This is a genomic window from Mucilaginibacter sp. (genome assembly GCF_028288105.1).
In the GTDB taxonomy this organism is placed as follows: Bacteria; Bacteroidota; Bacteroidia; order Sphingobacteriales; family Sphingobacteriaceae; genus Mucilaginibacter.
Genome location: NZ_JAQBOI010000090.1, coordinates 1 through 57,671 on the forward strand (window position 1 = coordinate 1; position 57,671 = coordinate 57,671).

The following is a 57,671-nucleotide window of genomic DNA, read 5'->3' on the forward strand; positions in this document are numbered from 1 at the left end:
CAGTTTTTAAATTATCGGTCGTGGAGAAGCAGCAATATTGGTTTTGATGTGTTGCAGCTGAGCTATAGGTTTAATAGTTCATTCAGGATATATACAGCGGGTGGGTTTGATTGGACAAACCTGCGCCTTCGCGAAAGTGTGACCATTCTGCGCGATCAGCCGGTGCTAACCTATCAGCGGGATGATATAAAATATGATAAGAACCGTCTTACGGCAGCGTACATTCGTGTGCCGGTGGCTTTTGATTTTCGCACACATAACGATGAGGATGGCAGAAGGTTCCATTTTGTGGCCGGGGCGGAGATGGGTGTGCTGATAGGCAGCAACACTAAACAGGAAAGCAAAGAAAATGGTGATATAAAACTGGGCGGCAATTACCACTTCACTAAGTTTAGATACGGTGCATCTGCCCGTATTGGTTACGGATCGATAGGAGTGTTTGCCAAATATTACTTTAATGACATGTTTGACGATAGCCCGGCGCAAAATGGACTTAGAAACTTCTCCTTTGGGATGAGTATTGGGTGGTAATACAATTTTGTATCTTTGCCCGCAATGGCAGATGTATCTTTTTTACAGGCAAAATTAGTAAACAGAACCTATAGTGGGGCAGAGGCATCGGGAGTTAAAAATATAAGCCTTGATATTGAACCTGGAAAAATAACCGCTATAATTGGCGAAAGCGGCAGCGGTAAAAGCACCTTATTGCGCCTGTTATATGGTTTGCTTTCGCCGGATGAAGGCACGGTAAGCTTTAAAGGCGAACGTATTTGGGGCCCCGAAGAAAAGCTGATACCGGGCCATGATGCCATGAAAATGGTAACCCAGCATACTGATGACCTAAACCTTTTTGCCCGGGTGTGGGATAATGTATCTGCCATGTTGCCCAGCACCAACGTAAAGCTTAAGGAAGAAAAAACCGAACAAGTACTTACCCAATTAAATATGATGCAGCTTGCCTACAAGCGGGTTGCAGATTTAAGCGGTGGCGAAAAACAACGTGTAGCCATAGCCCGTGCCATTATTACCCGCCCCCAAGTATTATTGCTTGATGAACCCTTTAACCAGGTAGATACATCGTTCCGTGAGGGCTTGCAGCACGATATAAGGCAGATTGTAAAGGAAACCGGCCTTACAGTAGTAATGGTATCGCATGACCCGGCAGAGGTGCTCTCCATGGCTGATGAGCTGATTGTGTTGAAACATGGTGAGATCGTAGAACATGGACACCCTAAAACATTATATCACAATCCCCTTAAATTATACACGGCCGAGCTGCTTACTAATTGCAATGTGCTAACCATTAACGAGGCCAAAGCTTGTGGCATTGAAGCCAAAAAAGAATTTGTAGTGATATACCCGGAATGGATCCGCATGAATAATATTCTTAAAACCAGTAACTGGACGGTTAAACAGGTGCTGTTTAAAGGTTTTTATGAAGATCTGATACTGGAAAACAACGGCGTTATTTTACGCGCAGTGAATGACGAAAGTGGAAAATATACCGAAGGTGATATAACAGGCCTTAAAATAAAAAAATGGCTGGAGTATTAACCTCAGCCATTTTTATTCATTAGAAGTAAATTCTATTATATTATCTCGAAAGAAGACAGTTGTACAAACTCTTGTACGCGTGCCGCGATTTCCTGCTCACTAAGATTCCTTATTTTCTCTGTACCAAATTTTTCCACACAGAACGAAGCAAGCGCAGAACCGAAAATAATAGCATTTTTCATGTTATTGAAATTAACGGTACCTACTTTAGCCATATATCCTATAAAGCCACCGGCAAATGTATCACCAGCACCGGTAGGGTCAAATACTTCGGCAAGCGGTAGTGCGGGGGCAGAGAATACACGATCTTCATGAAACAGCAATGCACCATGTTCGCCTTTTTTAATGATAAGGTATTTAGGCCCCATGGTTAATATTTTCTTTGCCGCTTTAACCAAAGAGTATTCGCCCGATAGCTGGCGGGCCTCTGCATCGTTAATTGTTAATACATCTATCAATTTAATGGTTTCCAACAGGTCATCCATTGCAATGTCCATCCAAAAGTTCATTGTGTCCATTACAATAAGCTTAGGGCGGTTTTTAAGGCGTTTAATAACCGTTTGCTGTACTTGTGGAGTAAGATTGCCCAGCATTAGGTATTGGCAGTCCTGGTAAGCCTCAGGGATGATAGGGTCAAAATCAGCCAGTACATTTAACTCAGTTGCCAAAGTGTCGCGGCTGTTCATGTCGTTATGGTACTTCCCGCTCCAGAAGAATGATTTTTCGCCTTGTTTTATCTGCAGGCCTTCGGTATCAATATGGTGATTGTTAAAATCTTTTATTTCTTCCGCCGGGAAGTCATCACCTACTACGGCAACAATTTTTATTTTATCAAAAAAGTACGAAGCGGCTAAACTTGCATAAGTTGCGGCCCCTCCAACAATTTTATCCGTCTTCCCAAAGGGGGTTTCAATTGCGTCAAACGCCACAGTACCAATAACTAACAAACTCATGTAAAATATTTTTAATTTTTTTTGTGCAAATATTGTGAAATTACATCAGAAATCATACTTTTGCACCACTCCAAACCGGAAAACACTCCTGAGTAGCTCAGCTGGTTAGAGCATCTGACTGTTAATCAGAGGGTCCCTGGTTCGAGTCCAGGCTCAGGAGCTTGAAAATCAATGATTTAACCCCACTCTGGCGAGTGGGGTTTTTTGTTTCTCACACATTTCTCACACATTTTTGAAGTTTTTTAAATCATGCGTGATTTTTTGTGCGAGAGCTAAAGGAGGATTGCGGGTAATAAAATAGTTAGAATTGTGGGTTTTGGACACAATGTGCTTGCCGATGGACAATAGACAACTATTAAGCCGCATGGGAACGGTCGCCGTAAACACCCGGCGCCTTCATTGAAATGCTTTTAACGGCAGAGGGTTTGGATGTGCCGCGGGCGACGAAGATGGTGGGTTGGCTATGGTTATGAGATTCGCTAAGGACGGTAATAGCGTCAAGGTCCTTTATAGGTAGTTAGCCTGGTAATTGTCAAAGGATCGATCATGACGATCCATTTGTTTTTAAAGTTTATTAACTTTACCGGTCAACAACTGAGCCTGCATGTCACCTCACAAAATTTTTCTCTCCTATTCCTGGGCAAACAATGCTATCGCCGATGAGATAGATGGTCATTTTCAAAAATATGGTATATCGCTGATCAGGGATGTGCGCGCATTAAGGTACCGTGATGAGCTCAAGGCCTTTATGGCCAAAATCCAGGAAACGGATTTTGTGGTGATGCTGATTGGTCATGATTTTCTGCAGTCAGAGAATTGTATGTTCGAGATGCTGAAAATGATCCAGGCAAAGGATTTTGGGAAGAGGATCTTACCAATAAGCATTGGCGACGCTAAGTTTTACAATGCGGCGCAGCGCGCGGTGTATTACCGCCTATGGGATGAAAAGATCGCAGCTACTAGAAAGCTTGCCGCAGAGTTCGAAACCACTGATTTTGTTGAGTTGCTCAAACATCAGCGGGATGTTCGCAACGAACTTCCGGATTTTTTTACGAAGATATGTGCTATTAACCTGAAAACCTTTGCCGAATTACGCGATCAGGGCTACCGACCCATATTTCAGATATTGGGCTACAATGACCAGCAATTTATTGATCGCCTGAACCTAATCAGTGAGATCAAGGATGTTGATCTTAAGTTCACGGCATTGGAACAATTGAGTGTGGAATACGGGCCTGGTTATTTAATCGATTTTCAAAAAGCAAAACTTTATAAACAGGAGGGGAAATTTAAATTAGCCAAGTTATTTTACGAAAAAGCCATCAACGTTCAACCCCAATACGCACATATCTATAATGACTACGGGGTTTTGCTGGAAACCCATTTCGATGATTTCGACCAAGCGCTCGCAATGTATAAAAAGGCCTTAGCGATCGATCCGGCCTTACAGGCAGCCATATTGAACTATACCAATGTGATAGAAACACATTTCCAAAAGTACGACCAGGCTAAAAAACTTTGGGAAGAAGCGATCGAGCTTTATCCGGAAAATGTAAAATACAAGATCAATCTAGCCCATTTATTGGCTTGGCATTTCCAAGAACATGAACAGGCGCTGCACTATTATTTTCAGGTGCTACAGCAAAAACCTGCTTATTATAATGCGGTGATTGGGATCGCTGCGCTGCTCAATTCTATGAATCGCAAGCGGGAAGCGGCTTTATATTATCAGCAAGCGCTGGTTTTAAGACCGAGTGCCATGGTGTTTAGCGACTATATTTCCCTGCTGGTCTCCCTAGATGATCGCGCCATTCTGAAAACGGTTATGGCCAGCGCCCTGCAGTTATCGCCCGCAGCGGACCTTTTCGCGCAATGCGCCCGGCTGGCCTATGAATTGTTCGCGGACCTGCCACAAGCCAAGACATACTATTTGAAGGCAATCGCGCTGGCAAAGGACGATCCTAAGATCTTAAATCAATTCGCCGTTTTTTTGGAGTATCAGCTGCAGGATTTTGATGAGGCCAAGCGATATTACGAAATGGCGATCAGCTGGAATGGCAAAAATGCTATTTATCATTTTAATTACGCTTACTTGGTTGACCACCGGTTCAACGATTTCGAATTAGCAAAAAAGCATTATTTACTGGCAATCAAATATGCTCCTGAGGCTTACGATAATTATGTGAATTATGGCGACGTGTTATTTCGGGAGGGATCAGTAGTAGAGGCCATCGCCTGTTTTGAAAAGTCGGTCCAGTTGAACCCGGGCCACAAACTTGGTTATGCCAATATCAGCCGCTGTTATCTTCAGCTTGAAGAGCTGGAAAAGGCTAGTCATTACCAGGAAAAAGTATTGGAATTAGCCCCGGCCGATACGCGTGCCCGGGTAAGGTACGCGGAGCTATTAGCCAAAATGGAACGTTATGCGGAGGCAGAGGCGCAGTTCGAATTAGCTATCGCGGTGATCAAAAATGTGGATGATGCGAACGACTATGTGCAATTTTTGCTACAGCGGGGTAACTACAAAAAAGCAGAGGAGGTCATTGATCATGCGATCACTATAGCGCCTGATGATCTGCTGTTGCACGCCAATCATAGCGTGATCTTAATGGTAACAGGCCGGTCTGCAGAGGCAAGATCTCTGCTGGAGAATTTGTTGCAATATGAACCCGACTCGGGGATGATCCATCATAATCTGGCGTTGATCTATAAGGATCTACCCGATAAGGAGTTATATGAAAATCATCTCCGTTTAGCGAAACAATACGGTGTTGATCTCCAAAGTTAATTCGCAGCCCGGCAAATAAGGAAGACCGTGTTTGTTAGGTACTGACTTTTATGATAGGCGGGCAAACGACTGGGCATTGGAATTGCCAGCCCTTAACCTAATATGCATGTGTATCATGAAGTTAAATACTGATAGGTAATTTTTGAACCAAACGCCGCAAATTTGTTGTTGAAATATTTATCTAACCAAATGGTATATGCAACATCTAAAAGAATTTCTAATCCGCATACAAACATTTGACCTGCGTATTATCGAAGATGATATTGCAACGGAAACGGGCACGAATGAAAAGAAGAATGTTAAAGCCTATGATTTAACCTATCAAACCCAATACTATGATTCCTTTTCCTACAGGAGTGAATTAAGGGTATTAAAGGATATGGCTTTTATTGATCTGATTGCATTAGATAAAGAACACATTAAACTTCAGTTGGCTGAATTGTCTAAAGTTCGTAGCCGGTTTAAAGAGTTTTGGGGTAATTACAACCAGTACTATTCGGAAATGAAGCTGATTTATGATCGCTCTTTTATTTTTTCAGTCAGGTTACAGTACTTTTTTATCGTGAATAATCTGCAATCTGATAGTGCTGATATAGAAGTGATATCCAAATTTGTGGAAGATCTGGGCGACTCTGTTAAACTGCGCGAAAAGTTTTTAATGGAATTGATCTATGATTCCGAAAACTCGATCAAAGAACATATTTCATTTGAAGAATTTCAAAAAACGTTACAAGCCAAAAGGCAGATTGAAGAACCGACCGGATCGGAAAACAATGGGGAGTCGGAAATAGTGATTGAAAATGAATCTACAGCAAAGCCAATTGGTCGATACCCGACTTTCAAACCGGGTATTGCTTTGCAATTGCTCGATTTATTAAGAGAGTATTTTGTTGCAGAAGACCACCCCAAACTTGAAAAACTATTAATAGCAGACGAAGTGCCGGCCAGTGCCTTGGTATTCCGTGGTTTTGGTAATCAGCTAGCCGATGCATTCAAGCAGCTATTTGATGCCAGGTTGATCGTAGGTTGCCAGATGGCAGACTTGGAGCGATGGATCGCTCCTAAATTTAACTATCTTTCTAATCAAGCTGAAGCAAGGGAGTTAACAGAGGGCTATCTTAATGGTCTAATGTCTACTAAGACCCGTCCCTGCAAATCGCCTATATTAAAAATTGAACAAAAGGAGGATAAATTTTATATCCTACCAACACCTCGTAACAAAAGATAACAAAGAAATGAGTGGGTTGCAGTGAGGTTACAGTTTACCCTCTTGTAACCCAGCAAAACAAGCCACTACAATTGCAGCATTAAACAAATAATGCGCAATGGAAACACTAACATTTGACCAATTACCGCAAGCGGTAAGCAAACTTCAGGATAAGCTTGAAAGCATTGAACAGCTTTTACTTCATCAGCATGAGCAGCCACCCGAACACGAAGAACTCCTGACCATTTCTAACGCTGCCAAATTTCTAAATCTCTCCGTACCTACAATTTACAGTAAAGTGTGCCGTAAAGAAATTCCCGTGAATAAGCGCGGTAAGCGGCTGTATTTCTATCGATCCGAATTGACGGAATGGGTTAAGTCTGGCCGGAAGAAAACGGCAGATGAGATCAGAGAAGAGGCGGTACAGCAATTGACTTCCTCTCGAAAAAGGCCTAAGACCTATTAAGCAATTAAGCATTTCGGGCTAAAGCGCGAAGTCTAAAATCAAACCAAATGGAAAAGTCGCAAATCCCGGATACGAAGTATCCGGCTAACACGAGGGGCATTAGCCCCAAAGTGGAGCCAGCTATGTTTCGGCTCTGCCGAAACTCGCTGGCCCCCGCTCATGCTATCGCATTCGGGGGGATTTTTTGAGAGAATTAAGCTTATGGAAGATTTAATCAAAAAGATAAGTAGAACGGTTGGTAAGGAAAAGAAGGGCAAAATCAACAAGGGCGGACGCCCTAAGGTACCGCATAAAAAAAGTGAAGCCCTAAGTGTCATGTGCAACCTTTTGGAGAAAAAGATCATCCAGGCAAATGCAAGGAATGCAGGGAAAACAGTATCCGTATTTCTCCGTGATCTTGGTTTGCACAACCGGGCGGTGATCAGGGTGCGAACGCTACCGAGGTCAGTGTTGCAATTGACCGGGACATTGAACCACATAGCTGCCAATATTAACCAGCTTGCTAAAAAGCGTAACCAGGGAAATGATCTCAACGGGATGGAAAGAGCCTTGCTTAACCAAGAAATCAGGAGCCTACAAACGTTGGTTAAGGACATTAAAAACGCTATATCATGATTGGTAAAATAGGAACTGGTAAAAGTTTTCGGGGGTGTCTGAACTATCTTTTTGAAGGTCGTTTGCAACAAACCAAGGCGATGCAGTTACACGAGATGGAAAAGAAACAAGCAGAGGTGATTGCTTACAACCAATGTTTTGGTGATAAGCGGCAACTGATCCGTGATTTTATTGAAGTGAGTAAGCTTAACCCAAATGTCAGCAAGCCCGTGTTCCATTTAGCTGTCAGTTTCGCGCACGGTGATGCGGGCAAATTAAATCCACAGGACAAAGTTGACATGGCTGAAAAGCTGGCTAAAGAGTTTATGTTTCATAATAACCAGTACGTAGTGATTGAGCATAGTGACCGGCAACACCAGCACCTGCATATTGTCGCCAATCGTATCGGTTATGATGGAAAAACAGCCAGTGACAGCAATAGCTATAAACGCATGGCAGAGTACTGCCGAAAGATGGAACTGGACTATAAACTAACCAAAGTATTAAGTCCCAATAAGTTTTTAAGACCCGAACAAAGAGTATCACAAGAGAAGCGGGTTGACCAGCGGAAGGAAGATTTAAAAAATCATTTATTCCAGGCTATTAAACAATGTAAAGATGTACCAGCATTAAGAAAGTACATGGAAAAGCAAGGTTATAGCGTAGAGCTTGGGCGAGGTATTGCATTTACAGATCAACAACAAGTCCGTTTCAAAGGCAGTCAGGTTGGTTATGCTTTGATGGATATTGAAAAGAAGCTTAAACAGGGACAGTTATTAAAACAACAGCAGATACAGCAGCAACGATTACAGGAACAACAGCAACAGGAAGAATTAATTAAACAACAGGAACAAAAACTTAACTATTCGAAAGGGATTTCAATATGAAGACACAGGAAGAAACACCAATGGACGAAATAACGCTAACAGAAATGCTTAAAGAGGTTTTCTTGCACAATAAGCAGATGCAGGACTTTATGGTGATGCAAAAAGAAAAGCTTGATGAAAAAGACCGTTTTATTGAAGCCGGTAAAAAGCAAACTGAAAGATTGATTAACAGTTTTGAAACTAAGTTTGGCAATATACAGGTACAGGCACCAAAACCAGATCTTTCAGTGGTTAACCAAACATTAGCCAGTAGTTTGTTAACCATTAATCAAACCATTGAAAAGGGGCCTAAGCCGGTTACTAAGCAAATAAGGTTTCAAATATTCCCCGAACAAATGAGGAGCCCTGAATATTACAAAATAATGGTATGGGGCATATTGGGGTTTGTATTTTTGATTATGGTTTATTTATTGTTGAATAAACTTATCAAGTAGCTTAGTGAGTAAACAAGCAGCCATGAAGCTGCTTGTTTACTCACTAAATCTCTAATAGTTATTGTTTATTAAAAACAACTACCTATATTTACTTTTAATGTAACGATAAGACCCATTTTTTAGGTCTTATAATGACACTCGAAGTAATATGGCACATAGCGTTTACATATCATCCAACTTAACACAGCAACAACTTGAATTTATGAAATTGCTGGATGACTATGAAATAGAGCTATTCCAATTTGAAGAAATTGAAAGCCAAATCAATAGAAAGTTTGACAACCTCAACGAAGTTCTTGAAAATTTAGTCCATAAAGAACTGCTTTCCCGGATAGAGCGGGGGAAGTTTTGCAAGGTTAATTTCCGTGATGAAAACGTAATCGGCACGTTTGTGGTAAAAAATAGCGCAGTGGCTTATTGGTCGGCTTTAAATCTACATGGGTTAACCGAGCAATTTTCTAATACGATATTTATCCAGACCACATATAGAAAGACTGATAAAACCCTTTTAGGAACTCCATATAAATTTGTTACTATAAATTCTGGTAAGCGTACCGGTATTATGTACAATGGCTATGGCAATACAAAATATCCTATAACGGATGTTGAAAAGACCATTATAGACTGTTTCGACCAACCACAATATTCTGGTGGTTATGCTGAACTAATAAGGGCTTTATCCCAGGCAGAGATTAATTCTGATAAGATGATCAATTATTGCAGACAAGTCGGCAATAGTGCTGCTACAAAAAGGATGGGATTTTTGGTGGAGCTATTTGAAAAGCCATTTATGAATAAATTTATTGATTTCGCAAAAAAACAGATCACTGAGAAGTATAACCTTTTTGATCCGCAGGGAACAGAGAAAGGTGAATTTGTAGCAACTTGGAAGTTGAGGCTGAATATCAGCAAAGATGAATTGCTTAATCTAACGGACAAACAATATTAATGATACTGAGGAAGGAAATAGAGAAAATTGCACTGCAAGAAAATGTATCCTGTAGTACGGTAGATAAGGATTGGGTATTAGGTCATTTCATTGATGCTATATTCTCTGTCCCGTTATGCCGGGATAGTCTTGTATTTAAAGGCGGTACCTGTTTAAAAAAGTGCTATATACCTGACTACCGATTTTCAGAAGACCTGGACCTTACATCTGTAAACCCTGACTTTGTATTAAGCCGGGAATTATTACAGGAAAATAATCGAACTGATAACACAACGAACAGAAATTCCTTTATTTATTGATTCTATAAAAGAATTGAAGCATAAGGACATGCCTACCGGCTACAGCCATCATTAAGTTTTGGGGCGCAGATCATTTAAAGAACCAGGCACCACCTCCCCCCGAAAGATGGGCAACAAGCGTAAAAGTAGAGATTATCCTTTTTGAAAAAATGTTATTCCCGGTTAGCTTACGGCCCATAACACATGCGTATTCTGATAAATTGGCCTTAGCAGATCAAATTATCCCCTGTTATGATTTGCAAGAGGTAATGTCGGAGAAATTGAGAGCGTTAATACAGCGCTCCTATTCTGCACCGAGGGACTACTTTGATATATGGTATCTATCCCATAAGCTTGAAGCTATAGAATGGCCGATAATAGTAAAAGCCTTTCACCAGAAAATGAAATTTAAAAACTTGAAATTTACCGGCATAGACCAATTTTTAAATGATGATGTAGATAAAAAATTTAAAGGTGCATGGAAAAATAGCCTTGCCCATCAGATACCACATGAACAATTACCACCTTATAGTCAGGTGAAAGAAGAGCTATCTTTATTGTTTGAAAAAATATTTAATGCCAATTGAGGCCAGCGGCTGCGGCAGGTGGCTTCATTACACCACGCGCTATCGCGCCGGGTTCCATTCCGCCGCCAGCCTCGCCGCCACGCAAGCAGGAATGAAATTCGCTATCGCTCATAACATACCTGCTACGGGCCTAGCCACTTAAAATGAGTTAAGTAAAGGCAACAGCAAATTAACAATAAAGATGACTATTAAGGGGCATTGTAAACAATAGTCGAAATACAACAATAATCAGGTGATACTACTGTATTCTCTTTTTGGCTTTAAGCTCCTCAGATAACCTTATAAAATTAACCGCAGGAAGTAGAATAGGGCTTATGCCTGCCTTCAAAGTAGTGGTAGCTAAATGCTCTCTTAAAAAAGGAAACATAATTGCAGGGCCATTGGCCTTTGCAAATTGTTCAATAGGTATAACGGGTTCGGAATCGCATTTAAAGATGCCCATCATTTTTATTTTGGCCGAAATTTCTTTTACTCTTTTTTTACCAGCCGAATAATCTAAAGTGACAGTTATATGTAAAGTCTGATTTTCTAAAACTTGGTGGTCAACAGTTATGTCGGCATTGTTTTTAAACGATGGGTCTTCAAAATTCACATTTATTGCACGTTTAAAATTACTTTCGAGCAAGTAAATTTCAGTCAATCGAAAAGAGGATTTGTTTGCCATTATGCCGCTAAAGAATAGTCCGGTTCGTTTTCTACTTCATCAACTGGGCAGTCTTGCGCATTGACAGATTTTGAGTGCAAGTTGAAAGTTGGCGATTCAAAATCATTATTATGATTACGCAAATTCAAACTGAAGTTAAAAACCTTAGAATATTGTTTTACCTCGTAAATATCTTGCTTAAAAACCACAGATGTTGGAATTTCCGGCACAAAATCTTCCAACATTATATCAAGGTTCTCGTCATTCCACGATATGCTTATAGTGTTGGTGTGGTACTTATTACCACATTTAATATACTCAGGTTGATTTACCGTAAAAAGATCATCTTCTGTAATGAAAGCGAGCCCTTCACTTGGGTAGATCTTAATAAAGTCAACGATAACGTCATTTTGCTCTTTTACAAAACGACTATCGTATTGTTCAAAAACATCTTTTGGTAAAACTTCAATGAAATGCGTTTCGCTTAGTTCGTCCATCTGATAACTAAACTTCACGTAAGGAAAATGTTTAGCTAACTCGTTGATTTTAGAAACTATATATTTTTTTGAGCTCATAGCTGAAAATGTTTTTTTAGAAGAGAATTCGCTTGCACTGAAAAGTCGTAAGCTAACAAAGCATCTCTATCTATAATGTTTTTAACGGAATAATCCGCCTTGGCACGTGCCGTACTTAAACTTTTTATTTTTGCATTAAATTTAGAAGCATCTGTACCGTCTCCGTCTATGCGAATAAATTCAATGTAAATAATATTTTGTAACCACTTATGATACCCATTCTCATTTTTGGCTCCTTCTTTTCCCTCTGCAGTAATCTGCAATTCAGTTTTCCCAAAATGCGAACGGAGTATGTGCAGCATTAATTGCACACATGCGTAATACGCACAATGGACACTTGAAGAGAACAACGAAGCTTTAATAAGTTTGTTTGAGGCAATGATACTTTCATCTGATTTAATAATTAAAACCGACATGCCTGTAATAAAGTGATTTAAGTTCCATGCAATGATAACTATTTTTTTAATATAACAAATGTTACCGCAGATTATTTTGTTATGATCGTCGTCAGTTAAAGCGAACAAAATCTTAAAAAGGGGAAGGGGGTAATGAAAGGTGAGAATTTAAATAAATAGACAGGACAATAACTTTATCACCCTGTCTATCCATTAAAGATTAAGCGTAAGCTTCTAATCTCCAGGTTACGCCTTTGCCGCCGTATGGTGGCATAGTGTTTCCTTTAGCGATAGGGGCAGTTGTTGATGGATTACCAACAACCTTCCATACGCCACTTTCAGGACACGAGTGGCCTGTACTTGCAGTGGTACCTATTGGTGCTTTCACAGTATTTGTATTAGCTCTCTCCTTGTTGAATCAGGGCAGGAACACATTAACCCTCTGAGAAATTATATTTAATTCAAGCAGGTTTTCTCATTAACTGCTTGAATGTTATGTCTTATTTTTTGGTTACGCCTTTAAAAGGTTTGCCGTCAGCCTTCTGATCCATGAATTTGTTTGTGCTTGTATCAATCTTCGTCCATTTTTCATTACGTGGATTATACACTTGTACACGACCTTTCACTGCTCCTATTCTGTGCCCATCACCTGCGGGTGCATTTGTTGCCATGATTTATACCTCCTTCCTTCTTTGTTATAATGTGTTAAAAATATTAAGCTTGTTTCTATGGTATCAAAGGTGGGGAGCACCTATGCAGTGTATCTGCATAACAAATTGTATTTTTATAATCTCAACAGCTAACCTTTAAACCCTTATGGCAGTTAATAAAAATGCACTGATACGCTACAAAATTCTGGATAGGTGTTTTAGTAATCCGGGTAAAAGATATTTTATTGAAGACCTTGTTGAAGAATGCAATAAGCAGTTAATGGAAATTGATCCAAACTCAAAAGGTATTCAAAAAAGGCAGCTATTTGAGGATATCAAATACATGGAGAGCGCGGAGGGCTGGTCAGCCGAGATAGAAAAAGTCGCATTCGGAAAAAAGAAATATTACCGATATGCAGATAAAAACTTTTCGATCAATAACCAGCCATTAAATGCAGCAGAAATTGAACAATTACATTCTGCAATGGATATTATATCGCGATTTAAAGGTATGCCGCAATTTGAATGGATTAATGAGTTTACTCCAAAACTTGAGCAGGCATTTACATTGGATGCACATGTGATGCCTATTATTAGTTTCGATAATAATGAATACTTAAAAGGTGTCGAATACATTAGTGAACTTTTCCATGCTGTACTATATAAAAAAGTACTACACATAACATACCAGCCTTTTACAAGTGGAACACCAAGATATTTCGTTATTCACCCGTATTATTTAAAGCAATACAATAACAGATGGTTCCTTTTTGGTCACAACGAACAAATGGAAAAGCTAACAAACCTGGCTTTAGATAGAATAACCTTAATTGAAGAACAAAATTCTATTTACCATGAAAATGATGAGTATGATTTTAATGAGTATTTTGAAGATATAATTGGTGTTACCAAGCCGGATGATGGCGTAGTGGAAAAAGTAATTTTAAAATTTAGTGAACTATCATTGCCATACATTTTGTCGAAACCTTTACATGGCTCACAAAAAAGTATTCGCACAGAAGGCGAACAATTAATTTCTATTGAAGTAATGATCAACTATGAATTAGAAAGTCTGTTATTATCATTTGGTGATCGCGTATCGGTTAGTGAACCTCAACACTTACAAGACAAAATAAAAATGAGATTGCAGACAGCCATTGAGCAATACCCAACCATTAAAGATTAAATTCGCACCCTTATACTCGATATTAAATGCTTACACAATCCCTCAAATCACAAATAGATAAAGTTTGGACTACCTTTTGGACCGGTGGCGTATCCAACCCCTTAACCGTTATCGAGCAGATCACTTACCTGCTTTTTATACGCAGATTGGATGAATTGCAAATTCTGGCAGAAAGAAGAGCGAATGCGTTGGGCGAACCAATTAAAAATGCGGTCTATCAGGCAAATGAGCAGGAATTGCGCTGGAGCGTTTTTAAGGATATGGATGCCGAAACCATGTTTGATTTGTTTAGGAAGGCTGATGGCGTGTTTGACTTTATGAAGAACAAGGGTGCGTCAACCGATTCATCGTTCAACAAATACATGAAGGGGGCCACCTTTATGATCCCTACACCTCGATTGTTGCAGTTGGTGGTAGATCTACTGTCGGCAGTAGATATGAACGACCGTGATACCAAGGGCGACGTTTACGAATACCTGCTCAGTAAAATTGCCAGCGCGGGCACTAATGGACAGTTCCGCACGCCGAGGCACATCATTCGCATGATGGTAGAAATGACCAATCCTACGCCTGAAGATATCATCTGCGATCCATCAGCAGGGACATCTGGTTTTTTGGTAAAGGCTGCCGAATATATTCTGGAGAATAACCCGCAAATATTGAATAATCCTGAAACCCGTAAAAGGTATGAGGGCGATATGTTTATGGGGATGGAGTTTGACGCTACCATGATCCGCATTGGCGCTATGAACCTATTATTGCATGGGATAGAAAACCCTCAGCTAAACGATGTGGACGCCCTTAGCGAGGCCAATAGCGGGTTTAAAAGCAAGGCTACGCTAATACTCGCTAACCCGCCATTTAAAGGGTCGTTAGATCAGGATGCGGTTGATAGCAGCCTGAGCAGCGTAGTAAAAACCACCAAGACCGAATTGCTATTTATTGCCCTGATACTGCGCGGTTTAAAGCTGGGTGGCCGGGCGGCAGTGATTGTACCCGATGGTGTTTTGTTCGGTTCATCAAACGCGCATAAACAGATACGCAAGGAAATTTTAGATAATAACCAGCTCACCGGCGTAATCTCTATGCCCAGCGGCGTATTTAAGCCGTATGCTGGGGTAAGTACAGCGGTATTGCTGTTCACTAAAACCGGCGCGGGCGGAACCGATAAGGTTTGGTTTTACGATATGAAAGCCGACGGCCTTAGCCTGGATGATAAGCGCCAGGATATTGCTGCTAACGATATCCCCGATATTGTTGCCCGCTGGAACAACCGCACTGCCGAAACCGGCCGCAACCGTACCGAAAAAAGCTTTTTAGTGCCACTTGCCGAGATACAGGCCAATAACTACGACCTGAGCATTAACCGCTATAAAGAAACTATCCACGTAGAGAAAACCTACGATAAGCCCGCAGTGATTATAGAGCGCATTGTAAGCCTTGATGCCGAGCGTGGCACTTTAATGGCCGAATTAAAAGCATTATTGATAAACTAAACATGGCGTGTTTGCAACCTTACAATTGGTACCGGATAAGCCTTAACTACGATTGCCAGCGCATGCGCGATATGGTACCCATTATTATCCGAGTAAATAACGGGCTTAAACAATATTTATGATGAAGAAGACGATGAGTTCAGGTATGATAATGACGTTAGCTGATGTCTTTCCATTAATTAGAAACGGTGCAAGTATAAAGCAGGATGACACCCAAGGTGGAATACCTATTACGAGAATTGAAACAATTGCAGATGGTACGATAGATAACTCCAGACTGGGTTTTGCCGATATTGACACAGAAAAATATGCTACCTATTATCTACAAGATGGAGATATTTTAATGTCACATATAAATAGTTGGGCACATTTAGGTAAAACTGCTTTAGCTGAAAATATTAAGGCTAAAATTATTCATGGAATGAACTTATTAGTGTTAAGGCCAAACATAAATGAATTATTCCCCCGTTATGGAAAATACTTTTTTGAAACACCTTTATTCAAAAATCAGTTATACAAGATTTCAAACCAATCAGTCAACCAATCGAGTTTTGCTATATCAAAATTAAGGTCACTACAAATCCCGGTACCTAAACTACGCGATCAGCAATATATCGCCGACATCTTAGACAAAGCCGACACCCTACGCAAAAAGGATCAGCAACTACTGCAATACTACGATGACCTTGCCCAAAACTTGTTTATTGATATGTTTGGAAACCCGGTGAGGAATGAGAAAGGGTGGCCTCAAAAATCGCTTAGTAGTGCTTGTGTTAAAATAACTGATGGCACGCACTTTTCACCTCCAAGCCAGGCATCAGGAGTTCCGTATATAACAGCAAAACATGTGCGAAAAAACAAAGTTGATTTTTTTAATAATCCAACATATGTAACCCAGGAAGATCATGAGGCTATTTACAGCAGGTGCACACCAGTAAAAGGAGATGTGCTGTACATTAAGGATGGTGCGACAACTGGTATTGCTGCCATAAACAACTATGACTTTGAATTTAGCATGCTCTCAAGTTTGGCGTTAATAAAAGTGAATAAGCAAGTTTTAAATAATTACTTTTTGGCACACTGGCTAAACAATGAAAATATAAAAGAAAATTACATTCGAAACTATATGGCAGGAGCAGCAATCAGAAGATTTACGTTGGACAAAATTAAAAGGTTCGAAATCCTGATTCCTCCTATCACTCTTCAAAACAAATTTGCCACACAAATCCAAAACATCGAACAGCAAAAGGAAAAACTAAAACTGCAAATGCAGGAGTCTGAGAATTTGTTCCAGTCGTTGTTGCAAAAGGCTTTTAATGGTGATTTAAATTAATTTTCATAGTTTAGTGCTTACCTAATCACTTCAAATGCAGCAGGGTAACTTCTATTTTTTAACGGGCCAATACGAGGTGTTTTACGAACAGGCCCGTAAAGCGGAAACCTACCTGCAAACCGATGCGGAAATTTGCGCCATAGTATGCCGCAAATCGTTAGAGGAAATGGTGCGCTGGATGTTTGATACTGACCGCCAGCTGGACGTGATCCACGACGAGGACGAGAACACCCTGAACGCCCTCATGTATAAACCCGGTTTTACCAACTTGGTGGGGCGCCAATTGCTAACGGATATTACCGCCATCCGCCGCACGGGCAACCTGGCTGTTCACAGCGACAGGCATAAAAAAATTACCACTAAAGATGCTTATACCTGCCTCATCAATCTGCACGCCTTCGCGCAATGGCTGGTAAGTTATTATGGCGATACCATTTACCGCGAGCCATTTAAAGCATCAAAAATACAGGAGGAAGAAGCTGTTGAAGTTGTCGCAGCCGTTAAAAATGAGATTGAGGTATTGGCAGAAGAGCCGCTGGCTGATGCCGTTGCCCAAACCGCTACGGGTATCGAATATCACTCCCCGTCAGAGAAATTAACTCGCGAGCTGTATATCGATATTCTGCTGAAAGAAGCCGGCTGGATAGTAGGCGAGACCAATACAGTAGCCGAATATCCGCTTAGACACAGCGAAGCCGGTGCCGACCGTGCCGATTACGTTTTATTCGGTAACGATGGTAAACCGCTGGCCGTTGTAGAAGCCAAAAAAACAACGGTTGATGGCCGAGATAAAGGCTTAGGCCAGGCAAAACGCTATGCCGACGCGCTTGAAAAAGAATTTGGCCGCCGCCCCATCATCTTTGTCAGCAATGGGTTCGAGCATGATATCTGGGATGATTTGCATTACCCTTATCGCCAGGTTTATGGGTTTTACAGTAAAGAGGATCTGGAAACACTGGTCAATCGCAGGTTGATAGAAAAGCCATTGAGCGGCCAGCCCGTCAACACCACCATAGCAGGACGCTATTATCAAATAGAAGCCATACAGCGTGCTAAAGAAGCACTGGATGGCCATAGGCGCGACTTGTTGTTCATTATGGCCACCGGCAGCGGCAAAACGCGCACCGCCGCCGCTATGGTTGATGTGCTTACTAAAACCAACAAAGTAAAACGGATCCTTTTTTTGGCAGACAGGACACCGCTGGTATCGCAGGCTAAAAACGCTTTTAACGATTACCTGCCGCAGTTAACATCGGTTAACCTTACAAAAGATAAAACATCCGATCAGGTACGTATGGTGTTCTCCACTTACCAAACCATGATCAATCAAATAGATAACGAGTTTGATGGCGAAAGGCGCTTATTCACCACAGGCTATTTCGATCTGATCATATTTGATGAGGTACACCGGTCCATCTACCAAAAATACCGGGCCATATTCAACTATTTCGACGGTATCCGACTTGGTTTAACGGCCACCCCAAAATCTGAAACGGAAAAGGACACTTACGATCTATTTAAACTGGAAGCCGGTGTGCCAACCTTTAGCTACGAATTAAACAAGGCGGTCGAGGATGAGTTTTTACGGCCTCCGGCGGCGTTAAGCGTACCGTTAAAATTTTTGCGGCAAGGGATTAAATATGCCGAGTTAAGCCCCGAAGACAAAATTAAATACGAAGAAACCTTTGCCACCAGCGAAGACGATATCCCCGACGAAATAGATTCGGCAGCACTGAACGAGTGGCTGTTTAATGAAGATACCGTTAACAAAGTTTTGCAACTATTAATGGATAAAGGCCATAAGGTAAACAATGGTGATACTATTGGCAAAACCATCATCTTCGCTAAAAATCAAAAACATGCTAACTATATTGCTACTTGTTTCAACCACTTATATCCGCAGCTAAAAGGGCATTATTTACAGGTGGTCACCCACTCATCCGATAAACCTGAGGCAGCTATCGATCTGTTTAAACAGGCCGATAAAATGCCGCAAATAGTGGTATCGGTTGATATGCTGGATACTGGGATAGATGTGCCTGAAATATTGAACCTGGTATTTTTTAAGCCGGTGCGTTCAAGCTCAAAGTACTGGCAAATGATTGGCCGAGGCACCCGCCTTTGTCCTGACGTATTTGGAATTGGGCTGGATAAAAAAGACTTTTACATTTTTGATTTCTGCGGCAATATTGAATTTTTCGGCGATAACCCCGCCGGGGTTGAGCCAGGCTTAACTATCTCATTAACGCAGCGTGTATTTCTGTTAAAAGTCGAACTTGCCGTCACCCTCGAAAAATTTGTGGAGGATGATGAGCTGAACGAATACCGGACAATTCTGCTAAATGAATTACACCAGGAAATTTTACTGTTAAATCAGGAGAGTTTTGTCAATCGCCAGCATTTACGCTTGATTATTGCTTTTGCCGATAGAAACCACTGGAACAGCCTGACAGAAGATAAATTAAGGGATTTAAAAAAGAATATCGTACCACTGCTCATCAACTCCGACCCTGATTTTGATGCCCGCAAATTTGACGCGATTGCCTACCGGTTAATGAGCGCCTATTTAAATGACGATAAAGCCTTAAATAAATTTATCACCATAGTAAAAGACACAGCGACATCGCTGTTAAAGCAGACCACCATACCGCAAGTGGCGTCAAAAAAAGATCTGCTGCTCTTACTTACCAACGACACGCACTGGCAGAATATCACTATTCCCCGGGTTGAACATATCCGTCAGGAGATCCGGGAGCTGATGAAGTTTATAGAGAAAGAGAATCAGGCTAAAATATATACCAACATTACCGACGAGCTAACAGGCGAAATCACCCTGATGGATATCATAGTACCCTACGTTGGTTTAGATACTTATAATAAAAGGGTAGCCTCGTTTATCCGCAAGCACGAAAACTATCTTGCTATCAGTAAAATAAAAACCAATCAGCCTATATCAACCGACGAACTTGAGCAGATAAAAACCCTGCTGTTTGAAGAAGAGCCTGAAGCTGCGGAGCATTTAGACGAGATACTAAAAGGCCGTGATTTTATAGCCTTTATCCGTTCCATTATCGGATTAGATGCTGTTGCTGCAAAAGCCCTGTTTGCTGAGTTTATAAACCGCCCTGGTATCACAGCCCCACAAATGACCTTTATGGACACGCTGATCAACTACCTAACTAACAATGGTACTATAGGCAGAAGCATGCTATTTGATAGGCCATTTACAGACATTAATCAACAAGGAGTTTCAGGCGTGTTTAAAGATGAGGATACGGTTAAGATTATCAGTATAATTGATCGGTTCAATCAAAATTCAAATATCGCCTAACTAATCTTTTCTGTCGGCCTGCATAACACCATATTCACCACATTCGCAAAGATAGCCCACCGCCGGGATAAAAAGTAAAGGCCATGCAGAGCGGGCCATTTTGTTTTTTCTTTTCAGCGGTGGCCCGGCCTTGACTATTTACCCGGCTCGCGCTTTTGGTTGCTTAAGTGATAAATATGGGATGGAGTGTTCAAAAGAATTGTCGTAATCTAACTTTCTTCAATTCAAGATACTGCAAAGACTAATCCTTCATCAGCTGTTTGAGCCTGCCATGATACGATTGTAAATAATTCCGTTGGGTTGTTTCGTCAAGAAAAGAAGCTAATGTGAGTTTTTCGACAGTTGTTGATTCTGAAATCATTGATTGGGCTATTCCTTCAAATACTTTTTCGCTTATGCCTGATTGCTCAGCCAGTACTGAAAACTGGTGCCTAATCTTACCTTGTGTGAGGTTCTTTGGTAATAAGCCGTCATCAAGTGCAAAGTCATTGTCTTTGATATGTATGCGGCTGTTAAGCAGGTCATAAGCCGGACTTAGGCGGTAATCCCCCATCGGGGTTTCCAACAGCGAAAAGTTTTTGAAGTGGGCGTCTCCGTTTGAAAACAAATAATTGAACATTAATAATTTCAATAATTTTGGTGCTTCCAGTTTATATGCAGGGACGTATTGCTCCATAATCTTAAAAAGATCTAAGTAGTTTCCGAGGTACTTATAGTGTTCTCCGTGGGTCTGGGGCGTTCTTCCTGCAAGCGACGCAAAATCGTCCTGTGCCAGCTTTTCTCCTTCTTTCGTTACATCAAAACGTTTAGTAATATAAGCAGGCTGCCCGTTCTTAAAAAATATCAATGCATTTTCAGCAGTTTCTATGCTATACACCTGCCGGGCAATTTGCATGGTTAAATGTTCATTAGCCGGCAATTGGTCAGATTTTCTGCCAGCGTTTGGAATCGGCTTCAATATATAGGTTCCTCGTTCACCCTCATTGATCAGCCTTAGTCTGTTTTTTTCGAGCAACACGGAAAACTTTTCCTGTACACCAGAGATAGACATCCGCCTCTGGTTTTCCTCAAATAGCTCATCCGTCTCTGGGTTTGAAGCAGGAGAATCATAAAGTAAAATATGATTTACTTTTTTTCCATTAAAAACCCGGTTAAGACAAGTCCGGCTATAAGTATTATAGCCGGGTGCCAATGTGCCCGGGCAATACTTTATTTCTGGCAGGTTACTCATTATCTTCGGCTTTAAGGATAGTTACTGCACCTATGGTGTCGTTTTTTGCGATGGTTAACAAGAGTCCAAAATAATCAGTCTGGTCAATTCTGTTGAGCTTGCAGACCACCTGTTTATTCGATCCTTCCGGAAGCATGTTGTAAAAAAACGGAAAGAGAAACTCAGATTCGTAAATCTTTTCCGTTTTTGGTAAAGTGAGGCTAATATCTGGCTTGCTACCATCGCCAACCCAAGAAGGATGATACTGAAACGTAAAAAAACCATTATCAAGCTGCTCCAATATGCCGGCTTCTTGCTCCTTAAATAATACTTTGGCTTTTCTCATCGAATATCTGGTTTATTCTTTATGGTCAAACTGAGTTCCAGACCTAATGTATCGCCGAGCTTTTGCAGCGTCATTAAAGTGGGATTGCCTTTACCACTTTCAAACTGCTTTAACGTTCTAAGGCCTACTCCTGATAGTTGCGCGAGCGTTTCCTGGGTAACCTGTAGAGATTCCCTGCGCAATTTAATTGTTCTTATTATTTCCTCAAAGTGCATTATAGTGCTCTATTTACAACAAAGGTATCAATAATTTTTATTAGTTCATTATAAAGTGCATTTTATAGCTCTTTTTAGCGCCATAGTTAACCTTATAGGTCACCGAATAGAAATCCAAATTGCTAAGTATAGAGCTGGGTGCTTTTTCCAAATAACGAAGATTCTATCCAAAATCCATTAGTTTATCAGCTATTTCCTGCTTTACGTTATCCTCAAAACCCGCCCAGTAGTTTTGAGTTGTATTCAAGCTGCGATGGCCTAAACTTTCCTGTATCAACTCCATTTTAGCGCCATTACGGATGGCAGCCGTTGTGAAAGAATGCCGTGCGTAATAGGTAGATATATCGGCATCCAATTCCAGATCCTTCGCCAGTTTTTGAATATGCTGATTGACAAAACGAATAAAGTTCTGATTTACCCTTAGCTTCTCAGCCTCGTCCATCTTTTTAGTTAATATCGGAAATACATAATTGTCGGGTAGAAAAGGACGGGTACCATAGCGTTCTATTACTGCTTTAATCGTTTCTGTTAAAGGAATAATAATGGGCTTGGGCTTGTCTTTAGTGGTATGAAGCGTTTTATGTCGCAAAAATGAAATAGACTTTTTGTTAATGTTTTTATACTTCAATTCTGCAATGTCACGGAAATTCATACCATTACACTGGTAACTAAAAAACCAAAAGTCCCTTGCTTTTTCTTTCGGGCTACCTGGTTCTACCGGCGCGGTATAAAGTTTTTTTAACTCTTCCTTACTTAGGGCCTTCTTAATATTTTGGCCTGTAGGTATTTTATATTTTTTGAAAGGATACAGTTCAGCAGCAATACTGCCTTCTTCCATAGCCTTATTGAAAATAGCCCGTAATGGCCGTAAGTATATACCTACAGTAGTTTTGGACTTGTCGGCAGCTACCATCCAGTTTTCATATCTATTTAAAAAATCAACTGTAACACGGGAGAAGGAAAGACTTGATGCGGGGTGGTTATCCTTGCCGGCAAATTCAAGCAATGACTTTAAGCTTAAACGGTAATTGGAAGCTGTGCCTGCACGGCCATATCTTGTCAATTCATCTATGTAATCCTGATAGTACGCGCAAACATCTGTAGTGGCGGCTTGAGAGCGAAACATTTCCCGCTCAAATTTATCAAGGATAAACAAGCCATCCATTTTAGCAATAATTCTGTTCGCCTTTGCTTCTATGGCATCTAAAGATATTTTAATCTCCTGAAATGCTTTCTTAGGTTTTTCGGTTAAGTAGGATTGTTGGAATTGTTGAGCCGTCAGGTGGATGTCTGTAGGATAGTGCCTGATATCGGTACGGGAGATATATAACCTAATTTTTACCGGTGCTTTTTTACCAGTTTCAACCTTCCGTTCATCTAAATATAAGTTAACTTTTACTGCCATTTTCGTTAAAATTAGGTAAAATGCCTATTTCTCTCACACAAATTTTTTAGAACATTCGAAATTAAGCAAATTTCCCACAAAATCGCCTATTTTACTCTCACACATTTCTCACACAAATGGGCAAAAAATAGCCAAAAATAGCAAAATAGCACAAAATGAAGTTTTCATAAAACATTGATATATAAGTATTTAATAAAAAAACAAAGTATCGAAAAGCATCTCCCATAGACTGTTAATCAGAGGGTCGCTGGTTCGAGCCCAGCCTCAGGAGCGAAAAAGCCTTACATGTCCGCAAGGCTTTTTCTATTTTAAAAAAGCCTTAACGGGGGCAAAAACGCGATTTTTCCGGTTTTTGAATCTACCCCCGGATACTTCAGGAGGCAGACATCCATAACGTAGATTGTGGGCAACACACTTAAAAACGCTTTACTGCCTCGTGTATCCCTTTGCAGTATGTACTTCTTCATCTTTATACTTTACGATCAGTCTCCTTCCGCGGTATACAGGGAAGAATGAAAATAACTATTAATGGCTATTTGCTGAAGGTATTTTGCTCCATACCTTTAAAAGATGTTATTCAGGAACCTTCTGAACAAAGCCTAACATTGCCCTCGCATGGATCAATCAAATATTCAGCTAAAAAATACTTCGTCCCCAGTCAAATATCATGTTAGCTGGAACCGGCAAACGATTTGCAAATGAATACTTTAATAACCGACCAAAATAGTCCCGCTCAAGAGCGGGCAATTCAAAAGCTTATCGAAATGTTAAAAGCGAAAATGCTACGGGAAAATCTCCCAGGGCAGATGAAACGCGACGCGCATCCTAAAATGATTGGTTTGTTAAGGGCTGAATTCATCATTGAAAAAAACCTGCCTGATGAATTAAAGGTGGGTATCTTTGCTTCCCAAAATACGCACCCTGCATGGATAAGGTTCTCAAATCAGCAGGCCCCGGCTACAGGAGACAATGTTAGGGATATAAGGGGAATGGCCATAAAATTACTGGATGTTAAAGGACAAAAGATACTTGATGGCCAACAGGATGGCAAAACGCATGATTTTATCACGATAACTACCGACGCGTTTGTCGCCAAAGATATTGTGGACTTTGCCGATCTGATAGCCGCACTCGTTACCAGCAAGTTTCACTTTCTCTGGTACTTATTAACCAACCCCCAAAATTTATGGAATTTACTGCGCGCCAATAAACGTTTCGGCAGTTTATTGGAAGCTCACTTTTTTAGCGTATCCCCTTACGCGTTTGGTGATAGGGTGGTAAAATATTCGGTAAAGCCACAGTCAGATCACCAGACCCCTGTTGCAGCAGGATCAGCACAGAATTACCTGACAACAGTAATGGAAAAACAATTAACTGAAAAGGATTATTATTTTGACTTTTTAGTTCAGTTTGATACCAATTCAAAGAAAACCCCAATCGAAGACCTGAGTGTGCGGTGGAAAGAAAAAGATGCACCTTTTATTAAACTGGCCACTATTAAAATTCCGATGCAGAAATTCGATAATGAAGCACAACGGGCCTTTGGTGATCAACTTTCTTTTAACCCATGGCGGTGCCTGCCTGAACATACACCACTTGGAAGTGTCAATCGTGCACGAAAGATAATTTACCAAACGCTATCCCAATTTCGTCATAACAAGAATAAGTTAATTGTTGCCGAACCGGATACTTTAGAAATCCCTTAACCGGCCAATAGCTTAAGCGCCTTCATGCCCGGCATAAAAAAATAAGCGCCTCCTTTGGTTGTTACAAAATCAGGAAGCTGATGCACTCTGGTCCTGGCCGGGCAGCCCTGAATTGTAAATGCATTAATGTCGTTACGAACGCCGATAATGGGATCGTTCTCATAATTCAGTGAATCGAAGTTTGGATTATTTACCCAGGTTTGCTGTATGAATTCAAATTGCCTCTCAATATTGCTGTTAATGCACAAAAAAAACAATCCTCTTTCCTTTCCGTCGTTTTGATAAACATCCTTGGTCCTGTCTCCATACGATCTGCCCCGCCTAACAATTCGGTGACGGTTCACTGTAAGAAGCGATAATTCAGGATCACCGAACAGGGAGTCTCTCGGATTCGAGCGGCGGATATGGGCACCTATCGGGCAACCAAAACCATCTTTATCATCCTTTGCAAAGCCGAAGTTGTTCTCTTCATTGATGGATCCTCCGGTGGCCGGATCTGATTGTCTATACACAGAAATTGGGGCGCCACTTTTCCATCTTCCTACCATTTTGGCGGCCAGCCTTTCTTGTTCAATTAAGGGACTGACGCCATCACTGTTAGTAGTTTTCTCCTTTAGATAATTCCACAATTTATCAACCTGCTGTTCCAACTGACGAAAAACCACGTAGGTACCATTACGACCGAAATCCTTCATCGTATTTAATGATGGCAAGTCATCGATCTTTTGCATTTCATTTTCATAGCCCAGGATAAATTCACCGGCTTTGATAACGGTTGCATGCCCTGTACGGTTCAGTTGGGTGGCTTTCTTGTCCGTCCCCTCGATCACAGGTTGTCCGACACCGTCTAAAAAACCGAAATGTTCATGAGATGTAGGCTGACGGCCGGCCGATAGCGATTGGATGATTTCCACCCCTTTATTGAGATCGATGCCCGCTCTGATGTCTGCCAATCTTTCAGCAATTTCAGTTTCATTAGTGGCAAATAACAGCAATACGATATCAACGGGAGATTCCTCGTTTCCCCATGACCATGCGGTGGCCGCGCTATTGCCTTCATCTCCCAATATATTTTGTCGGGTTTTAGTGCTCATTCCTTCCAGGAATGGCACCGAAAAAGTAATAAGTTCGGACTCTGTAAAATTAAATTTACGAAAAGCGGTCGCGGTAAATGCAATGTTAAGGCAGTAATCATTTTTCCTGTCAACGCCGGTAGTGATCTGGTTAAAGATTGCCTTCAGCCAATCCTTACATGGAGCAACGTTGTTGATCTTTAATAGCATGTAATTAGCACAGGGCATATTCTTTGCATAAGAGCTTAACACAAATCCCTGGATGTCTGCAGTGTCTAAATTTGCCATGTCAGTTAAAATAATTTAAGCCATTCTTTTATCTCAGCTACAGATAGTTTATTAAAAAGGTTTTCTCTGATCCTGCTGTCCTTATCAATATTTTGCACGGTCAAATCGCGATAAGCGCTATACCAAACCAAAGAAGGTACCTGGTGATTCCTTGCATATCCCTTAAACCTAATTTCATCACGTGCTCCATCGAGTACCAGAAACCTGGTGTAAGGAAAACCTTGCGTGTTGCTCCAAATGCCCGTTAGTCCGGCGGCAGCCTTATCAATAAAATCATCCAAATAGCTGGTCCAGCTGCCATCATAATTGCTTAAGAAAAGCAGTTGTTTATTCTGATTAATGATGGACCAATGGGCAAAGTGTATACTCGGAATACCGCCCAGCTTTCCTTTGGTAGAAGTCCTGGCGAGCAAATTTGCAGCAAAAAGCACAACTTTAAGCAATATCAGGCGAAACGGTCCCGGCTTAATATCCGTGATATTTGCCAAATGATTTTGTGTGATCCTATTCTCTGTATTAATTAACAGCTCAATTTCTGACACAGATGGTCGGGGTACGACCACTTGTTCATGTTCTTCTTTAAAACGCAATATGAGTACCGTAACGAGGACAAGAACCACGATAATAACTAGTGTCACCGGAAAGCGTAATAATAACAGTGTGAGAATAACGGCAATCAATAAAAACTGCCAGAATCGGGGAATAAACTTTTCTAAAAACGTTTGATGCGGCGGAAGTTGATGGTAGAGATCTGGCTTAAGGTCAGCTTTCACAAAATCCTGCATTTGTTCCCGAAGCCGCGTTGCACTAAACTCATTTGGGTTATGCACACTGAACAACTTGTCCAGGTAGGTTTGCAAGTGCTCGCGCAACTCCTGGTTCGCCCTGATCACTTTTGCTTGCCTGCCAACATTTCCAATATGATAGGCATTGGGCTTAACAATGTTTGCCTTCAAAAATTGCTTCAAATGAGCGTGCTGAAAAACGGTATTCTGATATCCTTTGCAACACTGGTAGATCTGGTGAATACCAGCCCCCGCCACAGACAAAAGCTCGTCCAGGTAGGAAGAAACGTCACCATCAAAGTTGTTTTCAAAAATTAATAGGGGTGGCGATACCTTATTGTCAGAAATAACAATACTGGAAAAATGCAGCAAGCTAATTGATGGAAAAGGGATCAATGAATTGTTAAGCAAATCAAGCCGGATCTGTTCAAGCAATTGCTCCAATTGCGGCCTTTTTGACGGATCAACTTCCGTAATAATAGTTAATATAGTGTGCTTCATGCCTTTTCCTATTATTTTCCTGAAAATGGTTAAACAACGCTGCAGCTGCCCTTATATAAGTATTAGTATAAAAATAACACGAGGCCAACGAAAACACTCCACCTGATCAGATGCCGCATATTCATTATTTCTAAGTTACGGTTTAAAGTGAAATTTGGTGTAAATGCTTTTATTGAGTTTCCTAAAGTAACCCACTATTATCTGATCAGAAAATAGCTATAGGTAGTTATTTTTAGTTGTTTGCATATCTTCGTTTTCGCACTCATCAACCGTTTGCCGGAATATTCCATCGTTAAGCAATGTCAGCAGAACTAATTGGCAAAGCAAGTATTCATGTGTTTATTCACTCAGTCGCCTGCTCCAGCGATTGAAGCATCGCGATCAGTTCAGGCTGCGGATGACAATCCTGCTTGTCGCCGGGAATGCGGTAGGAGGTATGCGTCCAAATTCCCTTAACGCCACCAATAGCATCCTTGCTTACATCCCACATACCGGGATGATAAGTTTTAGGAATACCATATTTATCGCATAGGTATAATAAAAGTTCCTTTACGGCAACCAGTTGCGCCTCAGCATATTTCTCGAAAGCGGCAAAGCCCCTAAACGACGGTTCATATAACTGTACGCTATCGTCTGGTACGGTATTGCCAAGGTAATTTACCCACTTGCCATTCTTCCTGGTTAAGCCGCCCCAACAGGTTATTTCGATTCCTATGCTTTGTTTGTGCAGTATATCGCAACGCGTACTATAATCAGTAAACCCAAGGCCATGAATAAAAGACGACGGTATCCCCAGATGGGCTGCATAATATTTTGAGCCGAAAGCTTGCTGGATTATGCCATCCTTCCCGATAACGAAAGCCGTAGCAACCGCTACCGGGTCGCTTTTCCAAAAGTCGATATTACCCTTAGCCGAAGGGCCGCTTGCCGTATGGTGAATTACGATCTGACTCTTGGGGAATTCTTGTTTATGATACTGGTTTTCTGGAAGAGGGTATTGCTGGATATTCATGATCAGGGGTTTTAATATGTGTGATATTTTACTATGCTTAGGTCAATTTGAAGGGTGCTTTAGGTTTGTTCAGCATTTAAGAAGGGGTTTCCGGATCTGCACCTGTAACCGCCGGGTTCGTGGACACCGGGCCGGGCAGCGGATTTCCGGTTGCTGGTGATGGATCATCGCCCGTTGGTTTCGGCGGTTCATTTTGTTCTTTGGTAGCTACTTAAACTATTTACTATCAACAAGTTTAATCTTAAAATTTTTGAGCATCAATAGCTATAAATAGTCATTTGATTTCCCTTATTACGGGCTACACGACACAATGATCCGGCGGGCGAGTGCACAGACGACAATCCGGGTGACACAACAAATTCAAGACTAAACAACTTTACTTTCGAGTACATGTGCGGTTTTATTGCCAAACAGAGCCTCGTGGGTTAGATCCCAGTCGAGCGGAAATGCAGCTTAGTGCAGTATTATCCCTTTTTCAATATTTTTAAAAAAAGGTAATTCCCAATTTTCCACAAATGGTTCGATACAGTTTGATTCCTAATGCGGCTATTTTGTATATTAGTCGATTACAAAAATGATTAGCAGGATAACAAATTGGATAACGAAGCAGATCTAATGATAGAAGATTCGGAATTATGGGACCTTTTCCGGACTGGCAATCAGCTTGCTTATACACAATTGGTTAATAGATACTATAAACAATTATTTAATTATGGCCGGCGTTTTTGCCAAGACCGCGAATTTTTGATGGACTGCATACAGGAGGTTTTCTTTGAATTGTGGAAAAGAAAAGAAAAGATCAAATCGACGCCGGCGGTAAAATGGTATTTGTTCAAAGCAGTCAGATTGAGGATATTTCGAGATCAGTCGAAATGGACTAAAAATGAAGAACTTTCCGACGAGTATAATTTTTTAGTTGAATTCAACATTGAATCAAAGATCATCAATGATTTAGAAATAAATGACTTATCTGTAAAAGTAAAAAATATCCTGAATGCCTTGCCGCCACGTCAGCAAGAAATTATGTATTTAAGATTTTATGAAGGCTTAGCTCTTAATCAGATTTCGGAAATCATGGGAATCAGTAACCAATCGTTACGTAATTTATTGCAGAAGTCCTATAAAAATTTCCGTGCAGAGTGGATTCCCCTTCTTATTTTCCTTTCCTGCTGTAAATTATTAAACTGACAATCAGTTTTTTACATAATAAATAAATTTTTACTCAATTCTTTTCGTCTTTTCCAGGGGTACATTTTGTAAGTTTTTGAATATTGTTAGTATAAACCCATTGTAAATAAAATTTCATGGCCAAATACGACAATTACGACATTGAAGATTTTCTGCAGGATGACTCTTTTATTGACTGGATATTGAACGAAAAAGCTGAAAGCAATGCCTTTTGGACAACATTTTTATCAGAGTATCCCGAAAAACGAACTTTAATAGAAAAGGCCCGCGCTATTCTGATTTCGATAAACGTGAAACCGCTTGATGATCAGCTATCGGATACCGAAATAAACTTAAGGGTAAACTTAATTCAAGACCAGGCTTTCCGCCAGGTGCCCATGGTTAAAATTTACCAGCGGCAGTGGTTCAAAACAGCAGCTATTTTTCTTATTTTTATAAGTATCGGGTTTATCGCTTATCAAACACTGACTAAATCTGATGATCTTATTACCAAAGATGTGTTAAACAGCTTGGTAAAAATAAGCAACACCAGTAAAAAATCGAAATTGGTGCTAATGAACGATGGGAGCCTGGCAGTGTTGACCCCCGGGTCTGAAATACAATTCCCTTCTACTTTTAAAGGGGAGGAAAGAAGTGTTTATCTGCAAGGCGAAGCTTTTTTTGAGGTTCACAAGGACCACGATCACCCGTTTTTGGTTCACAGTCAGAATATGATCACCCGCGTTTTAGGGACAAGCTTTACCATTAAAGCATTTAAAGATGCAGCTGAGTTCAAGGTAATAGTTAATACCGGGAAAGTGTGGGTTTACGATCAGAAGACTAAACCGGCTGCGGAGAAAAAGGATGTTGTTATCGCCCTTACACCAAACCAGCAAGTCACCTATACGCGAAACGTCTTTCAATTTAAAAAAGACACGGTAACCCATCCATTATTACTTTCAAAAGAAGTCGCTGATAAGGAACTAAACTTTGCTAACATTCCGTTCAGCACCGTCATCAGTAAATTAAATGCAGCCTATGGTATTCAAATAGAATATAACGAACAAAAACTTGGGAATCTAAGAATAACCGCGTTATTGGCTGAACATCCGCTTAATGAAAAAGTGGAGCTGATTTGTCGGGCAGTGAACGCAAAATATAGGTTTGCAGACGGCAGGATCATTATTGAAGAAGATACACAAACTAATAAATAACCGATTATAAAACCATAAAAGCCAACCAAGCATGAGAAGAAAAAATACATAGATAAATCCCCCCCTAAAAAAAAGACCGGTAATATTTGCTGTATTACCGGTCATAGTTTTAGCCCCAATGCATTCGAACTCATTTTAATTAATCGCTTTAGCGATTAAGAGGGGCTTTTTTTGTCGAGTTTTTTATGAATTATTAACCCAAACCAAATTTATGAAATATAAACCTTTACTGCTAAAAATAATGAGAATAACATTTTTACAGTTAATCATAGTTTTTTCCATCATGGGAAGTGTTTATGCTAATGGCGTAAAAGCACAGGCCATACTGGATACAAAAATATCTATCAAAGAAACCAATAATCAACTTCGCCAGGTTCTTCAGAAACTGGGAAAGCAGTATCATATTGAGTTTGTTTACAGCCCGGATATTATCAATGAAAAACTCGTTGTAAACGTTGATATGCAAAGGAAAAAACTCTCGGATGTGCTCAGGAAAATTTTGCAGCCGTTGAATTTAAGCTTTGATATGGTCGGCAACGTGATTGTGGTCCGCAATAATAAAGACCCGAAAAGTGTTCCTTTTTCATCCACTACACCGTCATCATCAGAAGCGCAGGCATACCAACCAGAGAGCGTCATACCATTTGAAGCCCAGGTTGTTATTACGGGCAAAGTTACCGATGAAAAAGGCGAAGCTATACCAGGTGTTACGGTAAGACACAAAGAAACAGGTAAAGCCCTGGCAACTAATGTTAATGGAGAATACACAATAGTATTGCCAGAGGCAGTCGGCACCTTATCATTTTCTTTCCTGGGTTATCAGACAAAGGAAGTAGCAATAGGTAGCGACCGACGCATTAACGTAACGCTTGTCGCAGTTAGCGGCAATCTGAACGAAGTGGTCGTTGTGGGTTATGGAACACAAAAGAAAGCTACGCTCACCGGTTCTGTTGTTGCGATAAAAGGTTCTGAGATTGTGAAAAGCCCGGCAATAAACGTGACAGCCTCCCTCGCCGGGCGCTTACCTGGTGTTATCATTAACAGCAGATCCGGCGAACCGGGACGGGACAATCCGTCAATTTCCATAAGAGGCAGCAGCACAACCGGAAATACTTCTGCGCTTGTGATCATTGACGGTGTGGAACGAGGTGGCTTAGGGCAACTTAATCCTAACGACATTGAAAGCATATCCGTGTTAAAGGACGCTTCCGCTGCAATATATGGTGCGAGGGCCGCAAATGGCGTTATATTGGTAACCACAAAACGTGGAACCGCCGGGGCTGCGCCTCAGGTTAACCTTTCTTTTAATCAAGGGTTTACCCAGCCAACCAGAAATCCTATTATGGCCGATTCCTATACGTTTGGCAAAGTTTATAATGAAATAGAAATCGGAGAAGGCAGAACACCAAGGTACACAAACGATGAGTTGAATAAGTATCAGAATAATTCAGATCCGAATTACCCAAACACAGACTGGTATAAATTTATCGTTAAAAACTGGACGCCACAGCACAGGACTAATTTGTCTGTGTCTGGAGGCAATAATGGCACAACCTATTTTCTCTCATTCGGAGAGGTTATGCAGGACGGTCAGTATAACGGTGGAACTGAAAAGATAAGGCAGTATAATATCCGTTCGAATATTGATGTTCAGATCACAGATAATTTCAAAATAGGAATGAATTTGTCCGGGCGATTTGATAACAATCATTTCCCTTATCAGGGGGCCAATAATCTTAACAGCCATATTTTCTTATATCAGCCTAACTGGCAGCCCTACTGGCCGGGCACTAATTTACCTCAGCCCAACCGGGGTAACGAAAGCATTCTCAATTGGGTGAATGATAATAATGGTTATCAGGACGTACACACCAATACGTTCCAAAGTACCTTATTTTTTAACTGGAACCTGCCCTGGGTAAAAGGCTTATCGATCAATGGCAGCGGAAGCTATGATCCAAACAGCGTTTTCACAAAAACCTTTCAGACGCCAACTTTTGTATATTATAAAGACGCGACAAATAGTGAATACACGCGTGGGCGCTCTGGAATGGGTGCTGATTTAGCTGATCTTAATGACAGGACGAGCCTGGGCTCTTTATTTTACCTAACCGGCAGGATCAACTATGAACGGAAATTCGGGCTTCATAATGTTAAGCTGTTATTAGGATACGAACAACAAACCATCAACAGCAATTATGATATCGCTTACCGGAGTGACTTTGTTTCTACCGTGATACCACAAATATTTGCCGGAAGCAGTGACAAAAACAAACAAGGTAATGATGGATCTGCCACTCAGGGTGCCAGGAAAAATTACTTTGGCAGGATTAACTACGATTATGCAGGTAAATACCTGGCGGAGTTTACGATGAGGCGTGACGGCTCGCCAAATTTCGCGGCCAATAAGCGATGGGGGAATTTCCCGAGTGCTTCAGTGGGTTGGAGATTGTCTGAGGAAAACTTCATGAAAAAATTCAATTTCATAAATGATCTAAAGATCAGGGCATCTTATGGCATTATGGGCAACGATCTAACCGATTCTTTTCAATATCTAACCACTTATGGCTTCGGTAATAATTATGTGATTGGGGGGAATGATGTTACCGGGCTGGTCCAAACCGGAGCGCCGAATCCTGATATTACCTGGGAAAGAGCAAAAACCGGTAATATTGGGTTAGACGCAACCCTATGGAACGGTTTTTTGGGCATAACATTTGACTACTTTAAAACCCGGAGGTCAGATATTTTAACCAAACGCACAGCGATAATTCCGGGCTATACGGGATTAATGCTGCCTGCCGAGAATATCGGTATCGTAGATAATAAAGGATTCGAACTGGTGCTATCCCATACAAATAACAACCATGAATTCAAATATAATTTCTCCGGCAATATCGCTTTTGCCAGGAATAAGGTGATCTTTAGTGACGAACAACCGGCCGCTACGCCTTATCAATTAGCTACCGGTCGCCCTATCGGCTCCACTTTATATTATAAGTCTATTGGCATTTTTCCCGATCAGGCATCGATTGATGCTTATCCCCACTACCTGAATGCGAGACCGGGTGATATTAAATTTGAGGATGTAAATAAAGATGGAAAGATCGATGCGTTGGACAGGATCCGTATCAATCAAACCAATGTACCGGAGATGACCTTTGGTTTTACCGCGAACTTAAGATATAAAAACTTCGACTTATCGGTACTACTACAGGGACAGGCCAATGTCAAACAGTATTTTGGTGGCTATTTCCCGGTAATGAGTTATTCATTAGGTAATTTTCTTGCCTGGCGAGCTGACGGACGCTGGACGCCAGAGCATACCAATGCTACGCAACCGCGTGCCAGTTATGAATTGTTTAATAATAACACACAGCGCTCAACACAATGGTTGCTTGACGCAGGCTTCCTAAGATTTAAAAATATTGAATTTGGCTATAATCTGCCAAAGGCAATAACTGGTAAAATTGGTGTGAAAAATTTACGGGTTTCGGTTAGCGGCAGTAATTTATTCGTCATCTATGACCACATGAAGGATTTAGGATTTGACCCGGAAACCAATGATTACTGGTATTATCCCCCGCAACGCGTAATTAATTTCGGAGTTAATGTAACCTTATAAACTAAAGAAAATGAAAAAGATATTTTATATCGTACTGATTATTTTTTCTGCCAGTTCGTGTAATAAGCTGGATTTGACACCTTTGGACAAAATATCCGAGGCCGATACCTGGACCGACCCCGCCCTGATACAATTATATGTGAACGCAACCTATAACTCTATGCAGCATGGATTTCAGCAGGATCTGTTATCCTCAGCGTGTGATGAAACTTATAGCATACATGGCTATGGTAACCTTGCCGTATTACAAAGAGGCGAACTAACACAGGATAATGTCTCAGGACTTTCTACCAAGATCAACTATTTTAATTTCGCTTACGGATATATCCGCAACATTAACATCTTTTTTTCCAAGATCGACGCGGCTCCGGCGGAAGCGGCTTTTAAAAATAGCACTACGGGTGAAATGAAATTCATCAGGGCTTATATTTACGCGAATTTGATTTGGCGGTATGGTAGTGTCCCGTTAATCACTAAAGTGTTTGGCCTTCATGATGATTTTACGGTTTCACAATCTTCTTATGATGATTGTGTGAAATTCATCGTAACAGAACTTGATGATGCAGCAAAATTACTCCCGGCCAATCAGCCAGACAATCAGTTGGGAAGGGCTTCAAAGAACGCCTGCCTGGCATTAAAGGCGCGGGTATTGCTTTATGCCGCCAGCGCGCAAAATAATCCAAGCCACGACCAGGTAAAGTGGCAGGCCGCTGCAGACGCTGCAGGCGCGTTGCTTAATGCTGGTTACCAGTTAAATGACGATTACCAGGCAACCTTCTTAAGTAACAACAACGAAGTTATTTTTGCACGCCAGTTTACGCAAGCCAATAACACGGGTGGTACCGGCTTTAACCTTGAACAGGGCCGCAATGGCTCTAATGGCTACGGGTCAGAAAATCCATCACAAAACCTCGTTAATGCTTATGAGATGGCGGCTACCGGAAAACAGCCCTATATTGTACAAAATGACGGTATACTGGTCGCAAACCCCGGTTCCGGTTATGACCCGGCAAACCCTTACAGCGGCAGGGACCCAAGATTTGATGCTTCTATCCTGCACGATGGCTCCGTTTGGGCCGGCAGGGTTACAGAAACATTTCACGGTGGAGAGGATTCTCCGGAAAGCAGTTCCGGGTTTAATGCCTCGCTTACTTCTTATAATTTCAAGAAATTTTTGGTCGAAAGTATTCCGCCCTCTGGGTCCAGCGTTAGGCCCACCAATCCTTGGATCTTCTTTCGCTACGCGGAGGTGCTGCTGAATTATGCGGAAGCAAAATTTGAATTGGGTGATGAGGTTACTGCAAGGCAATATCTGAATATGGTGAGAAGCCGTCCAAGCGTGCACATGCCGGCGGTAACTGATGCTGGCGAAGCCCTCAGGAGCCGTATACAAAATGAACGCCGTGTGGAACTTGCTTTTGAAGAGCATAGGTTCTTTGACGTCCGTCGTTGGAAGATTGCAACGGTGGTATTGAACCAGCCATTTCTCCGTATGGATATCGCTAAACAACCCAATGGGACAAAAACCTATAACATTATAAAATTGAACGATAGTAAGTTTTTGGAACCACAGTATCTGATGCCTTTCCCGCGTGCGGAAGTGGACAAGAGCTTAGGCTCGCTTAAACAAAATCCGGGATACCAATAAATTTATCCATGTGGCATAAGGCAGCTGCTCAGCAGCTGCCTTATCTTATCTTTATTTCAATTCCTTAGCCATTTAAAATGATCATTGTTTTTTCAAGTTTGAAGATGTGCATAAAAAAGTCTGTTTTATTATTATTTATTTTTAGCTATTTAGCTGCCGGGGCGCAACAGGTCAGCCGGGGAACGATCGATCGCCGGGCATTAGTAAGCCGTCATAATCTAAAAATCACTGATGCCAAATCCCCCGGGCCAACACAGGTGGGAAACGGCAATTTTGCTTATGGGTTCGATATTACCGGGATGCAAACTTTTAACGACCAGTTTACAACCATGTCTCAATGGAGCTGGCATAGTACGCCACCCCCAAAAGGTATGCAACCTGGCGACTTTAAACAGACCTTGGTGGCAACCCATGGCCGGATGGTTGGCTATGACCTGCCTGATCACAATCAGGCTGAATTAACTCAATGGCTCTCCAGCAACCCACACCGGTTTAACCTCGGAAGGATCGGGCTGATATTAAAAAAAAAGGATGGTACTACGGCACAGCAGGATGACCTGCAAGACCCGGTTCAATATGTAAACCTATGGACTGGTATCTCCGAAAGTAATTTTACTGTGGAAGGGCAAAAAGTAAAAGTTACCACCATTTGTGATCCGGACAAGGATATTTTAAGTTTCAAAATCGAATCCGATCTCATTCTTCAAGCCCGGCTGGGTATTTTTTTAAAATTCCCTTATGCAAGTTTAAAATATTTCAGTAACGGTTCGGACTATCAAAAGCCCCTGTTACATCAAACACGCCTTACGTTAAAACACGGCAATTTGGCGTTATTTAACCGCCACCTGGATCAAACCAATTACCAGGTAGCTTGTAAATGGTCGGGAAACGGAAGTGTAAAGAAAGAAGCCGAACACAGTTATGTTTTTTATCCGGATTTCAAAAATAAGAGCATAGAATATGTCTTTGCTTTTTCCCCTTCTAAAATTGGCTATAACTTACCCTCATTTGCTGAAGTTAAAGCCAAAAGTGTTAACCACTGGGCTGCATTTTGGAAAAGTGGGGCGGCAATAGACCTGTCCCAAAGTAAAGACCCACGCTGGTTTGAACTGGAACGGCGGATTATACTTTCGCAATATGTGATGGCCATCAATGCGGCAGGAAACTTTCCACCGCAGGAAACAGGCCTGGTCAATAACAGTTGGTACGGGCGCTTTCATTATGAAATGTACTGGTGGCATGCGGCTCACTATGCGTTGTGGGGTCGCTGGCCGCTATTGAATAAAAGCCTTCATGTCTATTCAGACAACCTGGCATCGTCCATAAAGCGGGCAAAATTGCAAGGGTATGCCGGTGCCAGATGGCCAAAATGCACCGGTCCGGATGGCAGGGAATGGCCGGATAAAACCCATGCATGGTTGATATGGCAACAGCCACATCCAATCTTTTTTGCCGAACTTGATTATCGTACACAACCTACTTTGCAAACCCTAAAAAAATGGAATAAGATCGTTGAAAAAACGGCAGATTTTTTAGCTTCTTATGCCTTTTTGGATACGGCCCGCAAACAATATATTTTAGGCCCACCTATAAAAACAGTCCCGGAGAACAATGAGCCGCTAACAACACAGAACCCGGCCTTTGAGCTGGCTTACTGGCGGTACGGCTTGCAAACCGCACAGCAATGGAGAAAGAACCTGAAACTGCCGCCAAAGCCGGAATGGGAAAAAGCACTTAAAAATTTAGCACCGATAGCTGTAAAAGACAGTCTTTATGAGCAATGGGAAGGTATCGGCAACATGTGGACAAAATTCAATTTTGAACACCCGGCCATGGCGGGGATATTTGGAGTGCTGCCCGGTAATGGTGTAGACAAACACATTATGGAAAATACCTACCAAAAGATCCAGGCTGTGTGGAAATATGATACGGGCTGGGGGTGGGATTTTCCGATGGTAGCCATGTCTGCTGCCAGGCTTGGGCATCCGGATCAAGCTGTTGACATGCTTTTACATCCTTCAAAAAAATTCGGATTTGATGAGCATGGCTTTGTGGGCGGGGGTAATCCATACCCTTACATCCCCTCAAACGGTGGCTTGTTATATGCAATAGCATTTATGACTGCAGGCTGGGATGGTGATAAAAATATTCATGAACCCGGGTGGCCGAAAGATGGCTCCTGGGTGGTTAAATGGGAGGGATTTAAAAAAGCTCCCTGATTAATATATATAGTGATTCCCGATTTTTTTAATATTACATTTTATATGAAAAAACATACGATTAGCGCGCTTGCCCTGTTCCTGATTTTGCAGGCTACCCTTATCAATACTTTTGCACAGGTTACCAACCTTGCAGCCGGCATACAAAAATTATCTGCAGGCCATCCCGATAAATTTACGCCATACGCCTTTTGCGAGGAATTACCGATGAAGACAGTACTTGCCGGTCTGCCTGCCGGAAAATTACCTTTCAAACTGGCTGATATCAAAATAAGTACAAACGACCGGGGAGTAGTAGTAGAGATCCCGTTGGATAATAGCGAGCAACTTTATGGCTTCGGGCTGCAACTGGGTTCTTTTAACCAGAAGGGTTTAAAAATAAAACCGATTGTTAACGATAACCCGTTAAACGATGTTGGTTATACCCACGGCCCTGCCACATTTTATGTATCTAACAAAGGCTACGGGATCTTAATAAATACAGCGCGCTATACCACCTTTTACTGTGGGACCACGGCTAAACTAAATGACCGTAACGGTGCACCTGTAGAAACAAAAGGAGGCAATTCAGTTGATGAGCTTTACAAAAGCGATGGCAAAGCGCAAGGCAATGTAACGGTGGATATCCCCGGCGCCAAAGGAATAGAAGTTTTTGTTTTTGAGGGCCCTGATCTTAAAAACGTTATGCAGCGGTATAATTTATTTTCAGGGGGTGGTGCTTTACCCGCAATTTGGGGTTTGGGGATCAAGTACCGTGTGAAAGCAGATTTCAATCAGCAGCAGGTTATTAAAATGGGAAAATACTTCCGCGACAACCATATCCCGTGTGATGTATTGGGTATCGAACCTAAATGGCAAACCGCAGCCTATTCCTGCTCATATGTTTGGGCAAAGGACTTTTTTCCCGATCCCCCAAAGTTTATTGCCACCATGAAGGAGCAGGGGTTTCAGGTAAATTTATGGGAACATGCTTTTGTATCACCTAAATCTCCACTTTATGAACCTTTGAAAACCAAGTCGGGTAATTACCTGGTATGGGGCGGATTAGTACCCGATTTCGCCGATAGCGCAGCAAGAGGGATTTTTGCCGATTATCATGATGAGACTTTTGTAAAACAGGGGATCTCGGGCTTTAAAATGGATGAGTGTGATAACTCCAATATCGCTTTTGGAAGCAACTCGTGGAGTTTCCCCGAACTTAGCCAGTTCCCGTCGGGCATTGACGGTGAGCAGATGCACCAGCTTTTCGGCTTGCTGTATCAAAAAACCATATATAACATTTATAAGCGCTCAAACAAGCGCACGTACCTTGATGTGAGGGCCTCCAATGCTTTCGCATCGGCTTATCCCGCCGCTTTGTATAGCGATACATATGATCATGACCAATATATTAAAATGATACTTAATTCTGGTTTTTCGGGCATGATATGGTCCCCGGAAGTAAGGGAATCTAATTCGATAAAAGATTTTATGCGTCGCAGTCAAACGGCGGTGCTGTCGGCACAAACACTATTTAATTCCTGGTACTTGCAAAACCCGCCATGGTTACAGATCAATATTAAAAAGAACAATAATGGTCAATTAATGGACAATGCAAAGCAAATTGAGGCCGATATCCGGAAACTATTCGAATTTAGAATGAGCCTCATCCCATATTTGTATAATGCATTTGCTGATTATCATTTTAAAGGGATACCTCCGTTTCGTGCATTGGTTATGGATTATCCTGAGGATAAGAACACTTTTAACCTCGCGGATGAATACCTGATAGGTGAGGGTATCCTGGCCGCACCGTTAACGGAAAAAATGGATGAAAGAAAGGTTTATTTACCGGCAGGTATCTGGTACGACTTTAATACCAACCAAAAATATGAGGGTGGCAAATCTTATATAGTAAAAACAGGCCTTACCGAACTGCCGATATTTATCAAAGAAGGAACGATACTTCCTTTGGCGAAGCCGGTCACTAATGTAACAGGAAACACGGTATTTGAAATTACCTGCTACGTATACGGCGAGAAAAGCACTACAGCGACCTTGTTTGAAGACGATGGCGTAACTTTTAATTATGAAAAAGAAAAGTTTAATCGGATAACCTTGTTATGGAATAAAAATAAAGGCATGTTTAAACGGAACGGCACATTTAAAAACAAAAGATATGATATAAAAGAATGGCGGCTTATCAAATAATAAATGGCCTGACTATTAGTTAAGTTTTATTGGACCAAAATTTATATCCCCATTTCTAAAACAAAACACATAAAAGATTATCTTAAATATCGCAACGTTAAAGCCTAAGGTATTTTATGCTTATTCGGAAGCCAAAGCAATTTTGGGTTACGCATTTATTTATTTCTTATTCACCACGGTCGCGCTATTAGTTGCTTAAGTGATGAATAAAGGACAGTGGGTTCAGTCGCTCACAGATCTGTCGCGGCACGAGTGTAATGGGGTAACTCGGACACTCGCATTTTTTGCAATACAACTAATCGTTTTTCGATTGTGACATTGCGCAAAATAATATAGTGTTAAAGAAAAGTTAAGATAAGCGCTACTGTTAATTATGCAAGTTCGAAGGCTTTTATCTGTGGCAAAATTAACAATTAATACAGTCGAATCGAACCCTTTCTAGGCAACATTTTAGGCCGTTCAAAAACTGCAACTGTTCTACCAAATGGTTCGAATTATGTCCAGTCAGAGGAGCAAGGCCCCGCATGTCCCCGGGGCTTTTTTGTGGGTAGACTTTGTGTTTGGTGAAGTTAGTGATGGGCACACGCGGCTCGCGTGCGTCAGCCAGGGTTGAACGGTGCAACTTAGACCCAGCCTATACCGGCAGGTATTTATTGACTATTTTTCCATTTTTGTAAGCGGTTGAACTATCTAATTTCAGTGCTTTTTGCTCCTTAAAAATTGAAAGCCCGCTCCCGATAGCAACTGGGTTCCTGAAAATAAAATATTCATCAATAAGGTTCTGGCTGATCAGCGAACTTACAAAATTGGCGCCGCCATAAACAATAATATCTTTGCCCGGTTCTTTTTTCAGCGCCTGTACTGCAGCAGCCAGGTCGCCGTTTTCCACTTCCAGGTTCCTGCCGTTGATGGCGGTTTGTGTGTGGCTGAAAGCAATTTTGCGCATATTTACCATTAGTTGCGCCAAAGGTTGTTCCGGGCTGTCGGGCAGGTTGTCCACCACATTTTCCCAGTGATCGGTGAATCCCCGGGTCATCTTGCGACCCAGCAAAATGGTATCGCAGCTGTCGGCCAGCTCAATTACACGCTGGAATATAGATTCATCCCGTTCGCCGGGTATCCACATCCAGTCCAACTGGCCATCCGGCCCGGCTACAAAACCATCAAGGGTCATTTGTACCTGTAATTTTAATTTTCGCATAGCAATTGTTTTTAAAAAGTGATTGTGTTTCTTTCTATCAAATATCTGCAAATAGTCCATGATATTACGGGTATGATCACGACAAAACAGGGGGGTGATTTGCGCAAAAAATAAGTGAGAAGGATAGTATATATGTAAGCCTTAGATTGAAGATCTTGTTCAAGATATAGCGTAAGACAAATAAGAGATGGCTTTTTATAAAGGTATACCGAATAGCTGCGCGTGTAACAGAATGATACCCGGATAAGCCATCGGGAAGGTAACGATGAAATCGTTAAGCCCCATTAATATGGAAGTTGCCAAATGGAACGAAAGCATCAATGCCAGGGTAACGATGAGCAATGATTGAAATGGCAGGCAAAAACTTACAATTACGGCAAGCATCATCACCATAGCGCTATATGAACATGCTTTTTCTATTACCGGGTGTTTTGCCAAAAAACCGGAAACCTTAGGTATGCCGTACGAGTAAGTGCCTAATATGCCGGCTAATACATTGCCTTTTCGCCAATATGGCGATGTGAGTTTCATGATACCCGAGGTAGTATACCCCAATATTACCTGCAGGCCCATAAAATAAATGGATAGTAATTCGCCGGTATTGCTGCTCAGTAAAAAACACAGGCTGTATGATAAGTAGCCAATGAGGCGCACCTGGTCTGATCCGTCTTTGCCGCCGGTGCGTATTTGATACGAATACAGGTTAACCGCGGCAATAAGTACAAAAGGTATCCTGAAATATACGGTATCGTACCCGATGATCAACACAAAGGCCATCACACACAAAACAACCTGGATAGCCTGAACTGCGGCCCATCTTAAATACTTGCTTTTTACTTCGGTTGTAGGATATACAAAATTTACATATTTCTTCGGCACGCTTAAAAGCTCCGCCCCTGAGACAAAGCCCGATAACAGTAAAATAGAAACGCTGATCTTGTAATACAGGTGCAGGTTATGCATGGTTATAATTTTTGATATGCCGAGGCAAAAATGACATCGGTTATTTGTATGGTTTCTACTCCTTCGGCAGCTACAATTGCAAACCTGATGGTTGCTTCTTTATCCTTAATATGGTCAACTATCAGCATCAGTATATTCAGGTAATTTTCAGAGATTAGGATAAAATCTTTATTATCCTCGGCCAGGTTATTAAATTCGGCGATCAAAAAGTTAAAACAATCGATCATACCCTTGTTATAATATTTAAAAGGGTTCCAGAAAATCCTCTGTAATGAAAAATATTTATAAAGGGGCACTTCCAACCACTCTTCGCTCCCAATTATTTTATAAACAAGGCGATAATCATTCACCATTGGTCTTGGCGCAAAGAAAGAATAGTTAGGCAACAGATGCAGTATATCAAACTTTGCAAACTTGCCCTGCAGGCTTTTTACCTGGTAAAAAACACTTGCTATAAAAAATATAGCAAGTGTTGTAATAACAAACCAGACCATTACTTTAATTTAAAGCTTCTTTTCTGATCATAAGGAGCTGTTGAAGTGTTAAGGCCTCAACGCTGTTATTTTTTAGTCTTGAAGCGATGTTTTTTGTCATTTGAGCAGTTTTTGGCGGGTTTGCCAGTGCAGCTCCATCAGCCCCATCAGTAACAGCAGCGGTAATCGCACTTAGCACTGCCGATTTATTCGCAGTAACAAAATGTGCAACCCGAGTAGCCGCAGTTTTAGCATCATGGGCAACGTACGTAGCCGCAGTTTTAACATCGTGGGCGACATTCGTGATAATATTCGTAGCCGCAGTTTTAACATCATGGGCGACATTCGTGGCAATATTTTTAGCAGCAGTTTCAACATCATGTACCGCGGTCATAATAAAACTGATAAATCCGCCGATCACGGGTTTGTCAACAAGCATACTTTCGATCAGCTGGTCAACATCGGCCAAGGCCGATACATTTAAATTGGCTTCTTTTAACTTCATAATAATTTGTTGGTTTAGGTTAATGACTACTCTGTTAGATGCTTTTCGTCGTCCGCATTTATTAATTGTGATATTTTTTATTCAGAGTTGAAAATCTTTCTTTGATATATAAGTATATATTTATAATCATTTAAAAAACTTACAAACAATGTTTTATGAATATATAAACATACGGGATTGATATGAATTATAGAAAATAATTATATTAAAATATCACAAAGAAATTTTTCTTTAATAAATTTACCACCACCACTACAGCCACTAATATTAATATGGTAACCATCATACTTTTAAATGGGACATCCAGCGCCGGGAAATCGAGCATTGCATATAAAATACAAGAGTTTGGTGAGCTGCCTTATCTGCATGTAAAGATGGATACTTTTTTAAGGATGGCTCCTTATGATCACATTCGTCGCCGGGAAACATCAAATTTGATCATTAAGGGCTTTCATAACAGCCTTGCCGGATTGTCTATAGCCGGAAATTGCCTGGTGATAGATCACGTTTTCCAAGAGCAGGAATGGTTTCTTAATTGCCTTAAGGCTCTCAAAGATCTGAGGGTTTATTTTATTGGGGTGCATTGCGACCTGGAAACGCTTAAGCAAAGAGAGATCAACAGAGGCGACCGCTCTATTGGCACCGCCGAATATCAATATGAGCGTGTACACGCAAAAACCACGTATGACTTTGAGGTAGACACGGCAAACGCCACTGCCGAAACGTGTGCGCAGGCAATATTGAAATATGTTACCGAAACAGCACATCCGCTTGCCTGGGAAAAATTGCTTGCCGAAAACAATATAGAATAAATATCATTTTTCGCGGAGAACTTTGGCAAAATCAGTCAATTTTTGGAGCGTTGCTGTTGTAATCTTTGTCTGTTACTTTTCCTAACCATACAACGCTTCTCTTATCCATATTCGGGCTTAGAGCGATATGTGTCATGAATCTGCCTGGCGAGGCTCCATGCCAGTGGATCACATTTGGCGAACATTTAACAATGTCGCCTTTGTGCAGCAGCTGAATTTGTTTGCCTTTTTCCTGGTAATAACCCAGCCCGCCAGTTATCAGAAGTATTTGCCCCGAAGGATGTAAGTGCCAATTTGACCGGGCTCCCGGCGCAAAGGTTACATAGCCAATTTGGGTGTTATAGGCCTTATCTGTTGGAACGAGCATATTTAGCCATACATCACCTGAAAAATTGTTGCTGGCAATTTTATCGCCTTTGTTAAATATTCCTTGCTGAATACTTACTACAGGTTCCGAATGGATAGATGTAGTTGCTGTTTGGCCGAACATTTCATCTAAAATTTTAGCCGCACTATAGCCTTCCTCCCTGCCTATTTTTGTGTATAAGGCAGATGCAACCGCCCTTAACTGTTGTTCTGTAAGACCGACATTTTTGCCAACATTGAGGTGGCCACGGAGCTGACTTTCTACCCCTCCCAGGCTGGCTAATGCAGAAATTGTTGAAATCTCGCGGCTTTGGTAATCAAGGTTATCCCGGCTGAATATATCGGCAAAAAGATGTTCTTTCAGGAATGTATATATACAACCACTGTTGGCCAGGTCGTTAAAGTTTCACGAAAAGCAAACGGGAAAATCAAAATTGATAAAGTTTGGGCGGTTGTGGATTGTGGCTGGTACGTAAACCCGGATATTATACATGCCCAGGTAGAAGGATCTGTTCTGATGGCGCTTGGTGCGGCAACCATTCATCAGATTACTTTTAAAGACGGATTGGTAGAGCAACGAAACTTTCTACGACTATTTAATGCCAAGAATTACCGATATGCCTCCGGTAGAGGTGCATGTTATGGAGAATGATGCAAACGCTGGCGGTGTTGGTGAGCCGGGACTTCCGCCGTTTGCACCCGCGCTAACTGAAGCGATATTTGATCTGACGGGTAAACGAATACGAAAGCTTCCATTCGACCTTAATAAGTTATAATGTTTGCGGCCAAGGAATGGGATAAATAGACAAGTTAACTATATCAAGCCAAAGGCAGCCCCAATTAATAGGCTGCCTTTTGTTTAATATTACTAAATGCAGTAATCGAAACTTCAACAATGCTCACGATTTCCTTGAACACAATTCTATTTTACAGATGCCGCGGGCTTTACAGTATGCCAAACATTGATGGTATTATGTTTACCTTCTATAACAACTTTATAAAAAGGTTGATTTAGCAAACCGGCAGAACTGTAGTTGAATTTTTCTGCGCCGGCAGATGGTGTACTAATCAATTTGTAAATATCCTTTTTACCTTCTTTTGCATGGTTTGTATAAGTAATATAAACTTTCAGCTTTTCCGTTTTGGTAAATGCTTTCCATTTCAGGGTAAATCCCTTTGCGGTGTTTTCCAGTCTGGCATTGCTTACTGATACCGGGCCTACGATGGGTACGCCATCAAGCTCCCTTTTAACCGGAACAGGCAGATTGATATTTAAATAACTGGCAGCTGAGGGCAATATGTCTACAATGCCGGGTTGAGAAGCTTTAAAATATGCGTTGGTGACCGGGTGGTTTAAAATAAACCAGGTGGTTCTTTCGCGCTTGCTTTGGTCGCCGTGTCCTGAACCTGTTAACGAGTCGCGGCCGTGATCTGTGGTGATCAGCAGCAACCATTTTTCTTTATAATTTGCCTCGCGGAAATGAATGGCAGCTGCAATTTTTTTCATTTGCTCATCCAACAAGCCTATGGCTTTATCGTATTCCTTCCCTGTGCCTTTGCTGTGGCCCACATCATCTGTATATTCAAGGTAGATCCATGACAGATCCGGTGCTTTTGCCCGGATAACTGAATCTGCGCAACTTACAACATGCTCGTCTATATGATGCAGGTAAAGGCTGGCCTTATCGTGCGGGAACGCGATGGTATCTTTTTCGTAACCGTCATAAACATAATCTACAGACAGGTTGCCTGTTTGCGGCAGGCCTGTTCCTAATAACATTTTCCGGTTTTCTACCCAGGTAGAAAATATGGCAGTGGTGCCGGTTGGTTTTGCCGTTTTAAATATCCGGAAAATGGTAGGGTAATTGTAATTAGGGTGCTGGTTGTCATTATCCCACACGTTATGTTTATAGCCCCATGTACCGGTTAACATATTGTTGTACCCTGGTGCCGATATGGTAGGTGTTTCTGTATAAGTGCCTTTTGTGCCGCCAACATGTGCCCTTGTATAGGCACCCTCTTTAATGATCTGCTGCATGGCAGGGGGGCGCAGGCGTTCTATCACATCTGCCGGGATCCCATCTGCAATAACAATTACAACTTTGGGTTTAAGCTGGGCGAATGTGGCCAAGCTTAGCATTACTAAAATTAAAGTGTTTATGATACGCATATATGTTGTTTTTAGGTGTTAAGTAAAATCATGAAATGTTTCCGCGGGTCAAAAGTAGATTCCCTGCATTAGCAAATTGTTAAGGTTATCATTTAATCTTCCTGGTTATCTCCATTTTCGTTAATCTTGTTAAATTAACCTAACATTATGAGGCAAATTATATTGGCAAGTATGGGCTGGCTGGGTGTGGTTTTATGCACAGTGGGCTATCTATTATTAAGTATGAAAGTGATAAAAGCCGAATCGCTCGGCTTTCAGTTATTGAATATTGTAGGTGGCCTGTGTTTGGTGGCCACCGCTGTTGATAGCGACGATATGCCAAATGCAGTAGCTAACCTGCTATGGATGTTTATTGGGGTTTATGCCCTGGGCCGTCAGTTACGAACTCAAAATACCGCCCGAACCAATTGATTGATCTATCCCCAAAATTTGATAGGCTTTGTTCTTATAGTAATCAAGCCTTTCTACATAAGCCTTTTTGTCACTCTCCAGCGAAAGGTAAAAATAAGCGCCATCTACCAGTACAAAAATCAGATCGGCGGCTACTTTGGGGGCGGGGACGTTTAATAACTGTTTTTCGTTGCATCGCTCTATCATTGATGCCAACGCAAAACGAAGAGAATCCAGAATGGTCTTGTACTTTGCTTTAATTTTTTTCTCTCGGAATGCCAGCGCGTAAAAAGTATAAAACAATCCGTCGTCGAATAGCAAATTCCATTTTTTTGAAAAAAGCATTTCAATGGTTTTTTGCAGATCGGTAAGCGTAACCGCTTCTTTATTTTTAATGGTGTAGATGAGCAGGTACCTTTCGAGTATATGATCTATTAACGCATACGTAAGATCTTCCTTTGTTTCAAAATAATGACTTACAAGGCTTGGATTAATATCCATCACCTTTGCTATTTTGGCTATAGAGGTATTTTCGTACCCTTCTTTTTTAGCAACCTTATAGAAGGTCTTTATAATTTCTAATTGTCTTACCTCTTTAAGACTCTTTCTACCCATATTAATTTTTATCTAAAACTATCAAACTATTCAAAGATAATCTTATTTTTAAATTTAATAAATTGATTGTATGTTCAATTAATTTATTAATTGAACGCTAACCTAAAGGTAACATGATAAACGGAACTTTAGCCTCGATTCTGATAGTACAACATACGGAAATTAAAATATGCTAAATCTTAATTAATTATGAAAAAACAAATACTATTGATTTGCTTCATGCTCTTTGTTGCAAAAAGTTTCGCCCAAAATATCACCATTGGCGGTGTGGTTTTGGATGCGGAAACCAAGGTGCCTGTTTCATCGGCTAATATCGGTGTAAAAGGTACAAGCCAGGGTACTACAACAAACATGGAAGGTAAATATTCCCTTGCCAATGTAAAGCCAAACGCCGTTTTGGTTTTTTCTTTTGTGGGATATAAGCCGGAGGAAATTACACTTAATGGGCAAACACAATTAAATGTAACCCTAACCCCCGACTATGGTAATCTTAACGAGGTGGTAGTTGTGGGTTTTGGTGCTAAGAAAAAAATAAACATTGCAGGCGCTATCGATCAAATTTCGGGGAAACAGCTCGAATCCCGCCCGGTATCAAACGTATTGCAGGGCTTGCAGGGCGCCAGCCCGGGCCTGAATATTACCTATCCCGGTGGTGCACCAGGTACGGTTCCTGTAATTAACATCAGAGGCTTTACATCTATTAACGGAGGGTCGCCATTAATTGTAATTGATGGTATCCCCGGAACTAACGATGATATGTTGCGGTTAACCCCTTCAGATATTTCATCTTTCACGGTATTGCGTGATGCGGCATCGGCTGCTATTTACGGGGCAAGGGCTGCTTTTGGGGTTATCCTTATCACAACTAAGCAAGGTTCTATAGGGCATCAAACCATCAGCTACAATGCGCTTGCCTCATGGGGTAAAACTACCATATTACCGCAGCCAATAACCGATCCCTTTATCTATTCAAAAGTGCTCGAAACCTCTACAAATAATACCCCGTGGGATTATGTAAATTATAGTGATGAATGGTACAAATGGGCTAAAGAAAGATCAGATGATCCGTCTATCGCTGATACACGGTTAGATCCGGCCGATCCAACCAAATGGGCGTACATGGGTAACAACAACTGGTATAAATATTTTTTTAATGATGCCAGCTTATCACAAAACCAAACACTAACGCTTTCGGGCGGGGCTACAGTAAATAATACACCTTTAACCTATTATCTATCTGCAAATTATACCAAAGAAAACGGCCTCAATAAACTTTCAGATGATTTCTGGAACCGTTATGGCCTGAGGTCGAGGATTGGGTTTTCGCCTTTAAAATGGCTTAAAGTAGATAATAACCTTAATATCTACGAAACTAAACGCGCGCAGCCAACCACTAATATCACAGATATTTATTACCTGCAACCAACAGATGTAGCTAAAAACCCGGATGGCACCTGGGCCAATACGGCAGCCGGCAGGCTTGCAGCGAGGTTGGTTGATGGCGGGAGTAACCTCCAAACCATGTTTGGGTTTCAAAATATTACCAGCGCCACCGCCTCATTTTTAAATGGAGATTTAACTGTAAATGGCGATGCTTCATTAAAAAGAGAATTGTGGAAGTATCATGCTGATGCCAATACATATAATATTGGATTTGGGCCGGATGATATACGGCAGGAAGGTGGTACAGGATCTGTAACCGAAAATAATGGCTACCTGTATAACAATGCGTTCAATTTATATACCACCTATAAGAAAACCCTTGGCGACCACTTTTTTAGCGCCATGGTTGGTTATAACTCTGAAGATTACAGCTATTCAACCATCAATGCATCAAAAGATGGGCTTATCTCACCTTCCCTACCTTATTTGGGGTTAACCAATGGTACGCCTTCGGTGGGCGCAAGTTATTCGGCGTATGCTACTACCAGCGTGTTTAGCCGGTTAAATTATACTTATAAAGGCAGGTATATATTAGAGGGCACCGGCAGGTATGATGGTTCTTCCCGCTTCCCCACAGAAAGGCGCTGGGGCTTTTTCCCGTCTGCATCTGCAGCCTGGATAGCAAGTGCCGAAGACTTTTTTAAACCACTGGCCCCTGTGGTATCTACATTTAAATTACGCGCATCATATGGCGACCTTGGGAACCAGGAAGTTCAAAACTTTGGCTATATACAATCATTGGTGCCGGGTGCTTCGAACTATTTAATAGGCGGCAATAGCCAAAGTCCGATCATTAATGGTGCCCCGGGGTTATTTGTTGATCCAAATACTTATACCTGGGAGAGGGCATCTACCTTTAATATGGGTACAGATATTGGCCTTTTTAACGATAAATTTCTGGTAGGGTTTGATTATTATATCCGCAATACCAGGGGGATGCTTACAGCAGGGCAGGAATTGCCTGGCGTGCTTGGAACTATTGCTCCGGCACAAAATGCGGCAGATCTAAGAACCAAAGGCTGGGAATTATCTGTAACGTACCAGGACAGGTTCACTTTAGCATCTAAGCCTTTTAATTTCACATCAAAGATATTCCTTTCTAACTCCGATTCGGAGATCACCAAATTCCAGAACGATCAGGGGCTTTTTTCAAGCAATTATCGCGTAGGCCAAAAAATTGGAGAGATATGGGGATTGCAAAATGATGGTTTATTCCAGAACCAGGCCGAAATAGATAAGCTTGATGAATCGGCTATTATACCATGGGGCGCTTTAAGCATTGTTAATGGATGGCCAAAATACAAAGATCTGGATGGCAATGGTAAAATTGAAGCAGGGTTAAGTTCAAAGGATCCAAAAGACTTAAAAGTTATTGGTAATAGTGCCGATCATTATAGTATCGGGACTAATATAAATATGGATTGGAATGGAATTGATCTTTCGATATTCTTGCAAGGGGTATTAAAAAGAGATTTTTACCCACATAATTATTTGTTCTGGGGGCCGTATCAGCAACCTTACGCTAATATATACCCGTGGAACCTTAATTACTACCGTGCCACCTCTGATTCGCCAGAGCAAAGGGCTCAGTATTCCAAATCTTATATCGCAGCAGGCTTGGCCGATGCAAATCCTAACTCCTATTACCCTGTATTGCAGTCATGGCTGGCCGATGCCAATTATGGTTCGGGATTAGATATTCCTCAAACAAAGTACCTTTTAAATGGCGCTTATTTAAGAATTAAGAACGTTTCGGTAGGTTATACATTCCCTTCTAAAATGAGCAAGCGTTTCGGCATAAGCCGCCTGCGGATCTTTGCAACCGGCGATAACCTTTATGAATTCTCGGCTATAAAGAAATATATAGACCCCGAAGCCGTAAATGCAGGTGCAAGCGCCATGGCGTATCCATATCAGCGTAAATATGCACTTGGCATAAACTTAGATTTTTAATTATTAAGCGATTTAACAATCATTAAAAAATTAGTTATGAAGAAATATACTATATATATCCTATTTATTGCGGTTGCATTTACTGCCTGCAAAAAAGACGCCCTCGACCGTTTCCCGCAAACGGCTATCTCGCCAAATCTTTTCTTTAATACAGAAAGTGACCTATCGTTATACGTTAATGGTTTGCTTTCACTGCCCGACAGGAATACCTACCTGAACGATCAAAGCAGTGATAACGTTGCAACTACCGCTAACGTAGAAGTGAAAAATGTGATGGCAGGCAGTGCCAACTCACAAAATATTACCTCAGGCTGGGATGCGGCCAGTTGGAGCAAATTACGTGACATCAATTACTTTTTAGAAAATTATAATAAAGCCAAAGTAACGGCCGAGATAAAAAATCATTATGTAGGGCTGGCTAAATATTACCGGGCAGTATTTTACCTTGATAAAGTTAAACGCTTTTCGGATGTACCCTGGTTTTCGGGCACTTTAAACCCTGGTGATAAAGATCTATATAAGGGCCGCGACCCAAGGGCGCTGGTTATAGATAGCGTGATGGCCGATCTGGATTTTGCTTATCAGCATGTACGGGAAGATGTCCCTACGGGTACACCTGGAAAATGGGCGGTGGCTGTATTTTATAGCCGTGCCGCGCTTTACGAGGGCACTTATCGTAAGTATCATTCAGAACTAAATTTAGCAGGTACTGCAAATAGTTTTCTTGAAACCGCTGTTAAAATAGCCGGCGACATAATGGGTTCAGGGAAATTTACTATTTATAACACCGGAAAACCCGATCAGGATTATGCTGCTTTGTTTAACAGCCAGGACCTTACCGGGAATGAGGAAGTTGTTTTGGCTAATATTTTTGATTTGAGTAAGAATAGAAGCCAGAATGTGAATTCGGTAGTTTTTGGCGATTACGAACAGGCTCCGGCTAAAGATCTGATGCAAAGCTACCTGATGAAAGACGGCAGCCGTTTTACAGATCAGCCAAACTATACTAAACTTGGCTTTGTAAAAGAATTTGAAAACCGCGACCCACGGCTTGCTCAAACAGTAGCCTACCCGGGATGGGTTAGAAGTCCTGATAAACAACCTTACATCCAAAGTTTAAACAAAAATTTTACAGGCTATCACCAACTAAAAGGATACGTGAACAGCACTGAGGAAGCTACTTTAAATGGTGTTGATTTCCCGGTATACCGATATGCGGAAGTGCTGTTGAACTACGCCGAAGCATTGGCCGAACTGGGTACACTAACGCAACAACAACTTGATGCATCGGTGAACCTGATCAGAAAAAGGGCTGGCATGCCTGATCTTAATATAGCGCAGGCAAATGCATCCCCGGATGTATTGTTGCAGCAACAATTTGGCAATATCGGTTCAAACGCCGGTGTGATCATTGAGATAAGAAGAGAGCGCAGGGTTGAATTTGCATTTGAAAACACCAGGTATGATGACCTGATGAGATGGAAAGCCGGGAAATTATTAACCAAAAGCCCGGAAGGAATGTATTTCGCAGGTTTAGGGAAATATGATCTGACCGGTGATGGGGTAGAAGACATTATTTTGATCGACGGATCCTTAAGCATCCCGGCCGAAGATAAAAAGGAAAAGAACTCGTTAGGGGTAAAGTTGGTTTACTACCGCACAGGTACAATTGGTTCTGATGCTACCGTGTATTTGAAAAATGTTAATACCGGTAGTAACATGGTAACCGAATCGGCAGTGCGCGATTTTCAGGAGCCTAAATATTATTACCGCCCTATACCACAACAGCAGGTAATATTAAACCCAAATCTTAAACAAATATTCGGCTGGTAAAAGGCACTACGCTTTATATTTTATGATACAGAATAAAATGATGAATTTAAAAAGAAGATCTTTATTAAAGGCAGCAGGCTTAGCCACCGGTATAATAGTAACCAGCGGGCTGCCTGCCCTGGCTTCCGTTAGTGGTAATGAAGAAAAAAAAGGTAAAAAATTAGCCCTTACCGTAGCGCATATTACCGATGTGCATATCAGTGATGGCCAAAACGCACCAGAAAGGTTTAAAAAATGCCTTAGGGAGATCATAACTAAGCGCAAGCCCGATTTTTTCCTGAACGGAGGTGATTCTATTAATGATGCATCTTATGATAATGTAATACGCGACCAGGTTACAAAGCAATGGAAGGTTTGGGATGATTGCATGACCTTGCTTGACAAATATGAGGTGCATAGCTGTATTGGTAATCACGATTCATGGTGGAAAGCACCTTCAAAAGAGGATGAAATGTATGGGAAAGAATATGCGGTTAAACGATTGAAAATTCCGAACCGGTACTATAGCTTCACCAAAAAGAATTGGCATTTTATTGTGCTTGATGGAAATAACAGCAAAATTTCCCTGGATGAAGAGCAGTTTACCTGGCTACAGGCCGAATTGGAAAAGATCCCTGCATCTGCGCCTACATTGCTCATGTCACATTATCCTATCCTGGGTACTACACAGGTGCTGGTAGGCGGTGGCCATTCAGATTGCAAAAAGTTAAAAGATCTGTTTTACAAGCACCGCGATAAGGTAAGGGTGTGTTTAAGTGGCCATAACCATTTATCTGACCAAACGCATTATAACGATGTTTTATATTGCTGCAATGGGGCTATGAGTGGTTTTTGGTGGGGCAAAGGCGATAAGGAATCAGCTGGTCCGGGTTATTATCTGGAAACCCCGCCGGGTTATGCAATGCTTAATTTGTATGAAGACGGAAGTGTTGAAAACGAATATTTCCCGCATTCTTATTAAGAAGCGGGAAATATCCATTTATTACTCATCAGCACTCAAAACAAAACCCCGCACGTCCGCGGGGCTTTTTTGTTTATATGATTTATACGGGTATCAGATAATTCAAAAAATATTTAACACTCACAATTGTCCTTTCCAGCTTGCAATTTGCCTGCTTCACTCAGAAACTGCTCAAAGTTTCAACCGGTAAATATCAAATTTGGTCTTAAGAAAACACTTAAACTAAAAGATCATGACATTAAAAAATGCAAAACGAATTTATTGGACAGGCACTGTATTAACCTCCTTATGGTTTGGTGCAAGTGGATTTTTTGAACTGACCAGGAATCCAATTGTTTGGAACATCACCTTACAATTAGGTTACCCCGCCTACTTTATTTATGTGCTGGGTATCGCCAAACTATCAGGGATCATCGTTCTTTTAATTCCCGGCAAACTGTTGCGGTTAAAAGAATGGGTATTTGCAGGAGTATTTTTCGATATCATCTTTGCCTTTGCCTCCAAACTGAGTGTAGTTGGCCCTTTAGGTACTGTCGATGCCATTATTGCGTTCCTGATGGTAAGTATAACTTACCTTATGTTTCGGAAAATATACCGGGCGACCTATCTTAATCCTTCGGCTGGCATATAACAACGCGATTATGCAGTTGGGCGGATGAATCGATTCGAAAAACACCGCAACTTAGTATAAAGCCCCGCACATCTGTGGGGCTTTATGCCAGGTATGGATTTATAATTTATCCCCTTTTATTAGCACTACTGATTCTATTGACTGTTCTTTAAGGTGAATGAATCTTTTTCTGTCCTCGTCATTCATGAAATTTTCAAGATCCTGTTCACTTGTAAATTTAACCAGGTGAATTTCATAGGGTTGTTCAACACTGCTTTCAATAATAGCTTTCTCATCCGGCCTTACCCTAAGAAGCAGTTGCCCGTTATATTTCGAAATAATAGGAATAGCAATATCCTCAAATTGGTGGAAAATTGCTTCTTGCCCCTCCCTGATGTAAATAAGTTGTGTTATGTATAGCATAATAATTAAAGATTATTCTTTTATCAATATAAAGCTATGAAAACAAAAGGATTAGGCTTATAAACTATATAAAAGAATAAATGCTAAGTGCGGGATTTAAGTGTACCTTACATCAATTTGGAAATCATCTTCAACGAACTCATTGATAGTTATCTGGCTACCAATGTAGGTACAGTTAAAAACTTTCTTAGTCAGGCGTTATCTGCACATTTAGTAAACAACATCAGCGCGCTTTATGCGGGCGATAAGCTACTTGCCGCCGGCACTGGGAACAAGCAACTGGTAAACCACGATAAACTGATACGCAGTGATAAAATTTACTGGCTCGACCGCATACATAACGATGTTTATGAAAACGATTTTTTTGATTTAATGGATCGCTTTGTTAGCCACCTCAATAGCAGCTGTTATGCGGGTATTACAGGTTATGAGTTTCATTATACGCTTTACGAAAAAGGAAGTTTTTACAAACGCCATATAGACAATTTTAAGCAGAACGGTACAAGGGCGTTCTCTATGGTCATTTATCTAAACACTGAGGTTGACGGCGGGGCCTTGCGCATCTACCATGGAAATGGATCGCAGGATATTACACCAAATGCCGGTAAAAGTGTGTTTTTTAAAAGTACCGAACTGGAACATGAAGTTTTGGTTACCCAGTTGCCACGAATGAGTATTACAGGGTGGCTAAAAGTTGGTTAACCCCGGGTAATAATTATGAAAAACGGCCATGCATTTCTGCATGGCCGATAAAAAGTTAATTAACATCAAACCAGAGTTTGGTTGTCAGCGCATCGGCGCCCTGACTGGCTACCGCAGCATTATAACTCGCTCCGTTTAACGATTGCTCCGTTCCCGGATAAATGAACCTGACTGGAATTTTCCCCCCAAGTGTACCTGCAACAGCCGGCTGTAGCTGCGGGTAATCCAGCCTCCGCCATTCAGCAAAAGCTTCCAGTCCCTGGCCAAACAGCGCTATCCATTTCTGGTCGCCGATAGATTTTTTGTAGTTTGACGGATCGTACTGCACAGCGGGTGATGCCAGGTAAGTGTTAACCGTGGCATCGGTAATTCCATACTGTTTTAACGAAGCCCCAATTGCCTGTTTGTATAAATCTGCCGCGTCTTCAGCGGTAAAGCCGCGTGCGGCAGCCTCCGCTCTGTCAAACAATACTTCGGCATAACTGATGATCACAGCGGGAGCGTTGGGCGCTAAAAAGTATGTGCCCGGTTTAGAGGTTTTTGTAAAGCCATAAGCACTCGCATCCCCTACTAACAAACCATTAGGTAACCCTACATAAGTTTTAGGGGTTGCATCTTTAGTGGGGCTGGCGTATATAGGTAAGCGGGGGTCATTAAGCTCAAATAATTTATCTACTATTGTTTTGCTGATACGGTAATCATCCCTGGTATCAAACAAGTTGCTTATTGGGTTTTGATTAGGGGATGTGGAATATACCAGCTGGGCAATCTCGCTATTATCGCTGATGTAACCACTTCCTTCTGCCTGTATATCTGCTAAAACCTGTTTTGATTTTTCAGGTTCGCGGTCGGCTATTCGTAAAGCAATACGTAAACGTAAAGAGTTGGCAAATTTTTTCCATAAGCCAATACCATTAGCTTTACCACCATAAATAATGTCGCCGCCAATTGCGGGGCCTGACGTATTTAAAGATGCCTGTGCAGATTTCAGATCCTCTAATAAAGCAAAGTATACGTCTTTTTGTTTATCATAAGCTGGTGTAAGGTATTCTTTAATGTTTGTTGCCTGTGTATACGGAATATCGCCGTAAGCATCTGTTAATAAAGTAAAAACCCATGATCGTAATACCAGTGCCACACCTTTATAATTGGGGTTTGATTGTTCATCGGCTAACTTAATTAATTGATTAAGATTAATTATTCCCTTCGTATAAGCTGTATTCCATAGGTCCTGAAAGGAAGTATTTGTATATATATATCTGTCAGGATCGGTATACTGTATTTTAGACCAGTTTTGCACAAACAGTAAACTCGCATCCATATTATTAGATGTTCCCCAAT

The 57,671-nt window shown here is 41.3% G+C and carries 54 protein-coding genes, 1 tRNA gene and 1 pseudogene (1 of these 56 running past the window's edge); 32 read left to right on the forward strand and 24 right to left on the reverse strand.

The annotated features are described in order from the left end of the window. Together JWQ85_RS06295 and JWQ85_RS06300 are read left to right on the forward strand one after the other, a co-directional pair. Nucleotides 1-531: outer membrane beta-barrel protein (locus JWQ85_RS06295; protein ID WP_299465607.1), on the forward strand; the 531-nt coding region annotated here is incomplete at its 5' end. A 24-nt stretch (nt 532-555) separates the two neighbouring features. Next, a complete protein-coding gene (locus tag JWQ85_RS06300; RefSeq protein ID WP_299465610.1) occupies nt 556-1,554 on the forward strand; it encodes an ABC transporter ATP-binding protein in 999 nt (332 codons plus the stop codon). A 35-nt stretch (nt 1,555-1,589) separates the two neighbouring features. Here JWQ85_RS06300 and JWQ85_RS06305 read toward each other — a convergent pair whose 3' ends face one another. Beyond that, the gene (locus JWQ85_RS06305) at nt 1,590-2,507 is read right to left on the reverse strand and encodes a PfkB family carbohydrate kinase (protein WP_299465613.1); all 918 of its coding nucleotides are present in this window, start codon (nt 2,505-2,507) and stop codon (nt 1,590-1,592) included. An 86-nt stretch (nt 2,508-2,593) separates the two neighbouring features. Here JWQ85_RS06305 and JWQ85_RS06310 point away from each other — a divergent pair. The 10 genes from JWQ85_RS06310 to JWQ85_RS06350 all read left to right on the forward strand — a co-directional run bounded on the left by JWQ85_RS06310 (nt 2,594) and on the right by JWQ85_RS06350 (nt 10,697). Next, nucleotides 2,594-2,667: transfer RNA gene (locus JWQ85_RS06310), tRNA-Asn, on the forward strand. Nucleotides 2,668-3,111: 444 nt separating this feature from the next. Continuing rightward, entirely contained in the window at nt 3,112-5,295 is a 2,184-nt protein-coding gene (locus JWQ85_RS06315) for a toll/interleukin-1 receptor domain-containing protein (RefSeq protein WP_299465616.1), read from the forward strand. Nucleotides 5,296-5,491: 196 nt separating this feature from the next. After that, the gene (locus JWQ85_RS06320) at nt 5,492-6,523 is read left to right on the forward strand and encodes a hypothetical protein (RefSeq protein ID WP_299465620.1); all 1,032 of its coding nucleotides are present in this window, start codon (nt 5,492-5,494) and stop codon (nt 6,521-6,523) included. A gap of 97 nt (nt 6,524-6,620) precedes the next feature. Further along, on the forward strand, nt 6,621-6,968 hold the full coding sequence (locus JWQ85_RS06325; protein ID WP_299465623.1) for a helix-turn-helix domain-containing protein: 348 nt from the start codon (nt 6,621-6,623) through the stop codon (nt 6,966-6,968). A gap of 201 nt (nt 6,969-7,169) precedes the next feature. Then, a complete protein-coding gene (locus tag JWQ85_RS06330; protein WP_299465625.1) occupies nt 7,170-7,583 on the forward strand; it encodes a hypothetical protein in 414 nt (137 codons plus the stop codon). Beyond that, the gene (locus tag JWQ85_RS06335) at nt 7,580-8,449 is read left to right on the forward strand and encodes a relaxase/mobilization nuclease domain-containing protein (protein ID WP_299465628.1); all 870 of its coding nucleotides are present in this window, start codon (nt 7,580-7,582) and stop codon (nt 8,447-8,449) included. The genes JWQ85_RS06330 and JWQ85_RS06335 overlap by 4 nt, the downstream gene beginning before the upstream one ends. Then, a complete protein-coding gene (locus JWQ85_RS06340) occupies nt 8,446-8,883 on the forward strand; it encodes a hypothetical protein (RefSeq protein ID WP_299465631.1) in 438 nt (145 codons plus the stop codon). Before JWQ85_RS06335 ends, JWQ85_RS06340 begins: the two co-directional genes overlap by 4 nt. A 202-nt stretch (nt 8,884-9,085) precedes the next feature. After that, nucleotides 9,086-9,832 carry a hypothetical protein gene (locus JWQ85_RS06345; RefSeq protein WP_299465633.1) on the forward strand — a complete coding sequence of 249 codons (747 nt, stop codon included), beginning with the start codon at nt 9,086-9,088 and terminating at the stop codon, nt 9,830-9,832. Then, nucleotides 9,832-10,131: a nucleotidyl transferase AbiEii/AbiGii toxin family protein gene (locus JWQ85_RS21895; RefSeq protein WP_367186187.1), complete on the forward strand. Its 300-nt coding sequence runs from the start codon at nt 9,832-9,834 to the stop codon at nt 10,129-10,131. Before JWQ85_RS06345 ends, JWQ85_RS21895 begins: the two co-directional genes overlap by 1 nt. 50 nt (nt 10,132-10,181) lie before the next feature. Then, nucleotides 10,182-10,697: a nucleotidyl transferase AbiEii/AbiGii toxin family protein gene (locus JWQ85_RS06350; RefSeq protein WP_299465763.1), complete on the forward strand. Its 516-nt coding sequence runs from the start codon at nt 10,182-10,184 to the stop codon at nt 10,695-10,697. Here the strand turns inward: JWQ85_RS06350 and JWQ85_RS06355 are convergent. The 6 genes from JWQ85_RS06355 to JWQ85_RS06380 form a co-directional block, all read right to left on the reverse strand. After that, nucleotides 10,684-10,809: a hypothetical protein gene (locus JWQ85_RS06355; protein ID WP_299465635.1), complete on the reverse strand. Its 126-nt coding sequence runs from the start codon at nt 10,807-10,809 to the stop codon at nt 10,684-10,686. The two genes, JWQ85_RS06350 and JWQ85_RS06355, sit on opposite strands and share 14 nt — an antisense overlap. Before the next feature lie 126 nt (nt 10,810-10,935). Next, nucleotides 10,936-11,361 carry a protein-export chaperone SecB gene (locus tag JWQ85_RS06360; RefSeq protein ID WP_299465638.1) on the reverse strand — a complete coding sequence of 142 codons (426 nt, stop codon included), beginning with the start codon at nt 11,359-11,361 and terminating at the stop codon, nt 10,936-10,938. Then, nucleotides 11,361-11,915 carry a hypothetical protein gene (locus JWQ85_RS06365; RefSeq protein WP_299465641.1) on the reverse strand — a complete coding sequence of 185 codons (555 nt, stop codon included), beginning with the start codon at nt 11,913-11,915 and terminating at the stop codon, nt 11,361-11,363. The genes JWQ85_RS06360 and JWQ85_RS06365 overlap by 1 nt, the downstream gene beginning before the upstream one ends. Beyond that, nucleotides 11,912-12,331: a hypothetical protein gene (locus tag JWQ85_RS06370; protein WP_299465643.1), complete on the reverse strand. Its 420-nt coding sequence runs from the start codon at nt 12,329-12,331 to the stop codon at nt 11,912-11,914. Before JWQ85_RS06370 ends, JWQ85_RS06365 begins: the two co-directional genes overlap by 4 nt. A gap of 199 nt (nt 12,332-12,530) precedes the next feature. Next, complete coding sequence (locus JWQ85_RS06375) at nt 12,531-12,698, reverse strand: hypothetical protein (RefSeq protein ID WP_299465646.1); 168 nt, start codon at nt 12,696-12,698, stop codon at nt 12,531-12,533. A 112-nt stretch (nt 12,699-12,810) separates the two neighbouring features. Then, nucleotides 12,811-12,981 (reverse strand): hypothetical protein, encoded by a 171-nt coding sequence (locus JWQ85_RS06380; RefSeq protein ID WP_299465649.1) that lies wholly within the window; start codon nt 12,979-12,981, stop codon nt 12,811-12,813. A gap of 145 nt (nt 12,982-13,126) precedes the next feature. Here JWQ85_RS06380 and JWQ85_RS06385 point away from each other — a divergent pair, with 145 nt between their 5' ends. The 4 genes from JWQ85_RS06385 to JWQ85_RS06400 all read left to right on the forward strand — a co-directional run bounded on the left by JWQ85_RS06385 (nt 13,127) and on the right by JWQ85_RS06400 (nt 20,306). Next, the gene (locus JWQ85_RS06385; protein WP_299465652.1) at nt 13,127-14,146 is read left to right on the forward strand and encodes a WYL domain-containing protein; all 1,020 of its coding nucleotides are present in this window, start codon (nt 13,127-13,129) and stop codon (nt 14,144-14,146) included. Nucleotides 14,147-14,172: 26 nt separating this feature from the next. Beyond that, a complete protein-coding gene (locus JWQ85_RS06390; protein ID WP_299465655.1) occupies nt 14,173-15,642 on the forward strand; it encodes a class I SAM-dependent DNA methyltransferase in 1,470 nt (489 codons plus the stop codon). A gap of 118 nt (nt 15,643-15,760) precedes the next feature. Continuing rightward, on the forward strand, nt 15,761-16,975 hold the full coding sequence (locus JWQ85_RS06395; protein WP_299465658.1) for a restriction endonuclease subunit S: 1,215 nt from the start codon (nt 15,761-15,763) through the stop codon (nt 16,973-16,975). Between the two features lie 34 nt (nt 16,976-17,009). Next, nucleotides 17,010-20,306, forward strand: a complete 3,297-nt coding sequence (locus tag JWQ85_RS06400) for a DEAD/DEAH box helicase family protein (RefSeq protein ID WP_299465660.1) — start codon at nt 17,010-17,012, stop codon at nt 20,304-20,306. A gap of 241 nt (nt 20,307-20,547) precedes the next feature. On the opposite strand, the gene JWQ85_RS06405 is transcribed toward JWQ85_RS06400, so the two are convergent. The 4 genes from JWQ85_RS06405 to JWQ85_RS06420 all read right to left on the reverse strand — a co-directional run bounded on the left by JWQ85_RS06405 (nt 20,548) and on the right by JWQ85_RS06420 (nt 23,482). Next, nucleotides 20,548-21,537: a type II toxin-antitoxin system HipA family toxin gene (locus tag JWQ85_RS06405; RefSeq protein WP_299465663.1), complete on the reverse strand. Its 990-nt coding sequence runs from the start codon at nt 21,535-21,537 to the stop codon at nt 20,548-20,550. After that, nucleotides 21,530-21,862 carry a HipA N-terminal domain-containing protein gene (locus JWQ85_RS06410; RefSeq protein ID WP_299465666.1) on the reverse strand — a complete coding sequence of 111 codons (333 nt, stop codon included), beginning with the start codon at nt 21,860-21,862 and terminating at the stop codon, nt 21,530-21,532. The genes JWQ85_RS06405 and JWQ85_RS06410 overlap by 8 nt, the downstream gene beginning before the upstream one ends. Beyond that, nucleotides 21,859-22,077 (reverse strand): helix-turn-helix domain-containing protein, encoded by a 219-nt coding sequence (locus JWQ85_RS06415; protein ID WP_299465669.1) that lies wholly within the window; start codon nt 22,075-22,077, stop codon nt 21,859-21,861. The genes JWQ85_RS06410 and JWQ85_RS06415 overlap by 4 nt, the downstream gene beginning before the upstream one ends. Nucleotides 22,078-22,240: 163 nt before the next feature. Then, complete coding sequence (locus tag JWQ85_RS06420) at nt 22,241-23,482, reverse strand: site-specific integrase (protein WP_299465672.1); 1,242 nt, start codon at nt 23,480-23,482, stop codon at nt 22,241-22,243. A 698-nt stretch (nt 23,483-24,180) separates the two neighbouring features. Here JWQ85_RS06420 and JWQ85_RS06425 point away from each other — a divergent pair. Next, nucleotides 24,181-25,188, forward strand: coding sequence for a catalase family protein (locus JWQ85_RS06425; protein ID WP_299465675.1), 1,008 nt, complete (start codon nt 24,181-24,183; stop codon nt 25,186-25,188). On the opposite strand, the gene JWQ85_RS06430 is transcribed toward JWQ85_RS06425, so the two are convergent. From JWQ85_RS06430 to JWQ85_RS06440, 3 genes are all read right to left on the reverse strand, one after another. Next, nucleotides 25,185-26,549, reverse strand: coding sequence for a Dyp-type peroxidase (locus JWQ85_RS06430; RefSeq protein WP_299465678.1), 1,365 nt, complete (start codon nt 26,547-26,549; stop codon nt 25,185-25,187). The two genes, JWQ85_RS06425 and JWQ85_RS06430, sit on opposite strands and share 4 nt — an antisense overlap. Nucleotides 26,550-26,554: 5 nt before the next feature. Beyond that, nucleotides 26,555-27,835 (reverse strand): hypothetical protein, encoded by a 1,281-nt coding sequence (locus tag JWQ85_RS06435; RefSeq protein WP_299465681.1) that lies wholly within the window; start codon nt 27,833-27,835, stop codon nt 26,555-26,557. A 343-nt stretch (nt 27,836-28,178) separates the two neighbouring features. Beyond that, the gene (locus JWQ85_RS06440; RefSeq protein ID WP_299465684.1) at nt 28,179-28,847 is read right to left on the reverse strand and encodes an N-acetylmuramoyl-L-alanine amidase; all 669 of its coding nucleotides are present in this window, start codon (nt 28,845-28,847) and stop codon (nt 28,179-28,181) included. A 594-nt stretch (nt 28,848-29,441) separates the two neighbouring features. Between JWQ85_RS06440 and JWQ85_RS06445 the strand changes: the two genes are divergently transcribed. The 6 genes from JWQ85_RS06445 (at nt 29,442) to JWQ85_RS06470 (ending at nt 40,910) form a co-directional block, all read left to right on the forward strand. Then, entirely contained in the window at nt 29,442-30,035 is a 594-nt protein-coding gene (locus tag JWQ85_RS06445; RefSeq protein ID WP_299465687.1) for a sigma-70 family RNA polymerase sigma factor, read from the forward strand. Between the two features lie 116 nt (nt 30,036-30,151). Then, nucleotides 30,152-31,228 (forward strand): FecR family protein, encoded by a 1,077-nt coding sequence (locus tag JWQ85_RS06450; protein WP_299465690.1) that lies wholly within the window; start codon nt 30,152-30,154, stop codon nt 31,226-31,228. A 283-nt stretch (nt 31,229-31,511) separates the two neighbouring features. Further along, nucleotides 31,512-34,853 carry a TonB-dependent receptor gene (locus JWQ85_RS06455; RefSeq protein WP_299465693.1) on the forward strand — a complete coding sequence of 1,114 codons (3,342 nt, stop codon included), beginning with the start codon at nt 31,512-31,514 and terminating at the stop codon, nt 34,851-34,853. Between the two features lie 10 nt (nt 34,854-34,863). Continuing rightward, nucleotides 34,864-36,501, forward strand: a complete 1,638-nt coding sequence (locus JWQ85_RS06460; RefSeq protein WP_299465695.1) for a RagB/SusD family nutrient uptake outer membrane protein — start codon at nt 34,864-34,866, stop codon at nt 36,499-36,501. A gap of 104 nt (nt 36,502-36,605) precedes the next feature. Beyond that, nucleotides 36,606-38,720 carry a hypothetical protein gene (locus tag JWQ85_RS06465; protein WP_299465698.1) on the forward strand — a complete coding sequence of 705 codons (2,115 nt, stop codon included), beginning with the start codon at nt 36,606-36,608 and terminating at the stop codon, nt 38,718-38,720. A gap of 45 nt (nt 38,721-38,765) precedes the next feature. Continuing rightward, complete coding sequence (locus JWQ85_RS06470) at nt 38,766-40,910, forward strand: TIM-barrel domain-containing protein (RefSeq protein WP_299465701.1); 2,145 nt, start codon at nt 38,766-38,768, stop codon at nt 40,908-40,910. Between the two features lie 634 nt (nt 40,911-41,544). Here the strand turns inward: JWQ85_RS06470 and JWQ85_RS06475 are convergent. The 4 genes from JWQ85_RS06475 to JWQ85_RS06490 form a co-directional block, all read right to left on the reverse strand. Next, nucleotides 41,545-42,111 (reverse strand): dihydrofolate reductase family protein, encoded by a 567-nt coding sequence (locus JWQ85_RS06475; RefSeq protein ID WP_299465704.1) that lies wholly within the window; start codon nt 42,109-42,111, stop codon nt 41,545-41,547. Nucleotides 42,112-42,306: 195 nt separating this feature from the next. Then, nucleotides 42,307-43,074: a hypothetical protein gene (locus JWQ85_RS06480; protein ID WP_299465707.1), complete on the reverse strand. Its 768-nt coding sequence runs from the start codon at nt 43,072-43,074 to the stop codon at nt 42,307-42,309. A 2-nt stretch (nt 43,075-43,076) separates the two neighbouring features. Beyond that, on the reverse strand, nt 43,077-43,568 hold the full coding sequence (locus JWQ85_RS06485) for a hypothetical protein (RefSeq protein ID WP_299465710.1): 492 nt from the start codon (nt 43,566-43,568) through the stop codon (nt 43,077-43,079). Between the two features lie 4 nt (nt 43,569-43,572). After that, complete coding sequence (locus JWQ85_RS06490; RefSeq protein WP_299465713.1) at nt 43,573-44,052, reverse strand: hypothetical protein; 480 nt, start codon at nt 44,050-44,052, stop codon at nt 43,573-43,575. A gap of 272 nt (nt 44,053-44,324) precedes the next feature. Between JWQ85_RS06490 and JWQ85_RS06495 the strand changes: the two genes are divergently transcribed. After that, the gene (locus tag JWQ85_RS06495) at nt 44,325-44,864 is read left to right on the forward strand and encodes a hypothetical protein (protein WP_299465716.1); all 540 of its coding nucleotides are present in this window, start codon (nt 44,325-44,327) and stop codon (nt 44,862-44,864) included. A 31-nt stretch (nt 44,865-44,895) separates the two neighbouring features. On the opposite strand, the gene JWQ85_RS06500 is transcribed toward JWQ85_RS06495, so the two are convergent. Continuing rightward, nucleotides 44,896-45,354, reverse strand: a complete 459-nt coding sequence (locus tag JWQ85_RS06500) for a cupin domain-containing protein (protein WP_299465719.1) — start codon at nt 45,352-45,354, stop codon at nt 44,896-44,898. Between the two features lie 120 nt (nt 45,355-45,474). Further along, nucleotides 45,475-45,624, reverse strand: a pseudogene (locus tag JWQ85_RS21900) (hypothetical protein); the annotation flags it as partial. Here JWQ85_RS21900 and JWQ85_RS06510 point away from each other — a divergent pair. Then, complete coding sequence (locus JWQ85_RS06510; RefSeq protein ID WP_299465766.1) at nt 45,583-45,882, forward strand: molybdopterin cofactor-binding domain-containing protein; 300 nt, start codon at nt 45,583-45,585, stop codon at nt 45,880-45,882. The pseudogene JWQ85_RS21900 and the gene JWQ85_RS06510 overlap by 42 nt on opposite strands. Continuing rightward, complete coding sequence (locus tag JWQ85_RS06515; RefSeq protein ID WP_299465769.1) at nt 45,830-46,006, forward strand: hypothetical protein; 177 nt, start codon at nt 45,830-45,832, stop codon at nt 46,004-46,006. The genes JWQ85_RS06510 and JWQ85_RS06515 overlap by 53 nt, the downstream gene beginning before the upstream one ends. A gap of 146 nt (nt 46,007-46,152) precedes the next feature. Here JWQ85_RS06515 and JWQ85_RS06520 read toward each other — a convergent pair whose 3' ends face one another. Next, nucleotides 46,153-47,400 (reverse strand): alkaline phosphatase family protein, encoded by a 1,248-nt coding sequence (locus tag JWQ85_RS06520; RefSeq protein ID WP_299465722.1) that lies wholly within the window; start codon nt 47,398-47,400, stop codon nt 46,153-46,155. 147 nt (nt 47,401-47,547) lie between these two features. Here JWQ85_RS06520 and JWQ85_RS06525 point away from each other — a divergent pair, with 147 nt between their 5' ends. Next, nucleotides 47,548-47,811 (forward strand): hypothetical protein, encoded by a 264-nt coding sequence (locus tag JWQ85_RS06525; protein WP_299465725.1) that lies wholly within the window; start codon nt 47,548-47,550, stop codon nt 47,809-47,811. Here the strand turns inward: JWQ85_RS06525 and JWQ85_RS06530 are convergent. Continuing rightward, nucleotides 47,779-48,405 carry a TetR family transcriptional regulator gene (locus JWQ85_RS06530; protein WP_299465727.1) on the reverse strand — a complete coding sequence of 209 codons (627 nt, stop codon included), beginning with the start codon at nt 48,403-48,405 and terminating at the stop codon, nt 47,779-47,781. The genes JWQ85_RS06525 and JWQ85_RS06530 overlap by 33 nt on opposite strands. Before the next feature lie 189 nt (nt 48,406-48,594). Here JWQ85_RS06530 and JWQ85_RS06535 point away from each other — a divergent pair, with 189 nt between their 5' ends. The 4 genes from JWQ85_RS06535 (at nt 48,595) to JWQ85_RS06550 (ending at nt 55,226) form a co-directional block, all read left to right on the forward strand. Beyond that, the gene (locus JWQ85_RS06535) at nt 48,595-51,801 is read left to right on the forward strand and encodes a TonB-dependent receptor (RefSeq protein ID WP_299465730.1); all 3,207 of its coding nucleotides are present in this window, start codon (nt 48,595-48,597) and stop codon (nt 51,799-51,801) included. A 36-nt stretch (nt 51,802-51,837) separates the two neighbouring features. Then, on the forward strand, nt 51,838-53,634 hold the full coding sequence (locus JWQ85_RS06540; protein ID WP_299465733.1) for a RagB/SusD family nutrient uptake outer membrane protein: 1,797 nt from the start codon (nt 51,838-51,840) through the stop codon (nt 53,632-53,634). Nucleotides 53,635-53,656: 22 nt separating this feature from the next. Continuing rightward, nucleotides 53,657-54,595: a metallophosphoesterase gene (locus tag JWQ85_RS06545; protein WP_299465736.1), complete on the forward strand. Its 939-nt coding sequence runs from the start codon at nt 53,657-53,659 to the stop codon at nt 54,593-54,595. Nucleotides 54,596-54,827: 232 nt separating this feature from the next. After that, entirely contained in the window at nt 54,828-55,226 is a 399-nt protein-coding gene (locus tag JWQ85_RS06550; protein ID WP_299465739.1) for a DoxX family protein, read from the forward strand. A 99-nt stretch (nt 55,227-55,325) separates the two neighbouring features. Here JWQ85_RS06550 and JWQ85_RS06555 read toward each other — a convergent pair whose 3' ends face one another. After that, nucleotides 55,326-55,628 carry a hypothetical protein gene (locus tag JWQ85_RS06555; protein WP_299465742.1) on the reverse strand — a complete coding sequence of 101 codons (303 nt, stop codon included), beginning with the start codon at nt 55,626-55,628 and terminating at the stop codon, nt 55,326-55,328. A gap of 117 nt (nt 55,629-55,745) precedes the next feature. On the opposite strand from JWQ85_RS06555, the gene JWQ85_RS06560 reads away from it, so the two are divergent. Continuing rightward, complete coding sequence (locus tag JWQ85_RS06560; RefSeq protein ID WP_299465745.1) at nt 55,746-56,330, forward strand: 2OG-Fe(II) oxygenase; 585 nt, start codon at nt 55,746-55,748, stop codon at nt 56,328-56,330. Between the two features lie 55 nt (nt 56,331-56,385). Here the strand turns inward: JWQ85_RS06560 and JWQ85_RS06565 are convergent, their stop codons facing one another. After that, nucleotides 56,386-57,671, reverse strand: partial view of a SusD/RagB family nutrient-binding outer membrane lipoprotein gene (locus JWQ85_RS06565; protein ID WP_299465748.1) — the 3' portion only. 163 nt of this gene lie beyond the right edge of the window; 1,286 of the gene's 1,449 nt are visible here — the last part of the coding sequence; its start codon lies beyond the right edge, outside the window — the gene reads right to left on this strand; its stop codon occupies nt 56,386-56,388.

Excerpts from the sequence above, each read along its gene's own strand:
- JWQ85_RS06300 (WP_299465610.1), top strand. The coding sequence starts at position 556 with ATGGCAGATGTATCTTTTTTACAGGCAAAATTAGTAAACAGAACCTAT.
- JWQ85_RS06305 (WP_299465613.1), bottom strand. The coding sequence starts at position 2,507 with ATGAGTTTGTTAGTTATTGGTACTGTGGCGTTTGACGCAATTGAAACC.
- JWQ85_RS06315 (WP_299465616.1), top strand. The coding sequence starts at position 3,112 with ATGTCACCTCACAAAATTTTTCTCTCCTATTCCTGGGCAAACAATGCT.
- JWQ85_RS06320 (WP_299465620.1), top strand. The coding sequence starts at position 5,492 with ATGCAACATCTAAAAGAATTTCTAATCCGCATACAAACATTTGACCTG.
- JWQ85_RS06325 (WP_299465623.1), top strand. The coding sequence starts at position 6,621 with ATGGAAACACTAACATTTGACCAATTACCGCAAGCGGTAAGCAAACTT.
- JWQ85_RS06330 (WP_299465625.1), top strand. The coding sequence starts at position 7,170 with ATGGAAGATTTAATCAAAAAGATAAGTAGAACGGTTGGTAAGGAAAAG.
- JWQ85_RS06335 (WP_299465628.1), top strand. The coding sequence starts at position 7,580 with ATGATTGGTAAAATAGGAACTGGTAAAAGTTTTCGGGGGTGTCTGAAC.
- JWQ85_RS06340 (WP_299465631.1), top strand. The coding sequence starts at position 8,446 with ATGAAGACACAGGAAGAAACACCAATGGACGAAATAACGCTAACAGAA.
- JWQ85_RS06345 (WP_299465633.1), top strand. The coding sequence starts at position 9,086 with ATGAAATTGCTGGATGACTATGAAATAGAGCTATTCCAATTTGAAGAA.
- JWQ85_RS21895 (WP_367186187.1), top strand. The coding sequence starts at position 9,832 with ATGATACTGAGGAAGGAAATAGAGAAAATTGCACTGCAAGAAAATGTA.
- JWQ85_RS06355 (WP_299465635.1), bottom strand. The coding sequence starts at position 10,809 with ATGAGCGATAGCGAATTTCATTCCTGCTTGCGTGGCGGCGAGGCTGGC.
- JWQ85_RS06360 (WP_299465638.1), bottom strand. The coding sequence starts at position 11,361 with ATGGCAAACAAATCCTCTTTTCGATTGACTGAAATTTACTTGCTCGAA.
- JWQ85_RS06365 (WP_299465641.1), bottom strand. The coding sequence starts at position 11,915 with ATGAGCTCAAAAAAATATATAGTTTCTAAAATCAACGAGTTAGCTAAA.
- JWQ85_RS06370 (WP_299465643.1), bottom strand. The coding sequence starts at position 12,331 with ATGTCGGTTTTAATTATTAAATCAGATGAAAGTATCATTGCCTCAAAC.
- JWQ85_RS06380 (WP_299465649.1), bottom strand. The coding sequence starts at position 12,981 with ATGGCAACAAATGCACCCGCAGGTGATGGGCACAGAATAGGAGCAGTG.
- JWQ85_RS06385 (WP_299465652.1), top strand. The coding sequence starts at position 13,127 with ATGGCAGTTAATAAAAATGCACTGATACGCTACAAAATTCTGGATAGG.
- JWQ85_RS06390 (WP_299465655.1), top strand. The coding sequence starts at position 14,173 with ATGCTTACACAATCCCTCAAATCACAAATAGATAAAGTTTGGACTACC.
- JWQ85_RS06395 (WP_299465658.1), top strand. The coding sequence starts at position 15,761 with ATGATGAAGAAGACGATGAGTTCAGGTATGATAATGACGTTAGCTGAT.
- JWQ85_RS06400 (WP_299465660.1), top strand. The coding sequence starts at position 17,010 with ATGCAGCAGGGTAACTTCTATTTTTTAACGGGCCAATACGAGGTGTTT.
- JWQ85_RS06405 (WP_299465663.1), bottom strand. The coding sequence starts at position 21,537 with ATGAGTAACCTGCCAGAAATAAAGTATTGCCCGGGCACATTGGCACCC.
- JWQ85_RS06410 (WP_299465666.1), bottom strand. The coding sequence starts at position 21,862 with ATGAGAAAAGCCAAAGTATTATTTAAGGAGCAAGAAGCCGGCATATTG.
- JWQ85_RS06415 (WP_299465669.1), bottom strand. The coding sequence starts at position 22,077 with ATGCACTTTGAGGAAATAATAAGAACAATTAAATTGCGCAGGGAATCT.
- JWQ85_RS06420 (WP_299465672.1), bottom strand. The coding sequence starts at position 23,482 with ATGGCAGTAAAAGTTAACTTATATTTAGATGAACGGAAGGTTGAAACT.
- JWQ85_RS06425 (WP_299465675.1), top strand. The coding sequence starts at position 24,181 with ATGAATACTTTAATAACCGACCAAAATAGTCCCGCTCAAGAGCGGGCA.
- JWQ85_RS06430 (WP_299465678.1), bottom strand. The coding sequence starts at position 26,549 with ATGGCAAATTTAGACACTGCAGACATCCAGGGATTTGTGTTAAGCTCT.
- JWQ85_RS06435 (WP_299465681.1), bottom strand. The coding sequence starts at position 27,835 with ATGAAGCACACTATATTAACTATTATTACGGAAGTTGATCCGTCAAAA.
- JWQ85_RS06440 (WP_299465684.1), bottom strand. The coding sequence starts at position 28,847 with ATGAATATCCAGCAATACCCTCTTCCAGAAAACCAGTATCATAAACAA.
- JWQ85_RS06450 (WP_299465690.1), top strand. The coding sequence starts at position 30,152 with ATGGCCAAATACGACAATTACGACATTGAAGATTTTCTGCAGGATGAC.
- JWQ85_RS06455 (WP_299465693.1), top strand. The coding sequence starts at position 31,512 with ATGGGAAGTGTTTATGCTAATGGCGTAAAAGCACAGGCCATACTGGAT.
- JWQ85_RS06460 (WP_299465695.1), top strand. The coding sequence starts at position 34,864 with ATGAAAAAGATATTTTATATCGTACTGATTATTTTTTCTGCCAGTTCG.
- JWQ85_RS06465 (WP_299465698.1), top strand. The coding sequence starts at position 36,606 with ATGTGCATAAAAAAGTCTGTTTTATTATTATTTATTTTTAGCTATTTA.
- JWQ85_RS06470 (WP_299465701.1), top strand. The coding sequence starts at position 38,766 with ATGAAAAAACATACGATTAGCGCGCTTGCCCTGTTCCTGATTTTGCAG.
- JWQ85_RS06475 (WP_299465704.1), bottom strand. The coding sequence starts at position 42,111 with ATGCGAAAATTAAAATTACAGGTACAAATGACCCTTGATGGTTTTGTA.
- JWQ85_RS06480 (WP_299465707.1), bottom strand. The coding sequence starts at position 43,074 with ATGCATAACCTGCACCTGTATTACAAGATCAGCGTTTCTATTTTACTG.
- JWQ85_RS06485 (WP_299465710.1), bottom strand. The coding sequence starts at position 43,568 with ATGGTCTGGTTTGTTATTACAACACTTGCTATATTTTTTATAGCAAGT.
- JWQ85_RS06490 (WP_299465713.1), bottom strand. The coding sequence starts at position 44,052 with ATGAAGTTAAAAGAAGCCAATTTAAATGTATCGGCCTTGGCCGATGTT.
- JWQ85_RS06495 (WP_299465716.1), top strand. The coding sequence starts at position 44,325 with ATGGTAACCATCATACTTTTAAATGGGACATCCAGCGCCGGGAAATCG.
- JWQ85_RS06500 (WP_299465719.1), bottom strand. The coding sequence starts at position 45,354 with ATGTTCGGCCAAACAGCAACTACATCTATCCATTCGGAACCTGTAGTA.
- JWQ85_RS06510 (WP_299465766.1), top strand. The coding sequence starts at position 45,583 with ATGTTCTTTCAGGAATGTATATATACAACCACTGTTGGCCAGGTCGTT.
- JWQ85_RS06515 (WP_299465769.1), top strand. The coding sequence starts at position 45,830 with ATGCCAAGAATTACCGATATGCCTCCGGTAGAGGTGCATGTTATGGAG.
- JWQ85_RS06520 (WP_299465722.1), bottom strand. The coding sequence starts at position 47,400 with ATGCGTATCATAAACACTTTAATTTTAGTAATGCTAAGCTTGGCCACA.
- JWQ85_RS06525 (WP_299465725.1), top strand. The coding sequence starts at position 47,548 with ATGAGGCAAATTATATTGGCAAGTATGGGCTGGCTGGGTGTGGTTTTA.
- JWQ85_RS06530 (WP_299465727.1), bottom strand. The coding sequence starts at position 48,405 with ATGGGTAGAAAGAGTCTTAAAGAGGTAAGACAATTAGAAATTATAAAG.
- JWQ85_RS06535 (WP_299465730.1), top strand. The coding sequence starts at position 48,595 with ATGAAAAAACAAATACTATTGATTTGCTTCATGCTCTTTGTTGCAAAA.
- JWQ85_RS06540 (WP_299465733.1), top strand. The coding sequence starts at position 51,838 with ATGAAGAAATATACTATATATATCCTATTTATTGCGGTTGCATTTACT.
- JWQ85_RS06545 (WP_299465736.1), top strand. The coding sequence starts at position 53,657 with ATGATACAGAATAAAATGATGAATTTAAAAAGAAGATCTTTATTAAAG.
- JWQ85_RS06550 (WP_299465739.1), top strand. The coding sequence starts at position 54,828 with ATGACATTAAAAAATGCAAAACGAATTTATTGGACAGGCACTGTATTA.
- JWQ85_RS06555 (WP_299465742.1), bottom strand. The coding sequence starts at position 55,628 with ATGCTATACATAACACAACTTATTTACATCAGGGAGGGGCAAGAAGCA.